This window comes from Halanaerobium salsuginis (assembly GCF_900114545.1).
Classification (GTDB): Bacteria; Bacillota; Halanaerobiia; order Halanaerobiales; family Halanaerobiaceae; genus Halanaerobium; species Halanaerobium salsuginis.
The window spans coordinates 11,098-66,090 of record NZ_FOTI01000014.1; the positions used below are offsets into that span (position 1 = coordinate 11,098).

At 32.4% G+C, this 54,993-nt stretch carries 54 protein-coding genes and 1 pseudogene; 6 read left to right on the plus strand and 49 right to left on the minus strand.

The genetic code is table 11. The features are described 5' to 3' along the window. A partial coding sequence (locus tag BMZ74_RS06150; RefSeq protein ID WP_143070151.1) for a P-II family nitrogen regulator occupies positions 1–129 on the plus strand: 129 nt, incomplete at its 5' end. Positions 130–223: 94 nt separating this feature from the next. Here BMZ74_RS06150 and BMZ74_RS06155 read toward each other — a convergent pair. The 19 genes from BMZ74_RS06155 to BMZ74_RS06245 all read right to left on the minus strand — a co-directional run bounded on the left by BMZ74_RS06155 (position 224) and on the right by BMZ74_RS06245 (position 20,635). Then, positions 224–1,039, minus strand: coding sequence for a beta/alpha barrel domain-containing protein (locus tag BMZ74_RS06155; protein ID WP_089861095.1), 816 nt, complete (start codon positions 1,037–1,039; stop codon positions 224–226). A gap of 62 nt (positions 1,040–1,101) precedes the next feature. Continuing rightward, positions 1,102–2,016, minus strand: a complete 915-nt coding sequence (locus BMZ74_RS06160) for a molybdate ABC transporter permease subunit (protein WP_089861097.1) — start codon at positions 2,014–2,016, stop codon at positions 1,102–1,104. Further along, positions 1,982–2,791 carry a molybdate ABC transporter substrate-binding protein gene (gene modA / locus BMZ74_RS06165; protein ID WP_245750837.1) on the minus strand — a complete coding sequence of 270 codons (810 nt, stop codon included), beginning with the start codon at positions 2,789–2,791 and terminating at the stop codon, positions 1,982–1,984. The genes BMZ74_RS06160 and modA overlap by 35 nt, the downstream gene beginning before the upstream one ends. A 19-nt stretch (positions 2,792–2,810) precedes the next feature. After that, positions 2,811–3,119, minus strand: a complete 309-nt coding sequence (locus tag BMZ74_RS06170) for a 2Fe-2S ferredoxin (protein WP_089861099.1) — start codon at positions 3,117–3,119, stop codon at positions 2,811–2,813. Between the two features lie 59 nt (positions 3,120–3,178). Further along, positions 3,179–4,525, minus strand: a complete 1,347-nt coding sequence (gene nifB, locus BMZ74_RS06175) for a nitrogenase cofactor biosynthesis protein NifB (protein WP_089861100.1) — start codon at positions 4,523–4,525, stop codon at positions 3,179–3,181. Next, a complete protein-coding gene (locus BMZ74_RS06180; RefSeq protein WP_089861102.1) occupies positions 4,525–5,958 on the minus strand; it encodes a nitrogenase component 1 in 1,434 nt (477 codons plus the stop codon). Before BMZ74_RS06180 ends, nifB begins: the two co-directional genes overlap by 1 nt. Then, positions 5,951–7,579 carry a nitrogenase component 1 gene (locus BMZ74_RS06185; RefSeq protein WP_177181377.1) on the minus strand — a complete coding sequence of 543 codons (1,629 nt, stop codon included), beginning with the start codon at positions 7,577–7,579 and terminating at the stop codon, positions 5,951–5,953. Before BMZ74_RS06185 ends, BMZ74_RS06180 begins: the two co-directional genes overlap by 8 nt. 211 nt (positions 7,580–7,790) lie before the next feature. Then, positions 7,791–9,158 carry a nitrogenase molybdenum-iron protein subunit beta gene (gene nifK, locus BMZ74_RS06190; protein WP_089861106.1) on the minus strand — a complete coding sequence of 456 codons (1,368 nt, stop codon included), beginning with the start codon at positions 9,156–9,158 and terminating at the stop codon, positions 7,791–7,793. After that, entirely contained in the window at positions 9,158–10,774 is a 1,617-nt protein-coding gene (gene nifD, locus BMZ74_RS06195; RefSeq protein ID WP_089861108.1) for a nitrogenase molybdenum-iron protein alpha chain, read from the minus strand. Before nifD ends, nifK begins: the two co-directional genes overlap by 1 nt. 18 nt (positions 10,775–10,792) lie before the next feature. Then, positions 10,793–11,182, minus strand: coding sequence for a P-II family nitrogen regulator (locus BMZ74_RS06200; protein ID WP_089861110.1), 390 nt, complete (start codon positions 11,180–11,182; stop codon positions 10,793–10,795). Between the two features lie 28 nt (positions 11,183–11,210). Next, a complete protein-coding gene (locus BMZ74_RS06205; protein ID WP_245750838.1) occupies positions 11,211–11,546 on the minus strand; it encodes a P-II family nitrogen regulator in 336 nt (111 codons plus the stop codon). A 177-nt stretch (positions 11,547–11,723) separates the two neighbouring features. Then, positions 11,724–12,563 (minus strand): nitrogenase iron protein, encoded by an 840-nt coding sequence (nifH, locus tag BMZ74_RS06210; RefSeq protein ID WP_089861114.1) that lies wholly within the window; start codon positions 12,561–12,563, stop codon positions 11,724–11,726. A gap of 257 nt (positions 12,564–12,820) precedes the next feature. Continuing rightward, complete coding sequence (locus tag BMZ74_RS06215) at positions 12,821–13,981, minus strand: homocitrate synthase/isopropylmalate synthase family protein (protein WP_177181378.1); 1,161 nt, start codon at positions 13,979–13,981, stop codon at positions 12,821–12,823. Positions 13,982–14,181: 200 nt separating this feature from the next. Further along, positions 14,182–15,402 carry an ABC transporter substrate-binding protein gene (locus BMZ74_RS06220; protein WP_089861119.1) on the minus strand — a complete coding sequence of 407 codons (1,221 nt, stop codon included), beginning with the start codon at positions 15,400–15,402 and terminating at the stop codon, positions 14,182–14,184. Between the two features lie 131 nt (positions 15,403–15,533). Beyond that, positions 15,534–16,481 carry a branched-chain amino acid ABC transporter permease gene (locus BMZ74_RS06225; RefSeq protein WP_177181379.1) on the minus strand — a complete coding sequence of 316 codons (948 nt, stop codon included), beginning with the start codon at positions 16,479–16,481 and terminating at the stop codon, positions 15,534–15,536. Next, positions 16,482–17,345, minus strand: a complete 864-nt coding sequence (locus BMZ74_RS06230; protein ID WP_089861121.1) for a branched-chain amino acid ABC transporter permease — start codon at positions 17,343–17,345, stop codon at positions 16,482–16,484. It lies immediately after the preceding gene. Between the two features lie 5 nt (positions 17,346–17,350). After that, entirely contained in the window at positions 17,351–18,058 is a 708-nt protein-coding gene (locus tag BMZ74_RS06235) for an ABC transporter ATP-binding protein (protein WP_089861123.1), read from the minus strand. A gap of 3 nt (positions 18,059–18,061) precedes the next feature. Further along, entirely contained in the window at positions 18,062–18,820 is a 759-nt protein-coding gene (locus BMZ74_RS06240; protein ID WP_089861125.1) for an ABC transporter ATP-binding protein, read from the minus strand. A gap of 192 nt (positions 18,821–19,012) precedes the next feature. Continuing rightward, positions 19,013–20,635: a response regulator gene (locus BMZ74_RS06245; RefSeq protein ID WP_089861126.1), complete on the minus strand. Its 1,623-nt coding sequence runs from the start codon at positions 20,633–20,635 to the stop codon at positions 19,013–19,015. Positions 20,636–20,915: 280 nt separating this feature from the next. Between BMZ74_RS06245 and BMZ74_RS06250 the strand changes: the two genes are divergently transcribed. The 3 genes from BMZ74_RS06250 to BMZ74_RS06260 all read left to right on the plus strand — a co-directional run bounded on the left by BMZ74_RS06250 (position 20,916) and on the right by BMZ74_RS06260 (position 23,348). Further along, positions 20,916–22,016 carry a 5-methyltetrahydropteroyltriglutamate--homocysteine S-methyltransferase gene (locus BMZ74_RS06250; RefSeq protein WP_089861128.1) on the plus strand — a complete coding sequence of 367 codons (1,101 nt, stop codon included), beginning with the start codon at positions 20,916–20,918 and terminating at the stop codon, positions 22,014–22,016. 91 nt (positions 22,017–22,107) lie between these two features. Continuing rightward, positions 22,108–22,698: an outer membrane beta-barrel protein gene (locus BMZ74_RS06255; protein WP_089861130.1), complete on the plus strand. Its 591-nt coding sequence runs from the start codon at positions 22,108–22,110 to the stop codon at positions 22,696–22,698. Positions 22,699–22,763: 65 nt separating this feature from the next. Further along, on the plus strand, positions 22,764–23,348 hold the full coding sequence (locus tag BMZ74_RS06260; RefSeq protein WP_089861132.1) for an outer membrane beta-barrel protein: 585 nt from the start codon (positions 22,764–22,766) through the stop codon (positions 23,346–23,348). 50 nt (positions 23,349–23,398) lie between these two features. Here the strand turns inward: BMZ74_RS06260 and BMZ74_RS06265 are convergent, their stop codons facing one another. The 21 genes and pseudogenes from BMZ74_RS06265 to BMZ74_RS06360 form a co-directional block, all read right to left on the minus strand. Continuing rightward, on the minus strand, positions 23,399–24,472 hold the full coding sequence (locus tag BMZ74_RS06265) for a diguanylate cyclase (RefSeq protein WP_089861134.1): 1,074 nt from the start codon (positions 24,470–24,472) through the stop codon (positions 23,399–23,401). A gap of 138 nt (positions 24,473–24,610) precedes the next feature. Beyond that, entirely contained in the window at positions 24,611–26,524 is a 1,914-nt protein-coding gene (locus tag BMZ74_RS06270; protein ID WP_089861136.1) for a TonB-dependent receptor plug domain-containing protein, read from the minus strand. A gap of 93 nt (positions 26,525–26,617) precedes the next feature. Beyond that, positions 26,618–27,724: an energy transducer TonB gene (locus BMZ74_RS06275; protein ID WP_089861138.1), complete on the minus strand. Its 1,107-nt coding sequence runs from the start codon at positions 27,722–27,724 to the stop codon at positions 26,618–26,620. Continuing rightward, on the minus strand, positions 27,711–28,142 hold the full coding sequence (locus BMZ74_RS06280) for an ExbD/TolR family protein (RefSeq protein ID WP_089861139.1): 432 nt from the start codon (positions 28,140–28,142) through the stop codon (positions 27,711–27,713). Before BMZ74_RS06280 ends, BMZ74_RS06275 begins: the two co-directional genes overlap by 14 nt. Positions 28,143–28,183: 41 nt before the next feature. Beyond that, positions 28,184–28,795 (minus strand): MotA/TolQ/ExbB proton channel family protein, encoded by a 612-nt coding sequence (locus BMZ74_RS06285; protein ID WP_089861141.1) that lies wholly within the window; start codon positions 28,793–28,795, stop codon positions 28,184–28,186. Positions 28,796–28,960: 165 nt separating this feature from the next. Continuing rightward, positions 28,961–30,391, minus strand: a complete 1,431-nt coding sequence (locus BMZ74_RS06290; RefSeq protein ID WP_089861143.1) for an aspartate ammonia-lyase — start codon at positions 30,389–30,391, stop codon at positions 28,961–28,963. Next, positions 30,384–31,637, minus strand: coding sequence for a [FeFe] hydrogenase H-cluster maturation GTPase HydF (gene hydF, locus BMZ74_RS06295; protein WP_089861145.1), 1,254 nt, complete (start codon positions 31,635–31,637; stop codon positions 30,384–30,386). Before hydF ends, BMZ74_RS06290 begins: the two co-directional genes overlap by 8 nt. A 47-nt stretch (positions 31,638–31,684) precedes the next feature. Beyond that, a complete protein-coding gene (locus BMZ74_RS06300; protein ID WP_089861147.1) occupies positions 31,685–32,476 on the minus strand; it encodes an SDR family oxidoreductase in 792 nt (263 codons plus the stop codon). Between the two features lie 53 nt (positions 32,477–32,529). Further along, on the minus strand, positions 32,530–33,462 hold the full coding sequence (locus tag BMZ74_RS06305) for a Cof-type HAD-IIB family hydrolase (RefSeq protein WP_177181381.1): 933 nt from the start codon (positions 33,460–33,462) through the stop codon (positions 32,530–32,532). A 34-nt stretch (positions 33,463–33,496) separates the two neighbouring features. After that, positions 33,497–33,937 (minus strand): NUDIX domain-containing protein, encoded by a 441-nt coding sequence (locus tag BMZ74_RS06310; protein ID WP_089861151.1) that lies wholly within the window; start codon positions 33,935–33,937, stop codon positions 33,497–33,499. A 65-nt stretch (positions 33,938–34,002) separates the two neighbouring features. Continuing rightward, positions 34,003–34,425, minus strand: coding sequence for a YkvA family protein (locus tag BMZ74_RS06315; protein WP_089861153.1), 423 nt, complete (start codon positions 34,423–34,425; stop codon positions 34,003–34,005). Positions 34,426–34,629: 204 nt separating this feature from the next. Next, positions 34,630–35,502: an allose kinase gene (gene alsK / locus BMZ74_RS06320; protein ID WP_089861155.1), complete on the minus strand. Its 873-nt coding sequence runs from the start codon at positions 35,500–35,502 to the stop codon at positions 34,630–34,632. A 50-nt stretch (positions 35,503–35,552) separates the two neighbouring features. Beyond that, a complete protein-coding gene (gene alsE / locus BMZ74_RS06325; RefSeq protein ID WP_089861157.1) occupies positions 35,553–36,218 on the minus strand; it encodes a D-allulose 6-phosphate 3-epimerase in 666 nt (221 codons plus the stop codon). Between the two features lie 19 nt (positions 36,219–36,237). Continuing rightward, positions 36,238–36,696 (minus strand): ribose 5-phosphate isomerase B, encoded by a 459-nt coding sequence (gene rpiB / locus BMZ74_RS06330; protein ID WP_089861159.1) that lies wholly within the window; start codon positions 36,694–36,696, stop codon positions 36,238–36,240. Positions 36,697–36,712: 16 nt separating this feature from the next. Next, entirely contained in the window at positions 36,713–37,648 is a 936-nt protein-coding gene (gene alsC, locus BMZ74_RS06335) for a D-allose ABC transporter permease (RefSeq protein ID WP_089861161.1), read from the minus strand. Then, positions 37,648–39,183 carry a sugar ABC transporter ATP-binding protein gene (locus BMZ74_RS06340; protein WP_089861163.1) on the minus strand — a complete coding sequence of 512 codons (1,536 nt, stop codon included), beginning with the start codon at positions 39,181–39,183 and terminating at the stop codon, positions 37,648–37,650. The genes alsC and BMZ74_RS06340 overlap by 1 nt, the downstream gene beginning before the upstream one ends. Before the next feature lie 60 nt (positions 39,184–39,243). Further along, positions 39,244–40,182, minus strand: coding sequence for a D-allose transporter substrate-binding protein (gene alsB, locus BMZ74_RS06345; protein ID WP_089861165.1), 939 nt, complete (start codon positions 40,180–40,182; stop codon positions 39,244–39,246). Between the two features lie 326 nt (positions 40,183–40,508). After that, positions 40,509–41,507, minus strand: a complete 999-nt coding sequence (locus BMZ74_RS06350) for a LacI family DNA-binding transcriptional regulator (RefSeq protein WP_089861167.1) — start codon at positions 41,505–41,507, stop codon at positions 40,509–40,511. 224 nt (positions 41,508–41,731) lie between these two features. After that, the gene (locus BMZ74_RS06355; RefSeq protein ID WP_177181382.1) at positions 41,732–42,856 is read right to left on the minus strand and encodes a Gfo/Idh/MocA family oxidoreductase; all 1,125 of its coding nucleotides are present in this window, start codon (positions 42,854–42,856) and stop codon (positions 41,732–41,734) included. 30 nt (positions 42,857–42,886) lie between these two features. Continuing rightward, positions 42,887–43,072, minus strand: a pseudogene (locus BMZ74_RS14815) (flavodoxin family protein); the annotation flags it as partial. A gap of 79 nt (positions 43,073–43,151) precedes the next feature. Then, complete coding sequence (locus tag BMZ74_RS06360) at positions 43,152–43,703, minus strand: nitroreductase family protein (RefSeq protein WP_089861171.1); 552 nt, start codon at positions 43,701–43,703, stop codon at positions 43,152–43,154. A gap of 221 nt (positions 43,704–43,924) precedes the next feature. On the opposite strand from BMZ74_RS06360, the gene BMZ74_RS06365 reads away from it, so the two are divergent. Then, a complete protein-coding gene (locus tag BMZ74_RS06365) occupies positions 43,925–44,491 on the plus strand; it encodes a TetR/AcrR family transcriptional regulator (protein WP_089861173.1) in 567 nt (188 codons plus the stop codon). An 84-nt stretch (positions 44,492–44,575) separates the two neighbouring features. Here the strand turns inward: BMZ74_RS06365 and BMZ74_RS06370 are convergent, their stop codons facing one another. The 9 genes from BMZ74_RS06370 to BMZ74_RS06410 all read right to left on the minus strand — a co-directional run bounded on the left by BMZ74_RS06370 (position 44,576) and on the right by BMZ74_RS06410 (position 54,560). Continuing rightward, the gene (locus BMZ74_RS06370) at positions 44,576–45,826 is read right to left on the minus strand and encodes an anaerobic sulfatase maturase (protein ID WP_089861175.1); all 1,251 of its coding nucleotides are present in this window, start codon (positions 45,824–45,826) and stop codon (positions 44,576–44,578) included. 112 nt (positions 45,827–45,938) lie between these two features. After that, the gene (locus BMZ74_RS06375; RefSeq protein ID WP_089861177.1) at positions 45,939–47,348 is read right to left on the minus strand and encodes a glycoside hydrolase family 1 protein; all 1,410 of its coding nucleotides are present in this window, start codon (positions 47,346–47,348) and stop codon (positions 45,939–45,941) included. A 47-nt stretch (positions 47,349–47,395) separates the two neighbouring features. Next, positions 47,396–48,715: a 6-phospho-beta-glucosidase gene (locus BMZ74_RS06380; RefSeq protein ID WP_089861179.1), complete on the minus strand. Its 1,320-nt coding sequence runs from the start codon at positions 48,713–48,715 to the stop codon at positions 47,396–47,398. After that, positions 48,705–49,046, minus strand: a complete 342-nt coding sequence (locus BMZ74_RS06385) for a PTS lactose/cellobiose transporter subunit IIA (RefSeq protein WP_089861181.1) — start codon at positions 49,044–49,046, stop codon at positions 48,705–48,707. The genes BMZ74_RS06380 and BMZ74_RS06385 overlap by 11 nt, the downstream gene beginning before the upstream one ends. A gap of 52 nt (positions 49,047–49,098) precedes the next feature. After that, positions 49,099–50,442 (minus strand): PTS sugar transporter subunit IIC, encoded by a 1,344-nt coding sequence (locus BMZ74_RS06390; protein WP_218142052.1) that lies wholly within the window; start codon positions 50,440–50,442, stop codon positions 49,099–49,101. A gap of 94 nt (positions 50,443–50,536) precedes the next feature. Beyond that, positions 50,537–50,839 carry a PTS sugar transporter subunit IIB gene (locus BMZ74_RS06395; protein WP_089861183.1) on the minus strand — a complete coding sequence of 101 codons (303 nt, stop codon included), beginning with the start codon at positions 50,837–50,839 and terminating at the stop codon, positions 50,537–50,539. Between the two features lie 94 nt (positions 50,840–50,933). Then, positions 50,934–51,191, minus strand: a complete 258-nt coding sequence (locus BMZ74_RS06400) for an HPr family phosphocarrier protein (protein ID WP_089861186.1) — start codon at positions 51,189–51,191, stop codon at positions 50,934–50,936. 314 nt (positions 51,192–51,505) lie between these two features. Beyond that, positions 51,506–52,957: a glycoside hydrolase family 1 protein gene (locus tag BMZ74_RS06405; RefSeq protein ID WP_089861188.1), complete on the minus strand. Its 1,452-nt coding sequence runs from the start codon at positions 52,955–52,957 to the stop codon at positions 51,506–51,508. Between the two features lie 238 nt (positions 52,958–53,195). After that, positions 53,196–54,560 carry a PRD domain-containing protein gene (locus BMZ74_RS06410; protein ID WP_089861190.1) on the minus strand — a complete coding sequence of 455 codons (1,365 nt, stop codon included), beginning with the start codon at positions 54,558–54,560 and terminating at the stop codon, positions 53,196–53,198. A gap of 218 nt (positions 54,561–54,778) precedes the next feature. Here BMZ74_RS06410 and BMZ74_RS06415 point away from each other — a divergent pair. Then, the coding region (locus tag BMZ74_RS06415) for a transposase family protein (RefSeq protein ID WP_177181383.1) at positions 54,779–54,993 on the plus strand (215 nt) is incomplete at its 3' end.

Sequence of the window (54,993 nt, forward strand, 5' to 3'; positions counted from 1 at the left end):
ACTGAAGTTGTCAAAGCTATCAAAGAGGCTGCTCAAACTGGTGAAGTTGGTGATGGCAAAATATTTATCTCTGAAATAGAAAATGCTATCAGAATTAGAACCGGGGAAGAAGGTACAACAGCCCTTTAATATAAATAACTAATAATATACTAATAACTAATTATTTTTTTCTTAACAATTGCAATTAATTTTGCAATACCCCTATTTGTAAAATTAGCTCCCTTTAAAGGGAGCTAATTTTTTGCGTTGTCTGTTTAATTATTTCAGTCAACCTGGCAGCTATTTGCTGATCAAAAGTAAAATCTATTTTATAAAAATAATTTAAAGCTTTAATTAATTCAAAAAGATTAGTATTGCCAGCTCTTTCTCCAATACCGTTAATTGTAGCACTAATAAATTCTATTCCAGCCTGAAAAGAGCTTAAACTATTGGCTACTGCCAGGCCAAAATCATTATGAGCATGAAATTCGATTGCAATAGCTAATTGACTGCTTAAGTAAGTAAGTTTGGAAAGTGTTCTTGCTGGAGTTAAAACCCCAACTGTATCAGCATACCTAAATCTAGCTGCTCCAGCTTGTTCAGCAGTTCGGGCAAATTCTACTAAAAATCCAGGGTCCGCCCGGGAAGCATCTTCTGCACCAACCGAAACCTCTGCTCCTGCCTGGACAGCAAATTTAACAGCCGACTCCATTTCTGCTAATATCTGATCTTTGCTTTTTTGTAGTTTTTGACTTAAATGAAGCTCTGATACAGGAGCTGATAAATGAAGATTAGTAGCACCACAAGATAAAGAAGCTTCAATATCTGACTTTTTAATTCTATTCCAGACTAGAAGTTCAGCTTTTAAATTTAATGAGATTAATTCCTTAATTACCGAGCTTTCTACTGCTCCCATAATTGGAATACCCGCTTCGATCACTGTAATTCCTAACTTATCCAGCAAAATAGCTAATTCAATCTTTTCTGCTTTAGAAAAGACAACTCCGGGAGTTTGTTCTCCATCCCGGAGTGTTGTATCGACAATTTTTATTTTTTTCATTTAATTTACTCGCTCCTCAAATATTTACTTAAATTAAATAAGTTTAAACTTCACTAAAAATATTAATCACTATTTAACTTTAGTTCTAGAATAATTAAAGGAATCGCAAAAGTCATAATTAAAACAACTGCCAGTGCTATTGACTGACCTAAATCTTTCTGAGCCATTGTATAAATTGCAGTTGATAGAGTTTGCGTTTTACCAGACAGATTACCAGCAAACATCATTGTTGCTCCAAATTCACCGGCAGCCCTTAAACAGGCCATAATAATTCCAGTTAGCAGTGGTTTAATACTTAAAGGCAAAAATATCTTAAATAAAATATCTTTTTCTTCTGCTCCAAAGACCATTGCTGCTTCTTTTACTTCACCATCAATAGCCTCAAAACCATTTTTTAGTGATTGAGTAAATAAAGGCAGCATTACAAAAACCTGTACAATTACCAGAGCCGCAAAACTAAACGGTAAATTTAAATTTAATCCATTAATGATATTGCTTAATATTCCCCGATTACCAAAGGTTAATAACATAGCCAGTCCAGCAACAGTAGGTGGCATAACTAATGGAATTTTAATAAACATATTAACAATCTTATTAATTTTACTACCATTCTGACTGACAACATAACTAAATGGCACACCAACAAAAATTGTTATTATTATTGAAACTAAGATAGAAAATAGGGATACCTTAATTGCCCGCAGTGTATTTAAGTTATCAACAGTTCGAGCCAAATCAGCGGGGGAAGTGCTTAAGAATAAAGAAGCAATAATTAAGCACATAAAAACTACATTTAAGCTGGCCAGAAAAAAAAGCAAAGACCTTGTTAAATCAAAGCTAAAATCAAAACGATTGCGAAAATAAGCAAGCAAACTATCTTTTAATTCAATATCTGGTGAAATAATTCTCTGATTTTGTTTTGGACCAGCATCATTTCCCATTTTAATCACTATCCATTCCTGGCCTGCTAAAGCCATATTTAACTAAAATATTAATCCCCTCATCAGAATGGATATAATCAATGAATTGTTGAGCAGCTTTTTTATTTTGACTTGATTTAAGCAAAGCAATTGGATATGAAGCAATTATGTTGTATTTATCAGCTATCTTTAACATTGTAACTTTCTTTTTAGTTGTAGGAGTTAAATCAGTTTGATAAACTACTCCTGCATCAGCCTCTCCTAAATAAACCTTATTAACAACACTTTTAACATCAAGTTCTTTTGAAACTACATTTCCCATAAACTCAGCTTTAAAGTTTTCTCCCAGATCAGGATTACTATTTTCTTTAGTCAGCATCTTGATCGTATAACCTCCAACGGGAACTGATTCATCAGCAATTACTATTTTGATATCTCCAGCAGTAAGATCAGCTATTTTAGCAATCTTATCACTTGCTTTACTAACTGCAATTATTAACTTGTTTTTAGCAAAAATAGCCGGTTCAATTACCATTTCAGCTTCTTCTAGCTGGTTCATATACTTAATATTTGCTGAAGCAAATATATCAGCATTGACACCTAATTTAATCTGACTATATAAAGCCTGACTGCCAGCAAAATTACATTCTACTATAATTCCAGTTTTTTCAGTGAAAGTCTGCGCTAATTCTGTAAAAACTTCAGTTAAACTAGCTGCTGCCATAACACGAACTGGTTCCTCTGCCTGTACATAATTATAGCCTAAAAAAATAACCATTAATAAGAGAACTATTCCCAGAAAAAATACTTTTGGCATTAATCTTTTATACATAATTTATCACCTATTTTCGCTATATTTCTAATCTACTAACAATCTGATCATTAAGTAAATGTGAGTTTACTATTTCTGCTGCATCCTCAGGAGTTACTCCTCCATACCAAATAGCATCAGGATAAATAATTACAATTGGTCCTTGATTACAAATCCCTAAACAACCAGTATTAGTAATTATTACCTCTGAACTCAAATCTTGTTCCTGAACTTCCCGCATCAGGTTTTGAATTAATCTTATTGAATCTTTCTTTTCGCAGAATCCTCTCTGCTGGCCGTTAATACGGGAACTGCTGCAGACAAAAACATGTTTTTTAGGTTTATTCATTACTCTCTACTCCTTACTCATTTTAATAAATTATTTAAATAAAGTTTAATTTTCTGCTTTTATACAGGTTGAACTGTTAAACCATCAGTTTGATTTAAATTAACATTTTCTGATATTGATCTGCTTTCAGCCATAATTTTCTGATTTGCATAATTAATGGCTGCTGTAATCTTATCGTAAACCATGACTGATTTAATATTATGATCAGCTAATTTGCGCTGGGGAATAGCCCCAATCCTCACTGATAATACAGCCTTACAGTCACTAATAACTTTGATAGTTCGGGCTAACTGATCTTCCTGATCAACACATTCTTTGTCAGTACAGTACTGGGCAACATTTCTCTGCTCTACTAACTCTACTTCTTCTCCACCCAGAATTCGATAAATATAAAATTTCTTTGCCTGACCAAAATGAAGATCAACAATCTTCCCAGAACTAGAAGCAACAGCAACCAAAACTGGTTCAGATTCTAGATAATAAGTTCCTCTCAATATTTTTTGATCATCTTCTTTTAAACGAGATAAACCAGCCTTACTTGCTGCTTCTAATTGTTCTTCTTCCTGTTTAAATTCAAGTGATCTATCTTTACTTAGACAGCCAACTGCATCAGAACGGCACTGCTGGCAGTGATACATCTGCTTTAGATTAGCTTCACACTTACCTCTTAAATAATCAAGCTCTACTTTACTGGTTAAAGGTAAATCAGCAAAAGGAGTACCTGCTACTGGAATTAGCGGCATAATATTAGTCATATAGGCGCCTGCCTGTTTTACAGTTTTAACAATATCTTCAATATGATTTTCATTAATCCCTTTTAATAATACAATATTAACTTTACAGATAACACCATGCTCTGCTAAATATTTAAGCCCTATTAATTGATTTTTCAGCAAAACTGCAGCTCCTGTTTCTCCACTAAGGGTCTGGCCCCGATAATTAACTCTTTCATAAATTTGAGCTCCAATTTTAGGTTCAACAGCATTAATAGTTATTGTCACATGACTAATGCCCAGCTCAACTAATTCTGCTTGATATTTAGGCAGCAGTAGTCCGTTTGTAGAAAGGCAAAAAGTTAGATCAGGATCTTCATTTTTAATTAAGGAAAGAGATCTTTTAGTTGAATCAAAACTAGCCAGTGCATCTCCAGGGCCAGCAACTCCGACAACCTGTAGTCGATCAACTTTAGATTTCACCAACTTAAACCGAGCTAGAGCTTCCTCCGGGCTGAGCAGTTTACTGGTTACTCCTGGCCTTGTTTCATGGACACAGTCATATTTGCGATTACAGTAATTACAACTAATATTACATTTTTCTGCAACCGGAATATGCATGCGAGCATATTGATGAGCAGATTTGCTATAACAGGGATGTGTTTCTGTTTTTATTTTATTGCTTTCCTTCATTATTGATCACCTACACTTAATTCTGCTGTCTGAAAAGATTGTTCAGTAAAAGATTCTGCTGCAATTGACTTACTTAAAGGTTGATAATATTTTTGATAAAGATTTTCTCTAAAATTATCATGCTTTAAAGCAAGCAGCTGATTAGTAATTCGATCTAACAAAGTATTTGTTCCCTGATAGCCAATATTCTGCTGTCTGGCTGCCCCAACCCGATCATGGATTGGAAAGCCAATCCTGAGTAATGGAATTCCATCTTTTTCTTCAATAAAAGCTCCATCTGAATTACCAAGCATTAAATTAATCTTATACTCACTAATATAATTTCTTATTTCTTCAAAATCTGTATCATTCAAAATTAAACTTTGTTCTCTATTTGCTGCAGTAATTTCTCTTAATTTGTTATTAAATGTAGCAATATTTGAACCAGTAGCCATCAATATTGTTTTAACTCCATTTTCCTGACAGAGTGAGCTGACTGCATAAACTATTTCTGGGTCACCAAAAAGTGCTGCTCTACCCTGGCCATTATATTTATGAGAATCGATCATTGTATCAATTAATCGGCCACGTTCTTCCTTTAATACAGCTGGAATTTCCCTGCCGCTAATCTCAGCTAATATATTTATTAAAAGGTCACTATTCTTTAATCCAATTGGGAGGGGCAAACGATAAACAGGAACAGCAAATTTATCTTCTAAATAAGCAGCTGCCGATAAACTACTGTCTACTAAAGCTCCTAATTCAATAGTAGCAGCCGCTTCCCCCATCTTTTTTATAGATCGCAGTCTTGTTCCTCCAGCAGGTATTTTACTATAATCAGCAGTATAAGGAGCTGCTAGAGTTTGAGCAATATCTGGTAAAATAGTATAGTCTAATTTAAAAAGCTCTAAAATACGTTTTAGTTCTCTAATTTCAGCTGGACTAATATTGGGAGCAATTAGATTAATCTTTTTAGTCTTATGAGCAGGCTCTTCTACTAGCTGCTCAACGATTCTCCTCAAGCTAAGATAATATCCCTCAAATTGAGATCCTCCATAACCAGGTGTAGAAACTGTAACTAAAGCTAAACTACCAAGTTCATTATTCTGCTTGAAATCTGCTACAATACGTCTAATATCTTCGCCGATTGTTTCAGCCAGACAAGTTGTCACAATACCAATCACTCCAGGGGAATACAACTCAATTAAGTTTTTAAGTCCCTGTTTCAAATTATCTTCTCCTCCATAAACGGTACCCTGTTCGTCAATGGAAGAGGATGCTATATCAATTGGTTCTTCATAGTGAGTTGACATATGCCGTCTCATGTAAGTACTACACCCCTGTGAGCCATGCATTAACAACATACTATTTTCTATACCTTTAAAAGCAATTGCAGCTCCAATTGGCATACACATTTTACAGGGATTAACATTCAGTTTTTTTAATTCACTCATTTTTACCACTCCCAATTACTGACCAGATTGGACTGTTTATTGTGAGGTCAAGTTCTTTAGCTAAATTTATTACCCCTTCAAAACCAACTAAAGGATCTTTACGCTCATGATTATGATCAAAAAAAGCTAGTCCCATCTTATAGGCCAGTGCTCGATCTTTAACCCCTCCGACCAGTACATCAGCTCCTTTTTGGCGCATAAATTCTTCTAATTCAGATGGATTAGCATCATCCAGAATAATAGTCCCGGGATCAGTTAATTTCTCTAACTTCTGGTAATCTGCCGCTTTACCATTTTGAGTACCTACCATAACAGTTTTCATTCCAAGCTGATTAAATTGTTTTACCAGTGAAATTGCCTTAAAAGCACCCCCAACATAAATAGCTGCTTTTTTTCCAGCTAAATAACTTTTATAAACTTTTAATTTAGCCAGAACAGGGGGGAGTTTCCGGGCAATTAAACGTTCTACATTTTCAATAATTTCAGGATCTTTCAGCTGAGCAGCAATTCTGCGCAGTGATTCTAAACTATCTTGCAGTCCTAAAAAAGATATTTCTAAAAAAGGAATGCCAAATTCCTCTTTCATTCTCCGGGCCAGATATTTCATTGAACCAGCACACTGAACTATATTTAAATCAGCTGTAGGTGCTCGTCTAATATCATCAATACCGGCATCACCAGTAAAACCAGCTACAACTTCAATTCCTACTTCTTGTAAATAACTTTTTATAATCCATCCTTCTGCTGCTAGATTATAGTCACCTAACAAATTTAATTTCTTACGAGTTTTACTTCGCTGCTTTTGTTTTATTAGTCGCCGGGCCTGTTTTAGATTTTCATAACTATTAATTCCAGAGCTAGTTTGAATCTCACTTAAATGATTTAGTTTTTTAACCAATGCATTTATTTTAGCTTTGCGGGTATCAGATTGACTAAACTTAACTTCTGCTTGCCCATTAGCTTTATTTTCTTTATTTGACTGTTCCATAATTGCAGCTTGCTGCTTAAAAACATTTTTTCCACCTATTTTTTTGGTTCTACTACTCTGCTGCTCACTACTTTTTTCTTTAAAGTCTTCCATTAAATTTAATAATGCTTCACAGGCTGCTTTATAGCCTTTTGACTTAGTCCCAGAAAAACCAGATGACTCAACTGGAATCACTCTAATTCCATATTTCTCCTCTGCTCTTCTAGCTACTGCCTTTAAATCATCACCAATTACACCTACTACACAGGTAGAATAAATAAAAATAACTTCCGGTTGATAATTATCATTTTCAATTAACTCTGTAATTATTGTCGTTAGTTTTTTTTCTCCACCAAAAACAATATCTTTCTCTCTCAAGTCAGTTGAAAAACTAGTTCTAAAAATATCAGAACCTGAGGTTAAACTACCTCTAATATCCCAGGTATAGCTTGCACAGCCAATTGGGCCATGGACAAGATGATAAGCATCTTTAACTGGATTTAATACAACTCTAGCTCCTGAGTAGACACAGGCCCGCTGACTGACAGCTCCGGCCAGACTTTGTTGATCACATTTTATTTGTTGATTACTGCCTTTAGTCATAATAAAATCTTCTCTGGCTTTAAGTGTTTTAGTTTCAATTGAATTTTTCATGGTTTTCACCTCCATAAAATAAAAAGTTAGCCCACCTGTTTATTAAAAGTTATCACAACCTAACACTGGTCTCTCTACTAATGATATGCTTAAAAACAGGTGAGCTAAATATAATTACTATACTACTGCCTAAAAATAATTTAGTAAAAATTAATCATTCAATTAGAACAGTTTTATAGTGATTTCTTATTTAAAATATAATTAAATTAATCTAAAGCACAAACTCTGTTAATTCAAAGTCTGTATCCCTGTCCTTTCTGTCAAGTAAAGCACTGCTGATCTTTTCAACCAACAGCATTGCCCCCTTATAACCAATTTTAGGCAAATAAGAGTGTACACTTCTATCTAAAATAGGGAATCCAACTCTAACTAGTGGAATATCTTCCTGCTTGGCAACTAATTTTCCATAAGAATTACCAATTAAGAGCTCAACTGGCTCTTTTTTTACCCACTGGTGCAGCTGGAATAAATCTCCCCCAGCAGCCACATTACTTTCCCAATCAGCATCTTTAAGCATTTTGTTAATTTCTGCTTCAAAGTCTTTACCCGGAGTACCGGTTAAAACATGAATTGGTTTCATACCCATACTAAGTGTAAACTCAGTTAGAGAAATTACTATATCAGGATCACCATAAATAGCTACTTTTTTACCATGAAATTGATGATGAGTATCTGCTATAATATCAACTAACTGACCTCTTTCTTTTTCAATTTCAGCTGGAATTTCCTGCCCTGTTATTTTGAGCAACTGCATTAGAAATTCGTCGGTAGCTTTAATTCCAACAGGTGTTTTTAGTGTATAAGCTTTAACGTCATGCATTTTTTCTAGTTCAAATGCCGCTGGTTGAGAAGCAAGTGCTCCTAGAGCGATTGTTGCTTTAGAGTTAGCTGTATCTTTTAATTCGGGAATTGTTACTCCACCATCTGGATACATTTTATAATTGCCATCAAGTGGTGTATCTAAAACATCACTTTGATCCGGAAATAAAATATAGTCGATATCCATAGCTTCTAGTATTCTCTTCATCTCGCGAATATCTCCGGGATCGACAAAACCAGGAATTAAATTTAATTTATTATTAGTTTGAGCTGGCTCTCTTTTTTCTGATAGCTGTTTTACCATTGCTTTAACCATATTAGCAAAACCAACAACATGTGATCCAACATAACTGGGAGTACTGGCATTAATAATTGTTTTACCAGGTGGAATTTCCATGCCGCTAACTATCGAAGTAACATCATCACCAATAGTTTCTGATAAACAAGTCGTGTTAATTGCTACTACTTCTGGATCATATACAGCAAATATATTCTTTAAGGCGGTCTCTAAATTAGCTCTTCCGCCAAATACTGAAGCTCCTTCCGTAAATGAGCTTGAGGAAGCAACTACTGGTTCTCGAAAATGCTTAGTTAAATGCATCCTATGATAAGAACAGCATCCCTGAGAGCCATGACTATGTGGTAGACAGCCATGAATACCTAAAGCAGCATACATTGCTCCAATTGGCTGACACGTTTTAACTGGGTTAATTACCAGTGAATTACGTTCTTTAAATTCTTTCGGTACTAAATCCTGCATTATTCTCCACCTCCAAATGAACCTTCCAGAGTTGTTTTTTCTTTCCAGGGAGGAGTTATATAACTCCAACTGGGATTTAAGATTCCGGCTGCAATATCTTCTGCAAACTGAAGATGTCCTTTAAAACCAGCATATGGGCCGCTATAATCGTAACTATGCAGTTGTTTAGAAAATATCCCCATTTTATGTGAGGTATATTTATCTTTAATCCCGGAACAATAAATATCTGGTTTTAATGCTTCAGTTAACTTAATTTGCTCATGATGATTTAAATCATCGATAGCAACACTGCCATCTTCCATTTCTTTGATCATGCCACCATAATAATCAAGCGGCATCTTTTGCTGCAATTCTTCTTTTTTAGCTTGTGAAATCCTCAGTCGATATTTTTTATCATCTTTAGTTACTTCTAGTTCAGGAATATTTCTATCATCTGCAGTCATTTCAATATCTGGTATAACTTCTCGCCCTTCATAATCATCACGATGTCCAAATTCATAACCAGCTACAACAGTTTCAATTCCAATTCTTTTAAATACATTCTGGTAATGATGAGCGCGCGATCCTCCGACAAAGAGAAAGGCAGTTTTACCAGTAAAAAGTTCTTTATAACGGTTGAGAGGAGCTTCAATTTGGGCTAATTCTTCGGCAATGACTTTTTCAGTTCGCTCTTGCAGTTCTGGATCAGCAAAATATTCTGCCATATTACGTAATGATTCAATTGTTGCATCTACTCCCAAAAAGTTTACTTTCAACCAGGGAATACCATATTTTTCTTCAAACATTTCTGCAATATAATTAATTGATCGATGACATTGAACAAGATTTAAATCAGCTTCATGGGAATACTTTATCTGGTCTGCTGTCCCATTACCAGAAAAAGAAGCTACTACATCATAGCCAATTTTATGCAGTATTCTTTCTATTTCAAAAGCATCTCCACCAATATTATATTCTCCCATCAAATTGATTGGATATTTATAATCAAGTTCTTTATCTTTTATTCCAACTAAATTATCCATTATTTCATTGTTTGCTATATGGTGACCAGCTGACTGGCTAACCCCTTTATAACCCTCACAATTAAAGGCCATAACAGTAATTCCATATTCTTCTTCAGCCTGCTTAGCAATACTATTAATATCATCACCTATTAGTCCAACTGGACAGGTTGCTGTAATCATAATTGTTGATGGATTAAAAATTTCTACTGCTTCTTTAATCGCTTCTTTTAATTTTCTCTCTCCACCAAAAACTACATCTGAGTCCTGCATATCTGTTGAAAAAGTATAATTAATAAAGTTTTTGCCACCTTCAGCTGCCAGACCTTGGTGCCTTCTCATTCCCCAGGCATAATAACTACAGCCAATGGGACCGTGAACAATTTGCACTACATCTTTTAAAGGGCCAAGTACAACACCTCTACAGCCCGCATAAGCACAACCACGATTTGTAATAATCCCTGGAATTGTCCTAGTATTAGCTTTAATTTTTAATTCAGATTTATTTCTATCTTTAACCAGAATATGTTCTTTCCTGTTTTTCATTGATTTAGCTGGATATGACTGTAAAACATCATCTAAGATCTCTTCAATTCCTGCTTTACTATCTTTCATTATTTGCTCACCTCTTTTCTATACTGCCGCTTTTCCTTCTTCACCTGTTCTGACACGATAAGCTTCTGCAATTGGCATTACAAAAATTTTGCCATCACCAGGATTACCTGTCTGATTAACACTCATAATTGTTTCGATTACCTGCTCTGCTTCTTCTTTTTTTACAACAATTAGCAAAAGTCTTTTTGGAATTAAACGATGACCTTCTGTTATTGCTTCGGTAACCTCTTTTGACTTTACAATTTTTTTATCTCCATCCAGAAGATCTTCTATTAACTCATAATTTACTTTCTTTTTACCCCGTCCAGTTACTTTAATACAGGTCAGGGAACTAAATCCTTTAGCTGCCAGAGCTTTTTTAGTTTGGTTAATTTTATCCATTCTGATTACAGCCATTATTTCTTTCACAAAACCACCTCCAGTATTAAAGTAATCTCTATAGTCCTTTAGTTTGTGAGCTAATTGTATAAGCTTCTTCTACTTCACTGACAAATATTTTACCATCTCCATAACTACCATCTTTACCACTTTTTACTGTTTTCATTATTATTTTAACTACATCTTCTTTATCCTGATCTTCTAATACAATTAACAGCAGTTCTTTTGGTAGTTCATCGTAATGAATATTACCAACTTTCACACCTCGCTGTTTCCCTCTTCCTGCAACATCCAGCTTGGTAACTGCTGGAAAGCCAGCTTCTTTTAATTCTGAAAGCACCTCTGTGCTTTTTTCTGGTCTAATTATGGCCTGTAATAGTTTCAAGTTGATCATTCCTTCCCGCTCTAAATTTACTTTTTAGCTACTTTACTGCTAACTACTCGGAGTAAATTTATCCTAAAAATATTAAACCTTATTTGATTACTTTACTTTATTTAAAAATTAAAGTTATTTTTTATTTATCTCAAAATCAGGCTCCATCTTCTGGATAATTTTAAATCATAAGATTAATTAAACTTCTAAAATACCAAAGTCCATCATTAATTGCTCTAATTCATCTTGCTCCATTGGTTCTGGAATTACAAACTTTTCATTATCATCAATGGCATGAGCCAGAGCTCTGTACTCACCAGCCTGTTCAGAATCTGGATCATAGGCAATAACTACTTTTCTATTAATTTCAGCTCTTTGTACTATATTATCTCTTGGTACAAAGTGAATCAGCTGACTACCTAGTTTTTCCGCAAATGATTTTAAAAGCTCTAATTCTCCGTCAACTTGACGACTATTACAGATAATACCGCCCAATCTTACTCCACCTGATTCTGCATAACGTTTAATTCCTTTACAAATATTATTAGCTGCATAAAGTGCCATAAGTTCACCACTAGCAACAATATATATTTCCTGAGCCTTACCTTCTCTGATTGGCATTGCAAAACCACCACAAACAACATCTCCTAAAACATCATAAAAAACATAGTCTAATTCATCAGTATAAGCACCCAGGGTTTCTAACATATTAATAGAAGTGATTATTCCCCGTCCGGCACAACCTACACCAGGTTCTGGTCCTCCTGATTCTACACAGCGAATATTGTTAAAATCTTTACCTCTTTTTAAGATATCATCAAGATCAATATCCTGGCCTTCTTCTCTTAAAGTATCAAGTACTGTCTGCTGGTCCATACCTCCTAATAACATTCTGGTTGAATCTGCTTTAGGGTCACAGCCAACAACCATAATTTCTTTTCCCATCTCAGCTAAAGATGATGTGAGATTCTGAGTTGTAGTTGATTTACCAATTCCACCTTTTCCATAAATCGCAACCTGTCTTAATGTTTCTTTCATTGCTCTTACCTCCTAAGATTTGAGATTATATTATAAACTATTTATTTAATTAACAAATAGTTATAATCTTATTTAATTTATTTCTTCTTGTAGAGAGCAAAATTGAGTTTAAAACCAGCATTTTGTGTTAGGTTATATATTTATTATGATTAGTATAACATTAAAAAAGCTATTTTCAAGTGTATAATTGTATATAACGCCTTTAGATAACATAAAAGTGACATAAATAGCTGGATACAAAAAACCCTGGATATTTTTTAATTATCCAGGGAATGAAGATTTAATAATTCTGCTGTTGTTAGGGATCTTTTTAATTTAACAGCTTCTTTCCTAATTTTTACTAATCTATCAGCTGCTTCTGGGTAAGTTAATTCAATACCTAGTTCTTTATATTTAGCAATTACTGCTTTAGTTCCTGAGTGTTTACCCAGAACAATTTCTCGCTGCTGACCAACCACCTGCGGAGGAAAAGCTTCGTAAGTTTCTGCATTCTTTAAAACACCGGCTGCATGGATTCCTGATTCATGTTTAAAAATATCAGATCCAACTAAGGGCTGGTTTGCCGGTAAATTTTGCTTAAAAACTCGAGCGGCATAAATTGCCAGGTCACTTAAATATATGGGTTTAAAATTATCTGTAAAAATATTTACTCCAGAATTATTTAGATATTTAGCAATCATGATTAGTTCTGCTAATCCTGCCCTCCCCCAACTATTATTGTAGTTGTAAGAATTAATACTAACTCCCAAGGCATCTGCTCCAGATTGAGCAGCCAGCCAGGCAGCAGCTGTTCCAGTAGCAAAGCGATTACTGCTGATTACTTCTAACTGTAATCTATAGTTATCATTGCTATTATCGCGAGCAGCATCTGCTAAGTTAGAGCGCAGCTGACTAATCCGTTTTGCTAGAACAAAAGGCGCAGCTGGCTTTGCTGCTTCATGATAAGAAAACCGATCTACTTTCTTATTCTGACAGATTTTAATTAGCTGCTGCAGCTGATTCTGGCTGGCCCGGGCTGTTTCCTGAAGTTCAACTATTAAATAAAACTTAGCAGTTTTAAACTCTAAAATATAATTACTCTGCAGATAAGTCAGACATTCCTCCAGCTGCTGCAAACGAGCTCTAGAGCAGCTGGCCAGTGAAATAACTACAGTTTTTGCTCCTACTGCTAGAACCTTTTTTAAGTCAGTAATTAAAGGACGACTCCAGACTCTTAAGTTGGCTTGATAATTATCCTGCAAGAGCCGAGCAATTATCGCTGCTTCTCTAGTATTTAAAGCCGGGCTGCCAATCTCTATTTCAGATACACCAAGCAATTCTAAATATTTAATTAGCTGACGGCGAGCAACCAGAGGAATCGGCTCTGCTGTTGGTACTATATTTCTTAAACTAAGATCAACAATTTTAACTATCGGCATCATAATTCTCCTTTCCAATTTTGCCAATAGAAATATGCTTATTTGTATTAATAAAATAATTTTAAAAAAGAAAAGTCCCGGGACTGGCCCGGGACCTGGTCTTCATTATTCAGCTCTTAATTAGCAATTTTTTTAAAACTAATCTATAGAAACTAAGCTGACAATTAAATTTAAGCACAAAGCTAAATCAACCTAATAACCTACTGTACTTCTACACTATCATTAACAATATCGCCATCTTTAATTTTCCAGATACCAATAGCTCCCATACTATCACCGGCCTGATTAAATAAAACAGGTCCAGAGGCACCTTCATAACGTATTTTTTGACCAGCTTTGATTAAATCTTTAGCTTTATTCCATTCATTAATATTAACTACCATACCATCTTCAGATAAGACTTCACCTAAAGCGTCCCTAATTGCAGTACCATCTGTACTACCTGCTTTTTCAATTGCAAGTGCCAGCACAAAAGTTGCATCAAAGCTAGTATCAATGTAAGGTTTCGGTGGTATTTCGCCAAACTCTTTTTCATAAAGATTTTTAAATATCTCGGGTCCATTTCCTCCCGGCATAGACGTTGGAGCTGTACCATACATTCCTTCTAAATACTGTTCAACTCCCTCTGTAATTTCTGGAGCTTTTAAGCCATCTGTAAAAATAAATTTATCAAAATAACCATTCTCTAAAGCCTGTCTAATAATTGTAATCCCACCATCATCAGTATAAGCAACCAAAAGCAAAGCATCTGGACTATCTTTGGCAGCTTCCATCAATTCACTACGATAGGAAACTTTATTGGGCTCAAAAGCAATTGAAGCTGTTATTTCGCCACCATTTTTTTCAAATTGCTCAACAATTGCATCATTTAAACCCTGACCATAATCATTGTTAACATAAATAATAGCTAATTTGTCGTAATCTAACCTATTTGAAGCAAGATTCGCTGCAACAACTCCCTGTAAACTATCAGAAGGAACTGTTCTAAAAACATAACCATTATCATCTAAAGTAGTCAGTATTGGTGAGGTAGAAGCAGGAGAGATCAAAACTACCTCACCTGGAACTGTAACACTCTCAGCAACAGGAATTGTAACACCACTTGATAAAGCCCCTACAATTGCATTAACTCCACTTACAGAAACTAATTTTTGAGCTCCATCAACACCAGATTGAGGATTGGTCTGGGTATCAACATTGACTAATTCTAACTTTTTACCACCCAGGATTCCTCCCTGATCATTAATTATTTTTTGGGCTAATAGTGTACCATTTCTGGTAAACTGCCCATAAGAAGCCAGGCCTCCAGTCATTGGAACCAGAGTTCCAATTTTAACTGTATCCTGAGCAAAAACTCCGCTTATACTCAAACTAACAAACATTAATATCATCATCACTACAAAAATTCTCTTTTTAAACATTATTTTTCCTCCTCTTATTCTCTCTTCTTATATTTAAAATACTCATTTAAGAGCAAAAACAATCCTTGTTTTAAACTACTCGCTACTAAATAATTAATCAAATTCTAGCAAAGAAAGCAACTTTTTTAAAATTAGCTTTTACTACTAGAAGCACTATATTTTTTCTCTCCAAATAAGCCCTGAGGTCTGCTAAGTAGTATTATCTCCAGAAAAACACCAATTAAAATAACTCTTAGAGCAGAAGCTTGAGTCGTATATGCTGCTGGCAGCATCCCAGTTAAAAACTCAGTTCCTGTCCAGATACCCCAGGTTAATAAAGCACCGACTAAAGAGCCAAAATTATTAGCACTTCCACCAATAATCAGCATAATCCAGACTAAAAAAGTAGCCTGCATCGGTTTAAAAGCTTCCGGAGAAATAAAAGAAGTAAAATGAGCATACAAAGCTCCTCCAACTCCCATCATAAAAGCTCCCAGTACAAAAGCTTCCATTCGATAACGTACTACATTCTTACCAGCTGCTTTAACTACTTCCTCTTCCTCCCTAATAGCTCTTAAAACTCTTCCCCAGGGAGAATTAATTCCCTTTTCACTTAGATAAAAGAAAATCGCTATAATTAAAACAACAATCAAGAGGAAAAAGATATTGTAATTATGGCCTAAAAATCCAGCCATAGGTTTTGGAATACCAGCAATTCCTCTCACACCATTACTCAGCCATTCTTCATTTTTAATTACCAACCTAATTATTTCGGCTATTCCAATTGTGGCAATTCCAAGATAATCTTCTCGTAATTTTATTGTTGGAATACCAATTAAAAAAGCCAATAGAGCAGCTACTAATCCAGCAGCTAAAAGGCCTAACACAAATGGCAAATTATAGCCACCTAAGTGTTCAGCTGAAGGTGGAGTTGTCATAATTGCAGATGTATAAGAACCTACTGCCCAGAATCCAGCTATTCCAATATTAAATAAACCTGCAAAACCACGCTGCATATTTAACGCCAATGTCATAACTGCATATATTCCGGTGAAAATCAAGAAAAAAACTAGATAAGAAAATATTCCTCCTAATGTCATCTAGCTCACCTTCTTTCCCATTAAACCAGAAGGCTTAATTATTAACATTAAAATCATAATCGTAAAAGCAACTGCTGGCTTGTAAGCAGCTGAAATAACTAAAGTTGACATTTCCTGTGAAATACCAATTACCAGCCCGCCAAACATAGCTCCATAAGGACTCCCTATGCCACCAAGAATTACTGCAGCAAATAGGGGCAAAAGTAAATTCCATCCCATAACTGGAGTTAGATGCGTATCAAAAGCCAGCAATATTCCTGCTGCTGCTGTTAAAACCCCACTCATAGCCCAGGTCCAGATAATAACTCTCTCAGTATTAATTCCGGTAATTTGAGCTAAGTCAATATTATCTGCCATAGCCCTCATTGCCTTACCTAGTTTAGTCCTAGTTAAAAATAAATGTACTGCAATTACTAAAATTAAAGCCAGAATTAAAATTACAATTTGATTTTCTTTAATTCTTAAAAATCCGTCACCTAAAATAATAGGCATCTGGATTGCTTTATCATAAAACTTATTCTGGGGACCCCAGAATAGCAAAATAATATTCCTAATTATTAAAGCAGCTCCAACTGAAGAAATCATCACAATTACTGAATCTCTTTTCCTCAAATGACGATAAAGTACAAAATTCAAAATAATTGCTACTAAAGCAGTCAGCATTGCTGCTAAAATAAAAGCTAGCCAAAATGGTAAGGCCAGCTGTACTTTAAATAAAAAAGCAAAATAAGCACCAAGTGTCATTAAATCACCATGAGCAAAATGGCCAAACTTAAGTATTCCATAAATTAATGATAATCCAATTGCACCCAGAGCTATTATTGATCCGAGTATTACTCCATTCAAAAATAACTGTACGGCCATAAGTATTATCCTCCCAAAAAGAGCTGCGCGACTTCTTCATTCTCAAGTAAGCCTTTACCGCTATCTTCATATTTTTTCTCGCCAGCTGCCAGAACATAACCTCTATCTGACATAGCTAGAGCTTTTTTAGCATTCTGTTCCACCATTAAAATAGAAACTCCAGTTTTATTAATTTCTACTACTTTATCTAAAATTAAATCAATAAACATAGGGGCCAGCCCAGCAGTTGGCTCATCTAAAAGCAACAGCTTTGGTTCCATAACCAGAGCCCTACCAAAAGCTACCATCTGCCGCTGACCACCACTAAGAGTTCCTGCTTTCTTTTTACGCTTCTCAACTAAAGGTGGAAAAAGACTATAGATTAAATCAAATCTATCTTTTAAATTTTTATTACTAACATAGGCTCCTAATTCCAGATTTTCTGCTACAGTTAAAGTCGGAAAAACATTGTCAGTTTGTGGAACAAAGGATAGACCTTGTTCAATCATCTTATCTGTACCTAATTTAGTCAAATCAGTGCCTAGATAATCAATGTTTCCCTTCATAATATCAACTAAAGAAAAAATTGACTTTAAAAGAGTAGATTTACCAGAACCATTTGGACCAACTATTGAAACAATTTCTCCCTCTTTTACTTCCAGAGAAATACCGTGGATTATCTCTATCTCACCATAACCGGCATAAATGTCATTAATTTTTAACAAAAAGACCACTCCTTAAGCTGTTTTCTCTCCCAGATAAGCTTCTAAAACCCGGGGGTTACTCTTTACTTCAGCGGGAGTACCATCAACTAAATGCTTGCCATCATTCATTACAATTACTCGATCACAAATATTCATAATTAAATCCATATTATGCTCAATTAATAGAATTGTTTTTCCTTTTTCTTTTAATTTAAGTATATTTTTAGCAATTTTATTTAACAGGGTAGGGTTAACTCCAGCTCCTGGCTCATCAAGCAAGATTAGTTCTGGATCTGCCATTAACGCTCTCCCTAATTCTAATAATTTTTTTTGTCCCCCTGACAGATTAGCAGCTAGTACATCAGCTACATGGGTCAGCTCCAGAAATTTTAAGACACGATAAGCACGGCTTTCATTTTCTTTTTCTTCTGCCTTAACTTTACTACTTTTAAACCAGCTATTCCAGATATTCTCTCCACTCTGTCCTCCTGGAACTAACATCAAATTCTCTAATACTGTCATTTTCTTTAAAGTCTTGGGAATCTGAAAAGTCCTGGCCAGGCCAAGTCTGGCAATTTTATAAGCAGCAAAACTATTAACTTTCTGGTCAGAAAAATATACTTCTCCCTGATCTGCTTTTAAAGAACCAGCAATTAAATTAAACATTGTAGTTTTACCGGCTCCATTGGGACCAATCAAACCAGTAATTGTATTCTTTTTAACTTCAAAAGAACACTCATCTACTGCACGAAAACCATTAAACTCCTTTACTACTTTATCTACTTTTAACACAAAACATCTCTCCTTTCTTCTCTCCTAATTGTTAGTTTCATGTTAACTTGCATTAATTTTAGTCTTTTTTTGGACAGGTGTCAAGTAGTCCACTTACAATAAGGGTTTTAATACTGCTATACAGTAATACAAATTATATATTTTAAGCTATTATATGTAATTTATTGTAAAATATTAATTATAATATATAAATTAACAATAGTAGCGTTTACGATACTGACGTGGTGTCAAACCAGTTTTTTGTTTGAAGACCCGGCTAAAATAATAAGGATTATTGTAACCAACTTCATAAGCAACAGTGTAAATTTTACAATCACTCTCAGTCAGCATCTGTTTTGCCGCAGTAATTTTTACTTCATTTAGATATTCAGAAAAACTTAAACCTACTTTTTCTTTAAATAAAACACTCAAGTAACCATAGCTAACATTTAATTTTTCAGCTAACTGATCAAGTGTTATTTCTTTTTTATAGTTCTGCTTAATATAATTTTTAGCTTTAGTTACCAGATGGTTATTGTCTTCCTGCTCTATAAGTACCTGCTGTAGTTGTTGATCTAATGAATTAAGCCAGTTAAATAAATCAGCAATATTATTTATTCTAAGCAGCTGCTGATAAAAGTTTGCCTGCTTAGTTAAAATTTTATCGGCAAGCCGGCCTGAAAGTTTGGTACGTATAATAAATAAAATCTCAAAACAGAGACTATAACACTCACGCGCAGAAATATTTTCTGTTTTTAATTTTTTAGTCAATTGTTTAAAATTATCTTTTAGATCTGAATAATTTAGTTTTTCTAGACCAGCTGCAAATCTATCAATAAATATTTTTAAGTCTGCTTTACTGGTTGATCTTGTTTTATATTTAGCTAAGTCTTTATAATAAACTGCCTGACCAGCTGGGCACTGAAAACTATACTGTAAGGCCTGTACTGCTTCTTGAAAAGCAGTACTCAGTTCAAAAAATTTATTTTTACTGTTACTAACTGCTAGTTCTATTTCTACATCAAAATACTCGCCCATCATTTTAGTTAAACGAACAGTTAGATTTTTAAAATTTGGTATAACTTCTTCTTGCTGATTTAAAAGTTGATCCGGCTCCAGAGAGAAAAAGCAGATAATTTCTCCCCAATTATAACTAAAAACATGGGCAGGATAAAAATCACTAACTATTTCACGCACAATATTAAGCACCGAAGATTCAAATAACTGCTCCCCTTGACTATCATTATTTTGAACTTGGTCAATATTTTTTAATCTAATTACAAGACAATAAAGCCTAGATTCAACCAAATCAATTTCTAATTTTTTAAATAAACGTTTTATTTCATTTTGATTTACAAGCTGTTTATTAATTATTTTTTTAAAAGTACTGGTTCTTAGTTCGAGTAAGGACGGGAAATGCAGCCTGGAATGATCAATTTCTCGTTCGCTCTTTTGCTGCTTTTTTATTGCTTTTCGAGCTGTGTTTAAACAATTTAATAGCTGTTCAGATTCTAATTCTAGCTTTAATAAATAATCCACTGCTCCTAATTGTAAAGCTTGTTTTACCAACTTAAAATCATCATAACTACTTAAAACTATAAATTTTGTCTGCAGCTGCAGTTTATTAACTTCTTCAATTAACTCTAGCCCATCTTTAACCGGCATTTTAATATCAATTATAACTATATCCGGTTTTTGGGCTTTAATCTTAGTCAGTGCATCTTGACCATTACTTGCTTCTGCTATTATTTGATATCCATGTTTTTCCCAATTGATTAGTGATTTTAAGCCTACCCTTACCAATACCTCATCATCAATTAAAATAACTTTAAACACTTGCCGTCCCTCCAGATAATATATTAATTATGAAAACGATGTCCATTAAAATAAAAAATTAGTAAATATTTTCATATAATAATCGCTTTAGCAGTCAATTTTAAACTTATCCAGTTAACTAATTAGATTAATAGTTATTATTTATAATATTCTATTATTTTGGCTGATTACCTTTATTTTGCTAATCTAAGTTATGCTTTAACTTAATGTTTTACCAAATTTTGATATAATTTAAATCAATAAGCGCTTATTATTTTATTTCTAAAAGGAGGAGTTTAAATTGTCTAATAGTTTAAAAGCACCATTTAGAGCCGATCAGGTGGGAAGTTTATTAAGACCAGAAAAATTACTTAAAGCCCGGAATGAATGGAAAGATAAAAAAATATCTAAAACTGAGCTTGAACAAATTGAAACTAAAGAAATAAAAAGAATTGTGGATAAACAAATTGAAATAGGTCTGCAGGCAGTAACAGACGGGGAATTCAGGCGGGATTGGTGGCATCTTGATTTTCTAGAAGAATTGAATGGACTAACAGGCTATGTTCCTGAACATGGCTATAAATTTGCCGATCTAGAAACAGAGGCCTATGATGTTAAAAATACAGACCGGATATCGTTTAATCCTGAGCATTCTTTTCTAAAACATTTTAAAAATTTCAAAGAAATTGTAGCAGGTAGAGCAGTAGCCAAACAGACAATTCCCAGTCCAAATCAATTATTTCATCCCGGGATAAGAAATCAGACAATTTATCCAGAAATTGAAGATTATGCAGCTGATATAGTTAAAACCTATCAGACTGCTGTTCAGGCTTTCTATCAGGCTGGTGTCCGCTACCTCCAGTTTGATGATGTTTATCTTGCCAGCCTGTCTTCACCAGACATTTCCTATCAGAATAGTAAATATTCCCGGGAATATTTAATTGAACTTGCCGTTCAGATAGTCAATGAAATTTTACAAGACAAGCCCAGTGATCTAACTGTAACAACTCATCTCTGTCGGGGAAATTATCAGTCAAGCTGGGCTTTTGCAGGCAGTTATGATTTAATTGCTCCTATTTTGTTTGCGCAAGAAAAAGTAGATGGTTTTTTTCTTGAATATGATGATGAAAGAGCCGGAAGTTTTGAACCTTTAAAATATATACCTACTGCTGGTCCAAAAGTTGTACTTGGTTTAATAAGTTCTAAAACAGGTACCCTTGAAAATAAAGAAGAAATAAAAGAAAAAGTTGAAGCAGCTTCTCAATATATAAATTTGAAACAATTATGTTTAAGCCCTCAATGCGGCTTTGCGTCTACCCATCATGGCAACAATCTGACTGAAGAAGCACAGTGGCAGAAACTAGCATTAATTACTAAAATTGCGACAGAAATTTGGAATTAAAACTAAAATTTAAATAATTAAGCAGGAATTTTAAGATATCAGTAGAATATATATTTATAAAATATAAATAATTAAATGGAGTGATTAATTTATGAAAAAAGTTGTAGTAATTTCTCTTCTCTTAGTTTTAGCATTTTCTTTTAACACTATGGCAAAAGACAGTTATTTTAGCACTAAATTGGGAGTCAGCTTTAATGGTGACAGTATATGGGAAATGCCTGACAGTGATACTAATATTAGCTTAGATACTGATCCAGGTGCTGTACTAGCAGTAGAATATTTCAGACCAGTTACTGAACATGTTGACCTGGGAGTTGGGCTAGCGTATCAATTTAAAAAAGATCTTGATTATTCAGCTGATTCTGATGTAAGTGATCTGAAAATAACATCTATACCTGCTTATTTAACCTTAAAATATAATTCAGATCAAGTTTATCTAATTAGCCAGCTTGGTTATAGTTCTTTCGATCTCGATTATAATTTATCCGGAGATGGTGACATTGATAGTGATGGAGGCCTCTATTACGGTTTAGGAGCCGGTTATAAATTTGCTGAAAATAAATTCTGGGAACTGCTCTACAGTGTCAGCAATGGTGAAATAAAAGATAATGTAGGTGATCACACAGAAAAAATAGATGTTGAAAATTCACAGCTAACTCTTTCTTTTGGTATGTCTTTTTAAATAATTAAATCTAATAAAAAATTAGCTGCTAAATTTAGTCAGCAATTAAACGGAGTGATTAATTTATGAAAAAAGTTGTAGTAATTTCTCTTCTCTTAGTTTTAGCATTTTCTTTTAACACTATGGCAAAAGACAGTTATTTTAATACCAAATTGGGAGTCAGTTTTAGCAGCAATCAAAATTGGGAGATTATAGATGATTTTAACATTAATCTCGACCTTGATCCTGGCGCTGTGTTTGCAGTAGAATATTTAAATCCAGTTACTGAACATGTTGACCTGGGACTTGGGCTAGCTTATCAGTTTGAAAAAGAATATGACTCATCTATCTATGGAAATGATGATTCTACAGCAAGCTTTATACCTGCCTATTTAACCTTAAAATATAATTCTGGTCAAATCTATCTTGTTAGTCAATTTGGATATAGTTCCTTCGACTTAGACTATGATGGTGATGATGATATTGATATTGATACTGATGGTGGTCTTTATTACGGTTTAGGAGCCGGCTATAAATTTGCTGAAAATAAATTCTGGGAACTGCTTTACAGTGTCAGCAATGGTGAAATAAAAGATAATAGCGGCAGTGATACTGAAAAAATAGATGTTGAAAATTCACAGCTAACTCTTTCTTTTGGTATGTCTTTTTAAATAATTAAATCTAATAAAAAATTAAAGCCGTGCTTATAAGCACGGCTTTTTTAACAGGCTGAAACTTGATTTTTTCCATTATTTTTAGATCTATAAAGAGCCTGATCAGCTCTTTCAATCAAACTTCCAATATCGTCATCAGGCTGTAGTTCAGTTACTCCAAAACTACAGGTAACATGGTCTACCTGTTTAAAATAGTAGGTATCAAGGTTTTCCCGCAGCCTTTCCGCCAACCTGATCGTTGCTGCCAGATTTGAACTAGGAGCAAGAACAAGAAACTCCTCTCCTCCCCAGCGGGCCAGAATATCACTTCTTCTAATTGATCTACTTACCAGATCAGCCACTTCAATTAAAATCTGGTCTCCTACATTATGACCAAAAGTATCATTAATCACTTTAAAGTCATCAATATCAAACATAATTAAACTTAAAGATTGATTATTTTTATAAGCTTCTTTAATTTTAATTGACATTAGTTTACCTAATTTTTCTCTATTATAAATACTGGTTAGATTATCTATGCCAGATTTATAAGCAATCCGATTTGATATTAAAAGTGTAACCAGAATAATAATAGTTCCTACTACAAAAATAATTAGCTGAATTAGTAAAAATAGATTTTTAATCGATTTTTTTTCATAAAGAGAAATTAATCTATCTGTTTCATTTAATAATAACTGATTATTAGCTATTATCCAGGCAACAGCAGACTTTTTCTGGTTATAAGTATTTCCATCATTAATCAAAATTTGAATCTGTCGTTCAAACTCAAACCAGGTCTGTCTGATCTCCTGCAGCTGAAGAGAAATTCTTTCATCTTTTAAAATAGGAATACTAAGTTCTTCACTTCCCTGACAGAGAATTTGCAAATTACTCTGAAACTCAGCTGTCGTATTAAGCAGTTTTTCTGGTGGATAATTAGTATAGATTTTTAGCAAAACTTCTTTGCTAATTTTTTGGGACAGCATCCGCTGTCTACCTGCTATATCAATAACTCTATTCTGAACCTCATTCACTTTAACCATACTATAAATAGTCACTAGATTAATTAATAAAATAATTATGCTAATTAGAGCCAACAGCCCTAATAAAGTACTTGTTTCGGTTTGCTTAAAAAGTTTCATCTGTTCAAACTAACTCCTGAATTTATCATTTTCTTATGCAATCTTAATTCTTTTTAATTCTATCATAAAATGAGAAATAATACTAATAAAGAAACTGTAAATTTATTATCTCAGGAGTATATAATTTATATTTTTTTATTAAAACTCTCTTTCCAGACCTAAATAAATATTTCGTGCTGGCATAGCATAAGCACCTGGATATACCCAGCCACTATCCCCACTGCTTCTAACTTCATAAGCTTCATTAGTTAAATTATTTGCTTTTAGATAGAGTCTAGTCTTATTATTAAGATAATAATTAGCTGCAAAGTTAATTGTTAGATAAGAAGAAGAACTAAACCTTTGCTCACTTCTGCCAGCAGCTCCCCGGAGAGAAATCCCTGCATCCCAGAGATCCTGCTGATAATTTAAATTAAGATGATACGAATTAGGCTGATTATTATTTAAATCTTCATGATAATCATTATCAGAACCATCTTTATTTTCAATTTCTAAATAGGAATATCCTACAGCAAGATTCCAGCGATAAGAAAGCTGTTTTTCCAGACTTAAATCAAGCCCATACTTTCTTTGCTTGTCAATATTAACAGCAAGTGTTCTTCCATCACTACTAGTTCCATAAGCAATTGCATCTTTTAATTGGCTATTAAACACACTAGTAGTTAATTTCGTTCCCTGAGCAAATTCTGTATTAAAACCAACTACAATTGTAGAACCAGTTTCAGGTTCTAAATCAGGATTACCAACCATCCAGGGAGTATCAGAGAATAGATCTTCAACTAAAGGAGCTTTAACTACTTCACCCCAGGAAAAATAAAGATTAGTAGTTGGGCTAAATTTTCTATTGATTGTGATTCGGGAAGTAGTATTATTACCAATTATACTGTGATCATCATAACGAAGTCCACCAGTAACAGTCCAGAGTTGATTTAGCTGCCACTGATCTTCAAAAAAGATAGCTCTATTTGTATAAGAATTATCAATTCCCTGGCTTTTATAATCAGTATCTTCCTCCAGCCAATCTATTCCCATTAATAAACTGTGTGCCTGATTTAACTGCCAATTTTGCTGCCATTCACCACCTAAAATACTGCTGTCAACATAATAACCAGAAGTAGCATCATAACTTATATCTTTTTCATAACTATTTTTATAAACTCTTAGATGATTATTACTACCGTATTGGTAGGTTAAAGCCAAATTTTGAGCTGTTGAATCCCCAGATCCGTCAGGATAATAATAAGTGTCATTAAGCGAATAACCAGGTGGAGTCCAGCTAAAGCCGAAATCACGCTGACTATAATCAAATTGAAACTGAAGAGAATTATCTGTCTGGAAATCTTTGGTTACTTTTAAAGACCAGAGATCTTGATCATAATAACTTTGATCCATTGTTTTTATGTCACCAGAACTTGCTTCTTTATATTCAAAATCATCTCTTTCTTCCAATTCTCCACTTAAGTAAAAGCCAAGATCTTCTGTTAATTTATTAGTAATAGTTAAAGAACTTTTCTGAAAACCCCAGCTGCCTAAATCCTGGGAAATTGTTATTTTTTTCTGTTCTGGATTGCGAGTTATTATGTTAATTACTCCTCCAACTGCATCACTACCATAGAGAGAGGAGCCAGCTCCCTTTACTATTTCTATTCTTTCAATATTTTCGACAGGAATGCTGCTAAAATCAGCTCCACCTTTACTTCCACTTTTAATTATGTAATTCCAATTCATTCTCCTACCATCTACTAATGTTAACACCCGGCGATCTCCATTTAAAATCGGGCTTGTGCCTGTGCTATCTGTTTCCATATTAATACTGCTCTGCCTTAGTATTTGCTCTAAACTAACTGCCTGCATTTCTTCAATATCCTTACTGCTAATTACCTTTACATCAGCAGCTGTATCTGCTTTAGCAGCAGCTACTTTATTAGCTGTAACTAAAATTGTATAAAGACCACTGTCATTATCTTTTTGGGCATTTACTGGTATGGTAATTAAGCTTAATAGAATTATTGTAATTAAGATGGGTCCAAATTTATGCATTAATTTAAACAAATTGTTTCCTCCTTGAATATTTTTATAAGTTTCAATTTTATTTTTAGTTTGATAAATTGATAATTTTTAACTCTTGGTATAATTAAACCATTCTTATTCTAATTCAAATACAATCGCCATTTTTATAGATAGCTGTTCTTTAACAATTTCTTCTGTAAAAGCTGGGAAAGGAGCAGCCCTCTTTAAAATTGCTAGTGCCTGTTGATCAAGGCTATCATAACCAGATGAATCTGCAATTTTTGCTTTTTTTAGATCTCCATTTTTTCCTATTAAAAATGAAACTACTACATTACCTTCGTATTCTCTGGCCCGGGCAAATTCAGGATAGGTTTTATGCTCAGCAATTATTGCTGCGACTTTTTGTAAATAATTCTGGGGCAGTTCTTCAGCTGACTGATTATTTTTGTCCTTGTTTTTAATTGATTCTTCCTGAACAGGCTCAGGATTATTTTTAGACAGTTGTTTATTATTAGTTAAAGTTGAATCTGACTCACCTGTCTGAACTAGACTATTCTCCAGACGGCTATCTGCCTCCGCTTTAACTTTATCAGTTGAGCTAGAATTATTATTTAAACTGTTTTGAGCTGAATTTTCTAATTCTTCATTTTCATTTTCCTGCCGAATATTATTTTCAGCTTTAAGCTGCTTAATATATTCTTCAATATCTGCAGGCTGGGAATCATTTTTTTCTTCAGTTTCTTTAGTTGGAGAAATTTCTTTTTCTGCTTCTACTACCTCTTCTGGAGATTCTGTTCTAAATGATTCTTCGACTTTAGACTTGGATTTTTCTGTCTCAGCTGCTTCTGTTTCAGAAGCGGACGCTAGAGAAGCTTGTTTTTGCACCGAATTAGCTTGACTCTGTTTTTCTCGCTTAATCTTTTTTAGAGGCTTTTCAGTTGGAGATTTCTGCTGCTTTTTAGCTTTCTTTCTTTTTTTTACTACTTTTTTAGCAGCTGGAGCCGGTACCTCGTTTTTAACAATGCCTGAATTAACCGAATTATTTGAAGCTTCTTGTGCTGGCTTAATTGACTTTGGTGCCTGAACAGGTTTGGCTGGCTTAGTAAATCTAATTACTACTTCTTTTGGAGGTTTTGCTTCTGCAGCTGAGTGCCAATCAAGCTTAAGCCCAATTGAAAACAATAGAAAATGCAGCAGAATCGCTAGTAATAAGGCCGCTATTATGGATTTACTGTGTTTCATTAACTCCACCCGCTAGCTTCTCAGTAGAAATAACCATCTTTTCTCCATTTATTTTTCTAACTACATCCATTACCTGAATCATAAAGCCAACTGGTACTTTCTCATCAGCTTTTAAAGTTACCAGTGCTAAATCTCCAGCTGTCTCTTTTTTTAACAACAACCTATTTAATTCGCTAAAATTATACTGGTTTTCTCCCACAAAAATATGCTGACTTTGATCAATAAATATTACCAAATTATTCTGGGTGTTTTGCGTTTGCTCATCAGCAGTAGTTGATTTTGGTAAATTAAGCTCTAAACCATTTTCTACTATAAAGTTTGAAGTAAGCATAAAAAATAGCAATAGTATAAAAACAACATCAATTAAAGGAGTAATGTCCAAACCTGTTTTAATAGTTTTTGGCCGCTTAAAATTCATAACTAATTCCTTTCTAATTTATTATGTAAAAAGCTCTAACTTTATTTTTCATTTAGCCATTCAGTCAGCAACTGGGTTTTTTCTGTCATATTATTATAATGATGATCAATTTTTCCTTCAAAGTATTGATAAAAAATAGAAGCAGGAATTGCAACAGTTAAGCCAACTGCTGTGGTTATTAAAGCCTGTGATATCCCCCCTGCTAAAACTATAGGATCAATGTTTCCTCCCAGCTCATAGATTTTCATAAAAGCTTTAATAATTCCAGTAACAGTTCCCAATAATCCAATTAAAGGAGCAATGTGGGAGATTATTCCTAATCCTCTTAAATATTTGCTCATTTTCCGCAGTTCTTTTGAACCAATTCTAGTTAATATTTTTTCTCTTTCCCGGGCAGATTTTTGATGATTATTAATGCCAATTTTAATCAGCTTTAAAACAGGTGAGTTATTTACCCGGGCCAAATTAGCAGCTTCTCTAAAGTTTCCTTGCTCAATTAATATTTTTATTTTAGTCAGCAGCTTTTTGGGAGATTTTTTTAAGCGCAGAAAAAAATATGATCTTTCAATTACAATTGTCAAAACTAAAATTGAACATAACAAAAGTGGGTACATAAAAACTCCCCCACTCTTAAGTAGTGAATAAAAATCCAAATCTATTCCTCCTTTTAAATTAAATAATTTAGTTATTAGTCGACTTAGTTGATATTAATTATCAATTTCAATAAATAGTATACATATTATGAGTAATATTGTCAAGATTAAAAACAAAAAAAGTGGCAGCTTACAGCTACCACTAAAGATTTCTATCTAAGATTATTAATTATTTTTATTTAATTTTAATATACCTGGAGTAGTCATCTGTTCTGCTTTTAGTATCTGAGATAATTCTTCCTCACTCAAAATATTATCAGCTAAAATTAGTTCTTTAAGACTTTTATCCTCAGTTAGAGATTGTTTTGCTAATTGGCTTGCCTTTTCATAGCCTAGATAAGGAACCAGACAAGTTACAAAAGCTAAACTATGATTAACTAAGTTACGACAATGATCTTGATTAGCCTCAATACCCGTAATACATTTATCAATAAATATTCTCATTGCCTGCTGCATCATTTCAAGCATATTTAATAATTTATGGGCTATTAGAGGCCCAAAAGCATTTAATTCAAGCTGCCCATCTCGAGCAGCAAGAGTTATTGCTTGATCACTGCAGATTATTTCAATCGAAAGTTGATTTATCATTTCACAAATAACAGGATTAACTTTTCCAGGCATAATTGAAGATCCAGCCTGCACAGCCGGTAATTTTATTTCTGCCAGACCACCTTGCGGACCTGAAGCAAGCAATCGCAAATCACTTGCAATTTTATTTAAATTAACTGCTGATGCTTTTAATAAACCTGATACCTCAACAAAGATATCCATATTCTGCGTTATATCAATCATGTTTTCAGCATGAGACAGGCTAAGTCCACTTAAATGCCTCAGATGCTTAGCAATTTTGAATATATAATTATGTGATGTATTAAGCCCTGTTCCAACTGCAGTTCCACCAAGATTAATATTCTTAAGACGATCAGTTATTTTATAAAGGCGCCAGCGATCTCTGTTTATGGCTTCCGCATAAGCTGAAAATTCCTGTCCCAGAGTAATTGGTACCGCATCTTGAAGCTGAGTTCTTCCCAGTTTAATTATATTGGCAAACTCTTTTTCTTTTTCCTGCAGAGCTTGCTGTAATTCCGCTAGAGTTTCAGTCAATGGTGCTAGCAAATTTAAAACTGCCATTCGCAGAGCAGTTGGATAAACATCATTAGTTGATTGTCCCCGATTAACATCATCATTGGGATGAATAAACTTATAATCACCTTTTTGCTTCCCGCTTATTTCAAGAGCATAATTAGCAATTAGTTCATTCAGCATCATATTAGTTGAAGTCCCTGCTCCTCCCTGATAGGCATCGAGATCTATCTCTTCTAATAATTTTGACTCAATAATTTGCTGACAGGCAGCCAAAATAGCTTCCTGCTTAGACTCATTCAACAAACCAAGTTCAAAGTTTGTAATTGCTGCTGCCTGTTTAATTATAATGATAGCTTTTAATAATTCTGGATGAACTCGCGAGCGACTAATCTTAAAATTTTCCTGAGCTCGAACTGAATTAATGCCATAATAAGAGTCAACTGGAATCTTTCGGCTGCCGATACTATCCATTTCTAGACGATAATCACTCTCATTGCTTAACTTAGACATAACTAGGCTGACCTTCTTCCTGAGCAGCCAGCCACATCCTATAGGCAGCTGGAAAAGGTTTTAAAGCCCGATCTAAAATACCATGCAGCTGGGCAATTGCCATACCGTAATTAATTACCGGTACTCCTGCCTGTTCTGCTTCCTGTAGACGTGAAAGAACTTCTTTACGATTTAACATACAGCTCCCACAGTGAAGAATAAGATCATAATCAGTTAAATTGGCAGGATATTCTCTGCCCGAAACATGAGTAAATTCTAATTCTCCTCCCACACGACTGCGCAGCCAGCGTGGAATTTTAACTGTCCCAATATCATCAGCTTGACGGCGATGAGTACAGGCTTCTGCAATTAATATTTTATTACCAGGTTTTAATTGTTCTAATTTTAAAGCTCCTTTTAAAAATATTTCTAAATCACCTTTATAACGAGCAAATAAAATAGAAAATCCTGTTAATAGAATATCTTCTGGAACATCAGCGTCAACTTTCATAAAGGCTTGAGAATCAGTAACAACTAGTTTAGGTGGCTCTTTTAACTTGGCCAGAGTAAGTTTAAGTTCTCTTTCTTTACAAACCATTGTAATACCATCATGATCAAGAATATCTCTAATTGTCTGCACTTGTGGTAAAATCAATCTCCCTTTGGGAGCAGCTAAATCAATGGGAGTTACTAAAACAACTGTCTCACCAGGATTAACTAAGTCACCAACTATAAAAGCTTCTTCTGTGTCAGCTGGCATTTTTTCTACAATTTTAGTTCTCAACTCATCAATTCCTGTTTTTTTAACTGTACTTACCAGAACTGGTTCTAATTGATACTCATCTTTTAATTTATTAGATAAAGTATTTGTCTTAAATTCAAGATCAGTTTTATTAATTACAGCTACAACTGCTGTCTTTGTTTCTTTAAATTTTTCTAATAAGTCTGCTTCATATTCAGCTATTCCCTGTTCAGGATCAATCACTAAAACAGCTAAATCTGTTTTTCTAATTACTTCTAAACTTTTTTTAACACGTAATTTGCCAAGTTCACCAGTATCATCTATACCAGCAGTATCAATCATAATTACTGGTCCCAATGGTAAAAGTTCCATTGCTTTATAAACTGGATCAGTTGTTGTCCCTGGCACACTAGATACTAATGCTAAATCTTGATTAGTTAAGCTGTTAATCAAACTTGATTTCCCAGCATTTCTTCTCCCAAATACACCAATGTGAGGACGATTTCCTCTGGGTGTTTCCTGCATAAAATTCACCTCTTTAATAAATTAACTAATTACTATAATTTAAAGCTTTAAAGATTAGAACTGGTACTGCCTCCATCAATTACAATTGTTTCCCCAGTAAGATAAGCAGCTCTTGGAGAAAGTAAAAAAGTAATTAGATCTCCAATTTCTGTTGGCTGACCTAATCTCTGAAGAGGGATAGACCTGCTTTTTTCTACTAAAGCAGCCTGATAATCTTTAAATTGTCCATTTTCTACTTCATTATTTAAAAGTTCTTTAATTCTAGCTGTTTCATGAGAACCTGGCAGAACAGCATTAACTCTAATCTGAGGTGCTAATTCGTTAGCCAGAGTCTTCATTAAACCAATTACTCCCATCCTAACTGAGTTAGAAAGTAATAAATTAGGAAGTGCTTCTTTAACACTGGTTGATGTTATGTTTACAATGGCTGCTTGATCACTTTCTTTAAGATAAGGCAAAGCATATTTAACTAATCTAACTACACTCATTACTAAAAGATCAAAAGCTTGATACCAATCAGATTCTGTAAGATCTATAAATTGCCCTGCTGGCGGTCCACCAGCTGAAGTAACAAGATAATCAAGCTGACCAAATCTATTAATTGTTTCTTGAACTAAGTTTTTTAGATCTTCTTTTTTAGTTAAATCTCCCGGAACAGCAATTATTTCTCCTGCTGACAGCTGCTTTAATTCATTTAAAGCAGCCTGAAGCTTAGTTTTATTCCGTCCATTAATTACAACTCGAGCACCCTCTCTGAGCAGTGATTGAGCTGCTCCCCTGCCAAGCCCACTGCTAGAAGCTGTTATAATTGCAACTTTATTTTTTAAATCTAAGTCCAAATTTAGCACTCCTTTCTTGCTAATTCATTTAACAAAAATATAAGCTTTTGCTATCAAATACTCTTAAATTTAATTTTATTATCATTTTTCTTTTTAATTAAAAAACTATCATCACTTAAAATATGATTTAAAATTACTGCTACTCCATCTTCATCATTACTCAAAGTTTCTAGATCACTGGCAGCTTTTAAAAGTTCCGAACTGCTGTTAGCCATTACCACTGCTGTGCCGGCCTTTTCAAAAAGCTCTAAGTCATTCTCTCCATCTCCAAAAGCAATAGTCTCTGTTATTGGAAAATCAAGTTCTTGACATAAATATTCTAATGCTTTACCTTTGCTAACTCCAGCTGCATTAATTTCAATATTATTTTCTCCAGAACTTGAAATATTAAGTTCCCTTAAAAATTTATTCTGTAATTCATGGCTGGCAATTTCAATTTGTTTTTTATCACCTAAGACAAATATCTTATGCAGACAAAACTCATTTTTATTTAAATAAGCGATTAAACTATTTACTCCTTTTATATCCATTAATTTAAATTTACTTATTATCTTAAATAATGAGGCTAATAATCTTTTCCGATATTTTAGTTTATGACGAGTAGCAAAGAAAAAATTTTTATATAAATTAAACTTATTATCAGTAATAATTTCTTCTCCCGAGGAAATATAATAAGCAATTTTTTTATATTTAGCTAAAAGTTTTAAGACTTTTTTAGCAGAAGAAAGTTTAATTTCCTCACTTAAAATAACATTACTATTCTTATCTATAATATAACTGCCATTACTAGTTATATAACCAAGATTATCAATTTTACTAGTTAGCTGTCTTGCTTCACTATAATTTCTACCAGTTGCTATGATTACATAATGATTTAAACTAATTAACTTTTCAATAATCTCCTTATTACGTGATGATATTTCTGATCTGGAATTTAATAAAGTACCATCGAGATCAATTAAGATTAGCTTTTTACTGGCTGGCAATAAATTCACCTCTTACTATTATAAAATATCTAGCTTAATATCCATATAAAATCTCTGTTTTATAGTCTGAATTATCCTTATCAGCAAGCTCATCAAATAGTTGCGCAGTAAAGCCGCCTAAGTCATAATTATTTATTTCTGATAACTCTGCCCAGCAGTAACTCTCTGCTTCCTCATTTAAAATTACTTCTGTTGAGTCAGTTCGACAGATATAATCCATAAAAATAAAATGTTTCTTACTGGCAAAACTTTCACTAAAGATACTCTCTTTAATGCTAAGCAATTTAATATTATAAATATCCAGGGCCGTTTCTTCTTTGATTTCACGCTGCAGAGCTGCTTCCAGACTTTCTCCTAATTCAACATGACCACCTGGAATTACATATTTATCATTCCATTTATGAGATTTACAGAGTAAAATTTGATCTGCTTTATTTAAAATAACAGCACCTACTGTTAATTCTGGATAATTCATTTACCTGTCAACTCCTGCTATTTATTATTACTTTGCAATTTATTTTTTCTGAACATATTTAAAAATCAACTTACTTCAATAACTCTTGTTTGATAAAGTTCTGCATGCTCTGCTTTCCATTCTTTGAAATTATCTATTTCATCACTTAACTGCTCAAACACAAGTTTAAAGGCATAAAGATCATCTAGAAAACCAAAGCCAGCTATCATATCAGGTATCAAATCAGTTGGTAAAATAAGATAAGCTAAAGCAGAAATGATTAGTCCCAGAGAACCATCATCAATCTGGTATTCTTCTTTTGAATAAGCTTCTAACATTTCAAGCAGAATTATTACTTTTTCTAAAAATTTAATTTTATCTTTTTTCTCCTGTAGAAAAACTTTTGTTCTCTGTAAGATTTTACTAACACTATCATGTCCTGTTCCCCATTTGTTAGCAAGTTTACCTAAAAATCTTATTATTTCATTTTCAGTAAAATTCTTATGCATTTTTATTCTCCCTTCACTTCTAAAAGCAAATTAGATTTAAAATATAACATGAAAATTCAACTAATAAAAAAATTTTTCAAGATTAATTTATTACTAATTTAATTTTAGCACTCCTGGGTTAATAAAACAAATATTTAATGGTCTAAACTAAAAAACCTGCCATAAAGACAGGTTTAAGCGGTTATTTAGTTTATTATTTTAATTTTAAGCATAAATTTTATTAAATCCATAAATCCCTGCGCCTAAACAACCTCCAAAGGTTTTCTGCTTTGTAGTCATAATTTGTAATTGTTCTGCAACAAATTTATTTCGCACTCTATTTTTTATTTCTTTTATTAAATAATCAAGTGGAAAAGCTCTCATTCCAAAAACTCCTCCCCCTAAAATAATAACTTCAGGATCTAATATATTAACAGCAACTATAATACCAAATAAGATATTTTCAATTATTGCCTGACTTTCTTGCCGGCCAGCAAAATCAATAAAAAAGTTTTCAATATTAGTTTGATATTCTTTAGTTAAATGACTTATCTTTTTACCTGCTGCATATAGTTCAAGACAGCCTTTATTACCACAGTTACACTGCTCTTTTGCTCCGGGAACTGGTATATGACCTAATTCTCCAGCAAATCCTCTTGTCCCTGTATATAATTTCCCATTTAAAATCATACTAAAACCAAATCCAGTTCCAATAAAAAAACCTAACACATTTTGAGGATTATCAGCTAAAAAACTATATTCTGCCAGCATAATTAAGTTAACGTCTTTTTCTATATAAACTGGTACTTTTAGCTTTTTTTCTAATTCAATTTTTAGATTTGCTTTTTCAAGCTCAATTACATTTGGGCAAGAAATAATTTTATTTTTGTTTACTATGCCTGGAATACCAAATATAACTGCTTTTATATCTTCTGCAAAATTTTCTCTAATTATTTTAAGTATACCTTTAATAAAATCTTTTTTTAAATTTGCTATTTCAGTAATAAATTCATTGCTGAGTTTAAGCTCTTTATCAACTAAAGCTAATCTTATATTTGTACCACCAATATCTATTCCTAAAATATATTCTGTCTTCATATACGTTTACTCCCATTCCCGTATTTTTATAAAGATAAGTTAACTTATCTTTATCTAAATGGTAAATATTTATTAGTTGCAGTTATTGCTTTTTCAATAGTATCTCCTTTTGAAAAGAAACCAGAACTTCCCAAAATATAAATATCTGCTCCAGCATTATAAAGCTGATTAATCGTTTTATCATTAACACTACCATCAACTTCAATTTCAAAATTTAAGTTATTCTTTTTCTTTACTTCAACTAATTTTTTTATTTTTTCCAACATTTCAGGAATAAAAGTTTGCCCTGCAAATCCAGGATCAACTGTCATAACAGTTATAAAATCAAGTTTATTATATAAATGATCTAGCAAATCAATCTTTTCAGATGGATTTAACACTATTCCAATTTTAATATTGTTGCTTTTTAATTTGTTAATAATTCTAAATGCCTGGCTGCTGATAGTTTCAAAATGAAAGGAAATAGAATCAACTTTAAGTTCAATTAAGCGGTCAATATAATCAGCTGGATTTGTAACCATCAAATGAACATTTACTGGTTTTTTCATCACACTATTTAATCTTTTAATAATATCAAAATTCAGGCTAACATTTGGTACATAATGACCATCCATAAAATCAAAATGAAAAAGATCTGTAAAGTCATTTATTTTAGAAATTTGTTCGCCAAGGTTATTATAATCTGCACACATAACTGAAACGGAAACTTTTTTCATGAAATCAACTCCTAATTTGTTATTCAATAGTAGAATTATTTTCTAAATCACTAATCATATCCAGCCGAATTTGATGTCTACCTCCTTCATAAGCCGTTTTTAACCAATGATCAACAATCATTTTGGCCAGTTCTACACCAACAACTCTTGATCCCATGGCCAGTACATTAGTATTGTTATGAAGAGCCGAGAACATTGCTGAATATGGTTCACTACAGGCACAAGCTCTAATTCCTTTTATTTTATTAGCAGCAATAGAAATTCCAATACCTGTTCCACACATGATTACAGCCTTATCAACTTCTCCAGTTAAAACCTTTGCTGCTGCTTTTCTGGCATAGATCGGATAATGAGTTCTTGCTTCACTATATGTACCAACATCAATTACTTCTTTAATATCTGATCTAGCTTCAAGATAAGCCAAAATTTCTTTTTTCAAACACAGACCAGCATGATCACTTGCTACAACGATTTTCATATTTTGCCTCCCAAATTTATTCTGTTCCCAGAAATTTATCTAAAGTAACTGATCCAATAATCAAAGCACCCATTAAAATTTGCTGATAATAAGTCTGCACATTTAATATATTTAAAGAGTTATTAATTAAACCAATAATCAAAGCACCAATAACCACTCCAAAAACTTTACCTTTTCCTCCAAAAAAACTTGTACCACCTATTATGGCAGAGGCTATCGCAAAAGTCTCATATCCAGAACCAGCTAATGGTTCAGCAGCACCCATTCTGGCTACCATTACTACTCCTGCTAGACCAGCACAAACTCCAGAAATTATGAAAACAATTATTTTTAACAATTTAGTATTTATTCCTGACAACCAGGCAGCTTCTTCATTACCACCAAGAGCATAAATGTTTCTGCCCAATCTTGTTTTTCTAGTTATAAAAGCTAAAAATATGGCTACAACTACTGCAATGATAATTGGAGTAGGAATCCCAAAAAAATCACCCGAAATAATACTGCCAAAATCTCTCGGTATATCATAAATAGGTCTTGCGTCAGAAATCATCAGAGTTATACCTCGATAAATTGTTGTTCCACCTAAAGTTACTATAAAAGGATGTAATCCAGTAAAAACAACTAAGTTACCATTAATTGCACCAATAAGTGCTCCTAAAACTACTCCTCCTAATAAGATTGAAAGAAACATATTAACTCCATGGCTTAATAAATAAGCAGTCACCATACCTGTCAACCCAAGTACAGAGCCCACTGATAAATCAATTCCAGCAATTAGTATAGCAAAAAATTCTCCCAGAGCAATTAAGATAGTAATCGCTGACTGCAATAATATTTGAACAAAATTATCAAATGTAAAAAAATATTCTGGAGATAAAATACTCATAATTATAACCAGTAAAATGAAAATTCCTAAAGTACCATATTTTTGCCAATAAACTCTTCTATTCATTAGTTATTTACCCCCATTTTTGATTTTCCAGTAGTTGCTGCATACATTATGTCTTCCTTATTAGCAGAACTAATTGGAAATATTTCTACAATTTTTCCTTCATGAACGACAGCAATTCGATCTGATACAGATAATAATTCTGTTAACTCAGATGAAATTAACATTATTGACTTTTGATGATTAGCCAATCTTTCTATTATACTGTAAATATTATGTTTAACACCTACATCAATTCCTCTAGTTGGTTCATCAAATATAAAAAGATCAATCCCTGCCTCTAACCATTTTCCAACAACTACTTTTTGCTGGTTACCTCCACTTAATTCTAGTACACTTTGATTAAGTGAACTGCATTTTAGATTAAGAGCACTAACTATATTAACAGCAATTTGTTTCTCTCTTTTTTGATGAAGAAGACCTGTTAAACCACTCAGAGAAGATGTTTTTAATAAATATGGCAGAGAACTATTTTGCCAGATTGTTAAATTATCACAAAATCCTTCCTCAGTTCTATTTTCAGGAATTAAACCAATTCCTTTTTTTAAAGCATGATAGGGATTTTTAATATTTACTATTTTATTTTTAAGCTTAATAGTACCTGAGTCTTTTTTATCTGCTCCAATTATGGCCCGGGCTATCTCAGTTCTGCCAGCTCCAATTAAACCAAAAAACCCTAGTATTTCACCTGTATAAATCTCAAAATTTATATTACTAAATCTATCTTTTTTATTCAGATTTTCAACTTTTAATTGAATTTTATCGCCAGCTGTACTTTTTTCTTTATGCTTATAACTAGATGAAAGTTCTTCTCCGACCATCATACTTACCAACTGATCAGGATTAGTATTATTTATCTGAACTGTATTAATATATTCACCATTTTTTAAAATACTAACTCTGTCACCAACTTCCATTACTTCATCAAGCTTATGTGAAATAAATACTATTCCAACACCATCTTTTTTGAGATTATTAATAATCTCAAATAATTTATTTATTTCTTCAAAGGTTAAAGAAGAAGTTGGTTCATCCATAATTATAATATCTGAATTTAGTGATAATGCTTTAGCTATCTCAATTAGTTGTTTTTGAGATATTTTTAAATTTTCAACTGTAGTTTCAGCGTTAATATTTTTCAAACCTACTCTTGCTAGAACTTTTTCAGTATCTTGATATAATTTTTTATTATCAATTGTATATTTAGTCTTAGCAGGCAGCCTGCCTAAAAATATATTTTCTGCAATTGATAATTCATTTATTAAACTTAACTCCTGATGAATAATACTAACCCCTTTTGCCTGGGCTTCCTTAGGTTGAATATTAGTACATTTTTTTCCTTTAATAAAAAACTCCCCAGCAGATAGATTATGTACCCCGGATAATATTTTCATGAGAGTAGATTTACCAGCTCCATTTTCTCCCAGCAAAACATGAACTTCACCTGCTCTTAAAGAAAAATTAACATTTTTTAATGCCTGCACACCACCAAAACTTTTAGAAACATTTTTCATTTCTACTAAAAAAGATTCAGCCATAATATCCTCTCCTTATAGCTTGACCAGCCTGCATAGGCTGGTCAAACTATTTTTACTAATTTATTTCACCAATAAAGAAGGTACTTCTAATTGTTGGGGAATATTTAAAGCCTGAATTAACAACCTTAAACCTGTTACCCCAATGTTATAAGGATCTTGTTTAATAGTAGCATCTAGCCTACCTTCTTTTACATACTTAATAGCTTCAGGAATACCATCAGTACCTACAATCAAAATATCACCTGATTTATTTTGATCTTCCACAGCTCTTACTACTCCTAAAGCCATTGTATCGTTAGCAGCATAAATAGCTTTAACATCAGGATATCTAGTTAAGATATTTGTTGTAACATCAATTGCTTTAGTTCGATCCCAATCAGCTGGCTGACTGGCAACAATTTGAAAGTTTTTGTTTTTAGAGATAGCTTTAGTAAAACCTTCTTTTCTATCTTCTCCAGAGGCATTTCCAGCTTTACCTTCAATAATAGCAATTTTTCCACCTGAAAGACTGCTTTTAACAAATTCTGCCGCCTGCATACCTACTTTAACATTATTAGTAGTAACAAAAGAATAAATATAACCACCAGATTTTCTTAATAAATCATTAGGAACTCTTTCGTCTAAATTAACCAACGGGATTCCTCTATCATTAGCTTTTGCAATAACATTAACTAAATTTCCTGGTGTAATCGGAGCAAAAGCTATCCCATCATAATTTCTATTTAACAAGTTTTCAAATAGTCTTAACTGCTCATTGGAATCACCTTCAGAAGAAACAGCATAAATATCTACCTGAACTCCCTGCTTTTCAGCTTCAGCTTTTATGCCTTCTTCCATTTCTGCCCAGAATGGATTGGCCAATGTCTTTAATAAAATACCAATTTTATAATTATTATTTGCTTTAACATTAGCCAATAAATCAGTATCTTGAGCTAAAACCAAACCATTAACCGAAATTAAAAACATAACTAATACAAAAAACATAATTATCTTTTTCATTTAAATCCCCCTTAGTAATTTTATTGATTAAATTAGCAAAACTTAAATTCTATTTAACCTCCTTCCCGATATAATTTAGACTCAAAATAAATTTTTAATAAAATAATTTACTGATTCACTTAAAACCCTAGATAAATCCCAATATTTTCTGAAATCGTTATTACAAATACCCAAAAAAAATAAACATTTTCTGAAATCGTTATTATATTTTATCAAAAAAATATTTTAAATTTATTTGATTTAAATTATAGCACTAAATTTTTTAATTGTCAAATTATTTAGTAAAAAAAGATTAAGCTGTTTATTCAGAAAATTAGTTCGAATTTTTAAGTAGTACTTTCCCGCTTAATTAAATATACCGGAAAATAAAAAGAATCTGCTTGACCCATGTTTTTATTATTAATTAGCTCAATTATTAGCTCAGCGCTTTTATGCCCAATTTTATCTATCTGCTGAGCAATGGTTGTAATACTAGGATTATAATATTTAGCAAACGGAATATTATCAAACCCAACTATTTGAATGTCAGCTGGTATTTGATAGCCTAGCTTACTTAAAGTTCTGATAGCACCAATTGCTAGTCTATCTGCTCCAGCAAATATACCATCAAATTTTATCTTATTATGTATTTTTAAAATTTTTTCTTTTATTTCTTTAAGATCAATTTTACTTTTTATTATATACTCTGGTCTAAAATCTATATTATAATCACGCAAAGCCGCTTGATAGCCTAATAATCTTTCGTTCATCGGAGAAACCAGTTTTTCATCTTTCAGCATTAAAATATCTCTACAACCATTTTCAATCAAATGTTTGGTAGCTAAATATCCTCCCTTTTTATTTTCACTTGAAATAAAATAGATATTTCTATCAGCACTAGGGCGTCTATCTATAACTACAACTGGTAAATCTTCAGGAAAGAGATCAAGATTTTCGTCAAAACCACTGCTAATAAAAATAAGACCATCAACAGATTTATCTAATAAGGCTTCAATATAGTTTTTTTCAATTTTAGGATTTTCATTTGAATTACATAATAATAAATTTATATTGTGCTCATTTAATTTTTCTTCGATTGACTTAGCAAGTTTACCAAAAAATTCATTAGTTATATCTGGCAAAATAAGTCCAACAGAGTTAGTTTTCTGAGTTCTTAATCCACGTGCAATTACATTAGGGCGATAGTTGAGTTTTTTAACAGCTGTATTTACTTTATTTTTAGTTTCATCAGTAACATATTTACCATTATTTAGTACTCGAGAAACAGTAGATACTGATACTCCAGCTTCTTTTGCAACATCTTTCATACTTATTTTAACAGACACCTTTTCCACTCCCTCAGATTAATTAAGCTCTGGCTAGTTAATAATTCAGACAATAAATATACTTAATTTATAAAATAAGTATATCATTACCTGATAAATTGAGCAAAATAAAATTTATATATAATCATCTCAAATAATGCCTTTTAAAAAAAACCGCCTTAAAAGGCGGATTCTTATTTAGTTAGCTTATATTTAATTATAGTTTAAAGTCAGTTATAAATATTCTATAATATAACTTTTTTACTACCAGCAGAAGCTGATTTATAAGCAGCATCTAAAACTTTTTGCACCTGATAACCAGCTTTAAAATCTGGTGTACCTGCAAAACTCCTTGACTCAGCTAGAGTAAGTAAAAACCAGACCAAACTTACTGTATGCAAATCAATCATTAACCCTTGTGATACATTGATCGCCTGATGAATTTTCAAAGTTCTATCTGTAAAATCATCACCTAACATTAATTCAGGGTTTATTCTGACCATTGCAGGACTATTATCATAAAGGGTTGGCATCTCAGGCTGATTAAAGTCAATATAAATTGCACCCTTATCACCAAAAATATGAAGCCTTAGTTCTTCATTACCTGGTGAAACTCGAGAAACTTCAGCAGATACATTTATTTCATTTTCTAATTGAAGCATTAGCAAAGCCCAATCATCAACATCTACTTTAGTTGATTTTCCATCACTATTCTTCCTTGTTTTTAGAAAAGTTTTGGTCCAGGCATTTAAACATTTAACTTCCCCTAACAAAAAATGAACTAAATCAATCACATGACTGCCTAAATCAACTAGTGCTCCACCACCAGATTTTTTATTTTGCAGACGCCAACTTATACCTACTTCTGGATTTAAATAGCGAGAATGATAATATTCTATTTTTGCAAACTTTATTTCTCCAATGGCATTATTCTGCAATAATGCATGAGCTTTAGCCACAGCTGGTAAAAATCTGTAAACAAAGGCTAATTGATTTTTACTATTTGATTTATCTAATGCAGTCATAATAGATTCTGCTTCTTTTAGATCTAAGCTTAATGGTTTTTCAGCATAAATATTTTTATCTGCTGCTAGAGATTTAATAATCTCAGGATGATGAATAAAATTAGGTGTACAGAGATCAATTAAATCAAGTTCTTCAACTTCTAAAAGTTCGTCAAAACTAGCTACTACATTCTCAAAGCCCAATTTCTTAGCGATAGTTTCTTTATCTGACTTATGAGTTGTTGCAAGAACTTTAAAATCAACTTCTAACTGCTGAGGAAGATCTAGCAAAAATAAATTTTTCAAACCTAATAAATGTGTTTTAGAAATCCCTCCCAGACCACTTAAACCATAATTAAATTTCATAAATAACTCCTCCATTTTCTTGATTTATTGCTAACGAATAAAATTCAGAAAGGTTTTGTCTTCTTGTTGCGGCCTTTCTACTTTATTTTCACCAGCTTCTACAAGTTTTAGAGCCCAACTCATATTTTTAGCTAAAACACGCAAAATTTGCTTACCTTCCTCATCCTGACTAATGTCTCCTGGAGCTGTACCATAAATGATATTCCAGTAATTAGCTAAGTAAAACCTGGGCTGTATTCCCTTTATTTTTAGGGCTGCCGTTAACAGCTACTATTTTCATCTTTAATCCCTCCCCTTATTTGATATAATTAATTACATCTTCTTTTCTGGGAGAAGGACCAGCAATCTTACTAGCTTTATAACCTACTGCAACTGCATAAAAGGGCTGATAATTTGTTGGTAAGTTGAGCTTTTCAACTTCTTTCTCCAGCTTAAATAAAAATCTAGCTAAACCAATCCAGACAGTTCCCAGCCCAATACTCTCTGCTGCTAAGAGAATATTTTCAATTGCCGCAGAACAATCAACTAGAGCAGATTGGACAGATTCTTTACCAGAAACTATGATTATTGTTGGCGCTTGATAAAACACGCTCTCCATATTTTTACTCATTTTAACTAGCTGTTTATTATCTGATTTTATCATTTCCGACTTTATTTTGTCACTCATTTCATTAATCATTTCTTTATTTTGAATAACTGTAAAGTGCCAGGGCTGTATATTATTAGCAGAAGGAGCCTGGATTGCTGCATCTAATAAGGTCTGCAGTTCAACATCTTTAATCTGCTCTGCTTTATATTTTCTAATACTACGCCTGGACTTAATAACTTTGAGAACTTCATTTTCCATAATTAAGCATCTCCTTTATTAATACTTTTTAAAAATATTAACTATCGACTATTCACTCTAGTGATTATCTTAACATTTGCTTAATTTATTGTCAATATTTCAAAATAGATTTATTTAAAGTATATTTTATGCTATAATTTATTTATATAAGTTTATTTAGATTTTATATATAGTTATATATATTATTTTTATAGAGTATTTAGTCAAAAAGGAGTCAGATTATGTCAAAAAAAGATTTAATATTAAAAGAAGCATTATCTCTATTTATTACTTATGGTTTTAATGCAACTCCAACTTCAAAAATTGCTGAAAAAGCAAAAGTTTCAAATGGAACTTTATTTTATTATTTTCCTACTAAAGAGGATTTATTTAAACAACTATATTTAAATATCAAGAATTCACTTCACAATAGGCTTATTAAAAATCTCACTAAAAAAATGACAACTAGACAAAAAATTAAAGATATCTGGTTAAATTATGCCGGCTGGGGAATTGAAAATCCCGAATATTTTTTATTCTGGGAACAATTTTATAAATTACCAGCTAAGAACTGCTGTACTGAATTAAATCAAAATAATGATGCTCACTTTGATTTTATTTCTGAAATTATTAAAATAGGAATTAAAGAGGAAAGTTTACAAAATATCGAGGTTAATCTAATTTTAAATTTTTTCAATGCATCTGTTAGTGCAATTCTACACTACAAATGTAAAAATAAACTGAAAGTTGAGCCTGAGTATCTAGAACAGGCTTTTTTAATGTTCTGGCGGGGGATTGTTAATATTTAAATTAAGTCTGCCTGACAGAAACAAATCAATTTTGTCAGGCAGTTTTTTAATAAAATATTAATACTAATCAACTAATATTTACTTTTATAAACAACATTTTTTATATTTTTTCCCACTACCACAGGGGCAGAGATCATTACGCCCCACATCCCATTTTTCTTTGTAAATCTTCTGCATTTCCTGCCTCATTATAGCTGGTGATTTTTGCTGTTTAACCAGCAAAGCTAATTTTTTCATATAAACATCTATATAAGCAAAGAAAAGTTTATATCCATCACAAAGATAATTCAGTTTACATTTATCACCAGTATCTATAATTCTGTTTTTGGGACATCCTCCATTACAAATAAATAGGTAGTCACATATCAGACATTTTTGATTCAAATTTTCTCTTTTGGCTCTACCAAATTCATATTGTTTTTTTGAATTCATCATTTCTAAAATACTTTTATCATTAATATTACCCAGCTTGTATTCAGGATCAACAAAGTGATCGCAAGAATATAAGTCTCCATTGTACTCCATTACAGGCCCTTTTCCACATTCAGAATTAAAAACACATAAATTCGCCTGCCTACCCAAATAAACTCCCAGAACTTCTTCAAATATCTGCACATATACTTCTCCAATATCTGTTATCCACTGATTAAATATCTTAATCAAAAACTTGGCATATTCGATTGGCTTAACTGATCTGGCAGTTAAATCACCTTCTTGATCAAGTTCAACAATTGGTATAAACTGCATAAAATTTACTTTTAAATCTTTTAAAAAATTATATACTTCATTTGGCTGCTGTGAATTTGAATCATTCACAACTGTTAATATATTATAATCAACTTGATAATTTTTCAATTTTTCCAATCCAGCTAAAACTTTTGAAAGGCTGCCCTGCCCTAATTTATCTTTCCGATATTTATTATGCAGAGCAGCCGGGCCATCAATACTTATTCCAACTAAAAACTTATTTTCTTTTAAAAATTGTGCCCACTGGTCATTAAGCAAAGTTCCATTTGTTTGCAATGAATTTTCTACATGCCAGCCAGCAGGTAAATATTTTTGCTGCAATTCAATTACTTTTTTAAAAAAATCAATACCTCTTAAAGTTGGTTCACCACCCTGCCAACCAAATTGTACAATCGGTCCAAGTACAGCATCCAGATACTGTTTTATATATTTTTCTAATATTTTTTCTGACATTTTAAATTTATTTTCAGCTGGATAAAGATTTCTTTTATCTAAGTAGTAGCAATATTCACAATTCAGATTGCAAATTGAAGCAGCTGGAAAAGCCATTAAACTGAAATTATATTTATTTTCTGCTAAATTATACATTGAATAATTCAATCCTTTATAATTTTTAATTTATTAACTATTACATTTATTATTTCAGTAAATTAACAGCCTGTCAATCTCAAAATTATTTTCTTTAATAAACTAGCTCTACTTATAATTCTTGCCCATTAGTTGCGATGACATTTTTATACCAATAAAAACTCTTTTTTCTGATTCTCCGTAAATCTTTTAAGTCAAATTCATCTCGATCTACATAAATAAATCCATAACGCTTATTAATTCCTTGATGTGTACTTACTAGATCAATAGCTGACCAGGGACAATAACCAAAAACTTCAACTCCATCAGTTAAAGCAAGCTGTAGCTGTTTAAGATGACTTCTTAGATAATTAATCCTATAATCATCATTAATTGTATCTTCAGCTTCTAATTTATCATAAGCCCCAAGTCCATTCTCAGTAACAATTAATGGTAAATTATATCTGCTGTAAATTTCCCGCAATGTTGTTCTAAAACCAACTGGATCAATTTCCCAACCAAATTCTGTTTCTGCCAAATATTCATTTTGCTGACGTCTGTATAAGCCTGGTTCATTGTCAACAATCTGCTGATCTCCCTTAAATCTATTTTCTGCTTCAGCTTTAAAATCCTCTGCAACTGTAGCTGTTGTATAATAATTAAAAGCTATAAAGTCAGGCTTTCCTGCTTTTAAAATTTTTAAATCATTACTTTTTAGTTGAGGTGTAATATTTTTTTCCTGCATAAAGCTCCAGGCTGTTGCATTATATCTTCCAAAAACTGCAGCATCTAAATAAAGCCAGTTTCTAATGGCAGAATAATTGTTTGCAGCTAAGATGTCTTCTGGCTTCGAAGAAGCGGGATAAATACTAATAATATTCGGAGCAGGACCGATTTTACCATTTTTTACTTTTTGATGATAAAGATTAAAAACTTTTGCCTGAGCCACTAACATGAGGTGGTTTGATTGATATAGCTCTTGCTTAATATCTTTAGAATCATCATCCAGCAAACCAAAAGCATTACCATGTAAAATCATCATATTTTGTTCATTAATTGTCAGCCAGTATTTAACCCGATCTCCATATTCTTCAAATAGTATCTCTGCATAATTAACAAAAGCTGCTATCGTATCTCTATTTGTCCAGCCTCCTTTTTCTTTTAAGGCCAGCGGAAGATCAAAATGATAAATTGTCACCAGTGGTTCAATATTATATTTTAACAGCTCATTAATTAAGCTATTATAAAAGTCTATTCCCTGCTGATTTATTTTACCCATTCCTTCTGGAAAAATTCTCGTCCAGGCAATAGAAAACCTATAAGTTTTAAAACCCATTTCAGCCATTAAAGCTATATCCTCTTTATAGTGATGATAATGATCACTTGCAACTTTAAAATCGGCAACATCTTCTGGATGATTACCAACATCCATTACTGATAAACCTTTACCAGCTTCATTCCATGCTCCTTCAACCTGATAAGCAGATGTAGATGCTCCCCAGAAAAAATCAGCTGGAAAATCTTTTAATTTTTTATGAATCACTATACTCATCCTCCTATAAGTAAGTTAGTCTTAAATTCAGAAATAATTTAATTATTAACTTTAAATTGAGGTAAATAGTCAATGTTTTCTGAAATTATATCAGCCAATAAATCTTTAACAATACTACTTTCTACTAATGGATGAATTGTAAGTGCCTGAAAAGCAGCATTATAATCACCATGAACTCCTGCTTCAATTGTAAGAGTTTCATATTCATTAACAACTTGCAGTAAGCCTTTAATTTGAGATGGTAGCGGATCTGAATTTAAAGGAGTAGCACCATTTTTACCAACATAGGAAGTTCTTTCAATTACAGAATCATTTGGTAGACAATTTACTGTACCATTATTTTTTACATTTACATAATGGATAGTTCCTTTATCATTATAAATTGCACTAATTAAGTCACAGGCAGCATCAGAATAATATTGACCCCCTCGTTCTTCTAGCTCTTTAGGCTTAACTTTTAAATCTTCATTTTTATACAGTTCGAAGAGACTTGCTTCCAATTTTTTAACAACCTCTCCTCTGGTACCTTCATTTCTAGCAGCTTTAATCTCTTCTTTTAGCATTAAATCTGTCAGATAATAATACCTATGGTAGGGACAAGGTAACATTCCAACTGAATTAAGCAAATCTGTACCCCATTCATAATCTGGTATATTTTTTACTCCTCTGAAATTACCACTTGCAAGCTTAGTAATTACTTCATTAATTTTGTTTTCACCATTTAGGTAAGCAGCCCTTCCCCAGACAAGATGATTTAAACCAACAAAATCCATTCTTAATTTATCTGCAGCTGTCTCTAAAATTTCTGCAGTCATCTTTTCCATTACAATTGGAACATTACAAAGACCAAGTACTTTAATATCTGTATATTTACTAACTGCTTCAGTTATAATTCCACTTGGATTAGTAAAATTAATTAACCAGGCATCAGGAGCAAGTTCTGCCATATCTTTAGCAATATCTAAAATAACTGGAATAGTTCGCAAGGCTTTTGCCATACCACCAGCACCAGTTGTTTTCTGGCCGATACAATTATATCTCAATGGAATTTTTTCATCTCTAATTCTAGCCTCCAGTAACCCTACTCTAAATTGGGTTGTAACAAAATCTGCATCTTTAATTGCTTCTCTTCTATCTAATGTCAGGTGAATATTAATATCTACACCTGCTTCTTTAACCATTCGACGGGCAAGCTGACCAACAATTTCTAGCTTCCATTTTCCAGCTTCAATATCAACTAAATATAGATCTTTTACAGGTAATTCAGCATACCTTTTAATAAATCCTTCTATAATCTCGGGAGTATAACTGCTGCCACCACCAATTGTTGCTATTTTTAAACCTCTCTCAACTGGCATTTTCATTGCCCCTTTCATGCTTTAATTTATATAATTCTTTTTGGGTTTTAATCATTTCCTCAATTAAATCTTTAGTTAAAGTTGCACTTGTTAAATGATCTTGAGCATGAACCATTAAAATACCTACTTCTGTTTTTTCACCTTGTGCTTCTTTAGTTATTAGCTCTGTTTGAATATCATGAGCCTCATGAAAAAATTCTTTGCATTCTTTCAAAGTTTCATTTGCCTGATCAAATTTTCCTTCCCTGGCAAAATTAAGGGCTTCGAAAGCTAACCCTTTTGCATTACCAGCTGCAGTTATGATTTTAAATACTATTTCTTCATTAGTCATATTTTCACCCCTAATTAATTTTTATTTACTATTTTTATAAATTATCTATTTACTAGGCACTAGCAGTTACCTCTCTATCAGCTTCTGCCTTTGCATTAGCCCTTTCTTCTTCTACAAGTGGTTTTTCATAAATCTTAAAAAATGGATAGTACATTATACCTGATAAAATAAATAAAATGAATACCCAGACTACTGCTCGCCAGTCTAAAGTAGCTATAAAAGCCCCAATTGGAGCAGGAGTTGTCCATGGCCCCATTGCAAATCCTTTAGTTATTAATCCTAAATCAGTAACTATATACGAGAGAACCCCCAAAATTGGAGAAATAAAAACAAATGGAAAAAACATTATTGGATTTAAAACCATTGGCGCTCCAAAAATAATGGGCTCATTAATGTTAAATAAACCAGGCAAAATAGCTATTTTACCAACACTACTCAGCTGTTTTGACTTACTTCTCGCCATTAAAAATGCTAGAGCCAGAGTTGCCCCAGATCCCCCAATACAAATCATAAATGCCCACATAGGTCTGGTATAGACATACTGCATACTTTCTCCTGCCATCCGTAATTCAGCATTAATATTAAAATTCTGGATTATAAAAGGATAAAGCACTGCCCCAACTGTAGTAGCACCATGAATACCAGCAAACCATAATAATTGACATAACAATACTGTAAAGAAAACTCCGTAAGGACTGTCAACCGCGCCAACTAAAGGCTGCATCATTGTCATAATTGCTTCTGGTACTAACATTCCACTCATACTCTGAACTATTAGACTTAATCCATAAAAAACAATCATCAGCGCAAAAGCTGGAATTAAACTAGCAAAAGAGTTAGCTACTGCAGGAGGAACACCATCAGGCATTTTAATTTCAATATTTTTATCATCCATAAACTTCATAATCTCTACAGATAAAAGTCCAACTATAATTGCTGTAAATAATCCCTTTGCATCTAGATAGGTCGCTGGTAAAGCTCCATCTGTTGCTGGTGCAGTAACTACCAGATAAGACATTAATGATAATAAAATTGCACTAAGCTGATTTAACTTATAATGTTTAGCCAGATTATTAGCAATTCCAATTACTGCAAAAATTCCCAGTAAGGCCATTGACATATTGTAAGGCATCATAATTGTAGAAGAATTTGCATCTGCCCAATTTTTCCAGGTAAGCAGCATCCTGATTAATAAATTAGGATCTGTTCCAACTGTATTGGGATCAATTGGAGGAAACCTTAAGATTAACATAACACTACCTAAAATTGTAAATGGAATTATCCCAATCATACCATTTTTAACTGCTGTTACATGCCTCTGATTAGCGATCTCTCCCATTACTGGCATAAATTTATTTTCTAAAAAAGCCATAAACTTATCTTGAATTTTACTCATTTAAAATCCTCCTTGAAATTTATCTGAATTTTTAAACACAAAATACTTCAGTGACTTTTCAGTTTAAAAAAAGTAGATTTAGCAGTTCCGCTAATTATTTAATTAGTGACAATGCATGATCTAAAACTTTTTTGCCATCTGCCATACCATAAGCAGCTGTTTCAATTACTTCTACCGGCACATTATTTTCTGCTCCTATTTTTTTAAATGGTTTCAATTTATACCTAATTTGTGGACCTAATAATGCAACATCATATTCTGCAATAATATCTTCAAATTTTTCAACAGGTTCTGCTTTAATCTTGACCTCTAAACCACGCTTTGCAGCCTCTTTTTCCATTTTCTGAACTACCAGACTTGTACTCATACCTGCATTACAAACTAATAAAATATTCATAAATTTCTCCTCCTTTTATGGACTAAAACATATTTTAAATATTATTAAGATATAATTTTTTACTTTATTTTTAAATTATTTATTAAAAAATTGACTATTTAAAACTATTAACTAGTGTTTTTAAATCTTTTATAGCTTTTGCTTCATCTTTTCCCCTGGCTTTCAAAATAATGTTATCACCAAAAGCAGCTCCTAAACTCATTAAAGCAATTATGCTTTTAGCATTGACACTTCGATTGTTTTTTTCAACTTCAATTTCAGATTGATAAGCTTGCGCCTTACTAACAAATTTTGCTGCTGGTCTAGCATGTAAACCAGTCTTATTTTTTAATTCAATTGTACAGCTTTTCAATCACTTCCCCCCCCTTTCTAAAACTTGATATTGTATAACTAAAAATTATCTGGTATTAGTTTCACCTAATATATATGCATTTATCATTCCAAAAATTAAAATAATTCTAAAAAATAATTATTTTCTTAAAATCATTAATATAACAGGCTTTAAGCAGCTTAATTTATTTTTATCTGCTTATACATAATAAAAAAAGATAACTAATATAATAAAATTAGTGTGCAAAATATTTCTGCACACTAATTATTAAACCACACATTAAGTTAAATATATTTAGTCAATTTTCTTATAGTCTAAAATTTTATCTTTAATTATTAGCTTAAATTTTCCCCATTACTTGCAATAACTTTTTTATACCAATTAAATGAATCTTTTTTTAATCTTTTTAAACTACCAATTCCCTGATCATCTTGATCAACATAAATAAAACCATAGCGCTTACTCATTTGAGATGTTGAAACACTTATGCAGTCAATTGGGGCCCAACTAGTATAACCAAGTAATTCAACCCCCATTTCAACGGCTTTTTTCATTTCTCTTAAATGCTCTCTAAAATAATCAATTCTATAATTATCATGTATCTTACCTGCTTCAACAGTATCCTTAGCCCCCATACCATTCTCAACAATCATTAAAGGTATTTGATAGCGATCATATAACTCAAGTAAAGAAATTTTAAGGCCAACAGGGTCGATCTGCCAACCCCAGTCAGTTGATTCTAAATAGGGATTTTTAACTCCTGTCATTGTATTTCCAGCTGTCTTTTCTTTGCTAGAGTCAGAAGATACTGTTCTGGACATATAATAACTAAATGATAGAAAATCAACAGTATTTTCTTTTAATATTTGTTTATCTGCTTCTTTAAACTTAATATCTATTTTCTCTTTAATTAAATATTTTTTATATAGTTCGGGATATTCACCCTTAATTTGAATGTCTGCATGAGCAAGATTAGCTAAGTTACTCTGCAAAGCAAGTTCAACATCTTCTGGTTTACAGGTATGAGGATAAGTGGTAAGCTTTGTTATCATAGCACCTATTTTACAATCACTCACTACTTGTCGACATTTTTGGGCAGCCAATGCTGCTGCAATATATTGGTGATGTAAGGCTTGATAAATGTCATTTTTATATTCTCCTTTAGCCGATTGATCTTCTACTATACCAGCAGTAATAAAAGGATGCCTGCTTACACTATCAATTTCATTAAAAGTTAGCCAATATTTAACATAATCACCAAACTGTTCAAAACATATTTTAGAAAATCTTAAAAATAGTTCAACTAATTTTCTATCTGCCCAACCATTATATTTTAAACTTAACTGCAGAGGCATCTCATAATGGGAAAGAGTAACTATCGGTTCAATCTTGTATTTCTGCAATTCTTTTAAGATTGCAAGATAATAGTCTATTCCTGCCTGATTAGGCTCATTTTCTTCTCCAGTTGGAAAAATTCTGGTCCAGGCAATAGAAAATCTTAATGCTTTAAATCCCATTTCAGCAAAAAGAGCGATATCTGACTTATAATTATGATAAAAATCTATTCCTCTCCGCTTAGGATAAAACTTAGTGCTTTCATTTGCAATAGCTTCTTTAATCATTTTAGAATCTATTTGGTGTTGGCCGGCATAGTCTTCGACATCTAAATTAGGCTTATACCTCTTAATATCTGCTACTGACATACCTTTCCCTCCTTCATTCCAGGCACCTTCAACCTGATTTGCCGATATAGCTCCTCCCCATAAAAAGTCATCTCTTAGTTGCATATTATCTACCTCCAATAAAATTTTAGAAAAACTGCTTTATAAATAAAAAATACGCTACTTATCTAGTTATATTTAATATGCATTTATTATTCCATAATTTAAAATGCTTATTGATTTAATTGCTTATAGAGGCTGTTAGACAGCGATTTAAATTATTTATAATTAATTAAAATTTAATCCTTAAAGATAAAGAGTGTGCATTTAATGCACACTCTTTAAAATATTTTAATTATAAAACTTAGTTATATAAAAACATTTCCGTTAAATAAGCTTTTTCATCTTCAGTTATTTTTATATCATATCGATTTTCTAGTTTTGTAACTTCTTCAGTAATAAGTGAAAAATATTTTTGATATTGCTTAATAAATTTATCCAGGTCTTGATAGCTATGTCGTTTACCGCCATTTTTTGCATTTTCAATTACATATCCTAAGTGAATTATAATTCCAATTTTTACTCCAAAATCCAAAGTTTTAGCAAAACTACTTTCCAAATTATTTACTGTTTTTCTTAAATATTCAACAAGCTGAAAACTATTAAAGTTAGTAAATTGCTCCTTTAAAGAATTTTTTATATTAAAAAACATAGCTTCCTGTTTCAATAATACTTTTAATTTTTCGATGCCATCTTTTGCTAAAATATCTACAGCTGAAATATAATTAATTGAATCTAACTTTAAAGGCATTGTACTAACAACAGCTAAAATATTATATTGCTGTTGTAATTTCTTTATTTCTTTTTCTAAATTATCATCTTTTCGCAAACTAAGATTAATTATTCGGTAGTCTAAATCAACATCTAAATTTTTTTCAATTATTTTTTCTAGTTCTTTAGCAGCACCATCTCCAGTATAGCAAGCTGTAATTATAGTATAGCCTTTTGAAATATTATTATTTTGAATAAAATTGCTAGTTGGATCATCTTTAATTTCAAAATTTTGTTGGTAACTCTCTCCACCAATTTCATTAACAGAGTTAATTATATCTATAAATGAATCACCAAGTACAGCTTTACGAGCGGCCTCCAAAATAGCTGGAGTACTGCTCATTGTAACTGTTTCAATTTTTATACCAGTTTCTTCTGCAATTAAAGTTCCAAAACTATTTAAAGAACCCATGTCAACCATAATAACAACACCATTTCCTTTGTTAATTTCTTTAACTTTTTCTTTTGCTTTTTGATAAGCTTGATTAGGACTCATTTCCAGAGGCATATCAATAGCTACTGCATGATCCTCTCCCACTAAATTGTTTACAACTTCAGTCATACTACTGGCAGTAGATTTACCATGCATAATAACTAATATTCCTACTTTACCTAATTTATTTTCTCCATAGTTATAAGGTTTTTCAGTTAGAAACATACTTAGATAGCCAATCTCATCCAGAGGAGTTTTCAAAGAGAATTTTTGATCAATAACTGAAGCAATTTCCAGAGCAGTTATAAATTCACGGCTATGTTCTGAACGAATCTCATTTAAATTAGGATGATAAATTTTATTATTGTTTTTTATTCTCTCAATACTTCTTTTTAAATGAAGAGCAAGTCCATAATATATTTTTTCACTATAACTTCTATCTAATCTACTTTGAGCTAAATCCAATATTTCTTCTACTAACTCTACAATATCTTCTCCAACAATTTTTTCGATTTTACTTTTTTTAAAATTAGCTCATAAATCCCCTAAATAATTTGGTTGTATAATTAATGTTGTGAAGAAAAAACTGTAAATCTAAAAATATCTAAATAAAAAAGGCATTTGCCTGGCTCCGTTGAATTAAATAGTTACAACACCAAAAATTCAATAAAGGAGTCAAGCAAATGCATAATAATCTTATCACAGATTTAATGGATTTACCAGACCTAGTTGCAACAGATTTAATTAAAACGGAGGAATATTTAGTTTTTGTAGCTGACTATAAAATAGATCATGTTAAATGTCCTGTCTGCGGCAAAAAAGCAGAAAAGATTCATGATAGAAAAACTCAAATGATTCAGGATACTTCTCTTCGAGATAAAAAAACAGTTATTAGACT

Bases quoted from the DNA above. Each gene is read 5' to 3' on its own strand.
- BMZ74_RS06220 (WP_089861119.1), bottom strand. From the start codon at position 15,402: ATGTTTAAAAAGAGAATTTTTGTAGTGATGATGATATTAATGTTTGTT.
- BMZ74_RS06170 (WP_089861099.1), bottom strand. From the start codon at position 3,119: ATGAATAAACCTAAAAAACATGTTTTTGTCTGCAGCAGTTCCCGTATT.
- BMZ74_RS06380 (WP_089861179.1), bottom strand. From the start codon at position 48,715: ATGCCAGTTGAGAGAGGTTTAAAAATAGCAACAATTGGTGGTGGCAGC.
- BMZ74_RS06230 (WP_089861121.1), bottom strand. From the start codon at position 17,345: ATGGCCGTACAGTTATTTTTGAATGGAGTAATACTCGGATCAATAATA.
- alsC (WP_089861161.1), bottom strand. From the start codon at position 37,648: ATGAATAGAAGAGTTTATTGGCAAAAATATGGTACTTTAGGAATTTTC.
- BMZ74_RS06275 (WP_089861138.1), bottom strand. From the start codon at position 27,724: ATGAAACACAGTAAATCCATAATAGCGGCCTTATTACTAGCGATTCTG.
- BMZ74_RS06205 (WP_245750838.1), bottom strand. From the start codon at position 11,546: ATGATCAACTTGAAACTATTACAGGCCATAATTAGACCAGAAAAAAGC.
- BMZ74_RS06185 (WP_177181377.1), bottom strand. From the start codon at position 7,579: ATGAAAAATTCAATTGAAACTAAAACACTTAAAGCCAGAGAAGATTTT.
- hydF (WP_089861145.1), bottom strand. From the start codon at position 31,637: ATGCAGGAAACACCCAGAGGAAATCGTCCTCACATTGGTGTATTTGGG.
- nifB (WP_089861100.1), bottom strand. From the start codon at position 4,525: ATGAAGGAAAGCAATAAAATAAAAACAGAAACACATCCCTGTTATAGC.
- BMZ74_RS06310 (WP_089861151.1), bottom strand. From the start codon at position 33,937: ATGAATTATCCAGAATTAACAGTAGGTGCTGTTATTTTAAATAAAGCA.
- BMZ74_RS06260 (WP_089861132.1), top strand. From the start codon at position 22,764: ATGAAAAAAGTTGTAGTAATTTCTCTTCTCTTAGTTTTAGCATTTTCT.
- BMZ74_RS06225 (WP_177181379.1), bottom strand. From the start codon at position 16,481: ATGACATTAGGAGGAATATTTTCTTATCTAGTTTTTTTCTTGATTTTC.
- nifK (WP_089861106.1), bottom strand. From the start codon at position 9,158: ATGCAGGATTTAGTACCGAAAGAATTTAAAGAACGTAATTCACTGGTA.
- BMZ74_RS06360 (WP_089861171.1), bottom strand. From the start codon at position 43,703: ATGGAAAATGAAGTTCTCAAAGTTATTAAGTCCAGGCGTAGTATTAGA.
- BMZ74_RS06315 (WP_089861153.1), bottom strand. From the start codon at position 34,425: ATGCATAAGAATTTTACTGAAAATGAAATAATAAGATTTTTAGGTAAA.
- BMZ74_RS06290 (WP_089861143.1), bottom strand. From the start codon at position 30,391: ATGTCTAAGTTAAGCAATGAGAGTGATTATCGTCTAGAAATGGATAGT.
- BMZ74_RS06340 (WP_089861163.1), bottom strand. From the start codon at position 39,183: ATGGCTGAATCTTTTTTAGTAGAAATGAAAAATGTTTCTAAAAGTTTT.
- BMZ74_RS06385 (WP_089861181.1), bottom strand. From the start codon at position 49,046: ATGACTAATGAAGAAATAGTATTTAAAATCATAACTGCAGCTGGTAAT.
- BMZ74_RS06355 (WP_177181382.1), bottom strand. From the start codon at position 42,856: ATGAAATTTAATTATGGTTTAAGTGGTCTGGGAGGGATTTCTAAAACA.
- BMZ74_RS06265 (WP_089861134.1), bottom strand. From the start codon at position 24,472: ATGAAACTTTTTAAGCAAACCGAAACAAGTACTTTATTAGGGCTGTTG.
- BMZ74_RS06180 (WP_089861102.1), bottom strand. From the start codon at position 5,958: ATGAGTGAATTAAAAAAACTGAATGTTAATCCCTGTAAAATGTGTATG.
- BMZ74_RS06255 (WP_089861130.1), top strand. From the start codon at position 22,108: ATGAAAAAAGTTGTAGTAATTTCTCTTCTCTTAGTTTTAGCATTTTCT.
- alsK (WP_089861155.1), bottom strand. From the start codon at position 35,502: ATGAAGACAGAATATATTTTAGGAATAGATATTGGTGGTACAAATATA.
- BMZ74_RS06370 (WP_089861175.1), bottom strand. From the start codon at position 45,826: ATGTATAATTTAGCAGAAAATAAATATAATTTCAGTTTAATGGCTTTT.
- BMZ74_RS06160 (WP_089861097.1), bottom strand. From the start codon at position 2,016: ATGGCTTTAGCAGGCCAGGAATGGATAGTGATTAAAATGGGAAATGAT.
- modA (WP_245750837.1), bottom strand. From the start codon at position 2,791: ATGTATAAAAGATTAATGCCAAAAGTATTTTTTCTGGGAATAGTTCTC.
- alsB (WP_089861165.1), bottom strand. From the start codon at position 40,182: ATGAAAAAGATAATTATGTTTTTTGTATTAGTTATGTTTTTAATTTCG.
- nifD (WP_089861108.1), bottom strand. From the start codon at position 10,774: ATGAAAGATAGTAAAGCAGGAATTGAAGAGATCTTAGATGATGTTTTA.
- alsE (WP_089861157.1), bottom strand. From the start codon at position 36,218: ATGAAAAAAGTTTCCGTTTCAGTTATGTGTGCAGATTATAATAACCTT.
- BMZ74_RS06365 (WP_089861173.1), top strand. From the start codon at position 43,925: ATGTCAAAAAAAGATTTAATATTAAAAGAAGCATTATCTCTATTTATT.
- rpiB (WP_089861159.1), bottom strand. From the start codon at position 36,696: ATGAAAATCGTTGTAGCAAGTGATCATGCTGGTCTGTGTTTGAAAAAA.
- BMZ74_RS06405 (WP_089861188.1), bottom strand. From the start codon at position 52,957: ATGCAACTAAGAGATGACTTTTTATGGGGAGGAGCTATATCGGCAAAT.
- BMZ74_RS06215 (WP_177181378.1), bottom strand. From the start codon at position 13,981: ATGCCGATAGTTAAAATTGTTGATCTTAGTTTAAGAAATATAGTACCA.
- BMZ74_RS06395 (WP_089861183.1), bottom strand. From the start codon at position 50,839: ATGAATATTTTATTAGTTTGTAATGCAGGTATGAGTACAAGTCTGGTA.
- nifH (WP_089861114.1), bottom strand. From the start codon at position 12,563: ATGAAAGAAACATTAAGACAGGTTGCGATTTATGGAAAAGGTGGAATT.
- BMZ74_RS06155 (WP_089861095.1), bottom strand. From the start codon at position 1,039: ATGAAAAAAATAAAAATTGTCGATACAACACTCCGGGATGGAGAACAA.
- BMZ74_RS06280 (WP_089861139.1), bottom strand. From the start codon at position 28,142: ATGAATTTTAAGCGGCCAAAAACTATTAAAACAGGTTTGGACATTACT.
- BMZ74_RS06390 (WP_218142052.1), bottom strand. From the start codon at position 50,442: ATGAGTAAAATTCAAGATAAGTTTATGGCTTTTTTAGAAAATAAATTT.